Here is a 57535-nt window from a genome sequence, read left to right on the forward strand (position 1 = left end):
AGCAAAAAACCATTCAGATGAAGATGCGTTTACTTGCGCTCGCACACTTTAAAGACGGCCTCTCTCGTACACAAATTGCAAAATCTCTCAAAGTCAGTCGAACCAGTGTCAATAAATGGGTTCGGATTTTTTTTGAAGAAGGCCTAGAAGGACTTCAAGAAAAACCTCGGACTGGTAGGCCTGCATACCTCACCGATGAGCAGCGGGCTCAACTCAGTGCCTTCATAAAAAAAGAAGCTGAATCACCTTCTGGTGGCCGCCTTGTTGGAAGCGATATACATGACTACATCGTTAAACACTTTGACAAGCACTACCACCCTAATTCCATCTATTATCTCCTCGACCACATGGGTTTTTCTTGGATAACTTCTCGTTCCAAACACCCTAAACAATCACAGCAAATACAAGACGATTTTAAAAAAATTCCAAATCGAAACGATCCTTAAGATCCCCGGCCATATTGGGCTAGAGAGTGTTGATGTCTGGTTTCAAGACGAAGCTAGGTTTGGTCAGCAGAACACAACAACACGTCTTTGGGCTACTCGTGGAACGAGACCTCGCGTAGTAAAACAGCAGCAATTTGAATACGCTTATTTGTTTGGCTCAGTGTGCCCATCGAGAGGGATTGGTGAGGCAATGGTCGTCCCTTGGGTTAACAAAGACATCATGATAAACCATCTAGAGCAGATATCTAAAGTCACAGAAAAAGACCGTCATTCAGTGGTAATAATGGATGGCGCAGGATGGCATACCGATGATATTGCTAACCCATTTGATAATGTCAGTATTATCAAATTGCCGCCATACTCACCAGAGCTTAACCCTATAGAGCAAGTGTGGAGTTGGTTAAGGCAACACTATCTAGCAAACCAAAACTTCATTGATTATAACGATATTGTTTCGAAGGTCTGTAGCGCTTGGAATGGATTTCTTGAGTGCAAAGATCGCGTCACAAAAATGTGTACAAGAGATTGGATTGACCTGATCAGTTAATTTTCCGGATTGGTATGAGTCTTATTATTCGTCTCAGAGTTTGTAGAGGCGCTTTACGTTGATCACGAGCTCTGATATTCCGACACTTATTATTAAGCTCTGCTCCCTCTAGCAGCGCTTGATTACGTAAGTTTATACTTGTGGCTATTGGTTCGTTGATTAACTTTTCCTGAGCGTCTTGAGAGCTCTATCTCCTACTAATTTGAACTGGCTGATAAAGATGCCTCGTTTCTAATAACAAGGTTTTGTTGGTCGGTAACTCTTGCTATCTCCCTCTACTTAATAGATTAATCTACAGGCAGTTACGTGAACTCCCCGGTTATATCGGTTTATAGTTGGAACGTTGATGGCTATTTAATTGTTAATTCAACGTGACTTTAAGTGGGCATCTGTCTGCGGGTAAATATCTTTAAGCGCCTTCTCTCAAGCTGATCTCCATTTGTTCTTGAACTTCAAGGTATCACTTTTCTCTATGACTCCTCTCGAACCTCTTATAAGGACTTGTTTATAAGAATGGTAAAACTACGTACAGACACAACTAAAGTCGTTCTCCGTGTGTTTGAGAAGCCCAGTTGAGCAATTTCATGGTTAGTTGGTATTGGGCAGGTAAGTGTTTGATGAGCTTGGTTTATAGCTATTGTAGAAGTTATCTAGGGTTAAATAGCAGATACAAAAAAGCCGATGCTAGACATCGGCTTAGTTTGAGTCGCTTAGAGTTAAGCGGGTTGAACTAGAGCGAGCGCTTTACGAGAAACCTCGTGAGCTGCTTTCGTTAAGTTTTGCTTCTCTAGTGCGTCAGATAGGTATCCGTAATCTGATACGTTTGAGCGAAGTGCCAATGCCTTTTCAAAATGGTTTTGTGCTTCCGCCCATTTCTGTTCTCTGAGGTAGAATTGAGCTAATGCGCTATGCGCTTCAGCATTGCTATCATCCTTACTGATAGCACGTTCTAACATCACTACTATTGGGTGGTGATCGGCCAGGTTAAGCTCAGGTAAAAGCATGTAGAGCTCATTTGAACCACTCTTCGCAATGTTCTCTTTGATCACTGTGAACGCTTCTGAGTCAGCTTTGCGAGCGATCAGTTGCTTCACAAAGCAAGATACAAGGTGCGAACTTTGTTTCTGCTTTCTTGAAAGCTTGTTCCAATGGCTGATTAAACCTTCGCTACCTTGTTGTTGAGCTACATCATGAAGTAATCCACATTGTGCTTTCTGTTCTAATTCACGTTGCTCATCAGCTGTTAGAAGTTTGTTCTTAACTAATTTAGGCGTTAACTCTAGCAATGGCTGCCATAACTTCAGTTGCAAGTAAGTGGCTTTTAACAGGCCAAGTACAGCAGTGTTATTAGGGTATGTGCCTTTTAGGGTAGAAAGTGTATCGAATGCAGCTTCGTAGTTTGACTCGCTGATTTGCTGTTTAGCTTTAGTTAGCTCAACCGCCAGTAGAGAGTCGTCCTGTTGGCTAGCAAGCTCGATGTACTTATCACGCTCACTCGTATTACCTTGTTCGTGCGCCGCTTGAGAAGCGACTAAATAACAAAGTAGAGGCATGTCGTGATGGTTAGCCCAACGTGTTACCTTCTTCTCAGCGCCTTTCCAGTCACCTTCAAGCAGCTTGATGATGCCTTCATTGGTATAACGACGAGAGCGTTTCAATTTACGAACACTGAACCAATTCCAAGTTGTCGAGCTCGCGTACATAAGCTTTTTAAATAGGTACTCTAAGCCGAATAGAGCCGCTAGAAGAGCGATGACGAAGATAACCAGTGTTGTCACGCTCATCTCAATGGTCTTATTCGCAATTGAGATCAGAACGTAGCCTTGTTGACCAGAGAACTGAGTACCAACAATTAACCCAGCACCTAGAACGAGAAAAAGAAAAATCCAACGAATCATTATTTTTCCTCCGTGGTCATAACGGTGACTTCACGACGTAGGCGCTCACGTATCACATCTGACAACTCATTTTGAGACTCAAGCTTTACAGGGTATTTCACAGAGATGTTCTGTTCACTTAGCTGTTTAATCGCTTTCTCAAATTCAATCACTGAGTTGTTATCTTGATTTAGATAAGCTTTCGACCACTCGCTAGCGGTATTAAGAGCTGCGCTATAGAGTTCACCTTGTTCTTTGTAGACGGCGCGAATCGCGGTTTCTAATTTACCTTTGATGTTTTCACGCAGGTAGAAGTGCTGTTCTGGTGATAGTAGAGGGATAACTTCGCCATCACGACTGCGGAATGTGATGAAGTTTTCTGAGAAGTCTTTCATCGACGTCATCAGGTTGTTCTGCCAATCATTAATATCTTGCGATACCGCTTTTTTCTCAACAACCGCAGCTTCCGGAAGAATCGCATTGGCAAGCGGCAGTGTATCGACTTGCTGTTGCAAGCTTGTGATACGCAGAACTAAGCCGTCACGGTCGATCAGAGGAATAGTGCGAAGCTTGGTAATGTCATTGGTCATTGATTGACGCAGTGACACTAAGCTCGGGTCATTCAGTGCTGCGATACGTTGATCGGCGCTTTCCATTAACTTGGTTGCGCTAACGGCATCATGCTCGAGGAACAGTTTACGTCCTGCTAGTTTCACAAGGTAATCGGCTTCGGCAAGTAACCAGTCATTCGGGCGGCGACCTTTCACGTCAGCCACTGCTAACTGCAGGCTTTGAATGCTCTTCTGCTGTTGAGATTGCACGACCTGAGTTTTCTCCACCGCGTGTGAGGCTTCTTGGATAGTCTCTTGCTTGATGGTTTGTAGGTCTTTATTTACCGCAGATTGGGTATTTTGAAGTTGTGCTTGAAGAGCGGCTATTTGAGCCGAGTATTCAGCGCTCTTTTGCTGCATTTGAAATGCGATACCGCCACTGAAGATAATTGAAATAGCGATCGCAATAGCGCCTAGTTTGACACCGCGCTTACCTTGCTTTTCTGCTTTCTCTATTTGCTCTTTATGCTCAGCTTGAGGCTGCTCATTTTTAGCGGTATTTGAAGCAGAGGCATCAAGCTTCTGTTCAGGTTGTTTTGTCTCTGTAGAGTCAGCTTTTTCGTTTTCAACAACTACTGGCTGAGTATCTTGTTTCTTTTCAGGTTCAATATGCTCATTATTTTTTTTGCTTGTCATGCTTATTTCCTGTTTCTAGCTAGGGCCGGAGAGCAGCCAGTAATATTTGGTTCGTAGCACTGTGAGTATTGGTCACATTCGAGAAGCCGAGTTGTTGTGCTCGTTCTACAATGCGCTGGCTTGGGACAAATAGATGTCTTGTTGAAAGCCAAGCCAAATACTCATCAGGGGTAATTGAGCAGAGATACTCCAATTGTTCCTGACTAGTGATGACAACTTTGGACGTTTTTTTGTTTATCCATGTTTGATAGGTATTGTGGTCGCTAATAGGAATATATTCTCTACGGTAGGTCTCACAATAAGAGACTTGTGCACCTCGATTGAGTAGAGAATCCCTAATGAGCTCACGCCCACCATTGCCACGTAGTATCAAAATGGACTTATTTTCTACGCCATTAAGTTCAGTAAGTTTAAGAAGATGTTCACTATCACTAACTTGAGGATAGTTTACTTTTTGTTTACAGACTTTGCTTAAAACGTGCGCAGTTTTTTGACCAACGCCAAGATAAAGCGGCGAAGTAGGCCAAATGGATGAGGTTTTTGAAAGGATGCTTTGGGCAGCCGCCACGGCGTGGTGACTGACTGCAATAATGATATCGCTGTTATTAAGCTGGGTGCTTAAATCCGCAGAGTTGGGATTATCCACGATACGAATCAGCGGATGATGGATTGCTTGAACCCCTTCATCCGCTAGTTGTTGGCAAAGCGATTGTCCCTCTGAACCGGGACGAGTCACCAACACTGTCATGATTATTCTTGGTCAACGTAGAGCTTGGTTAAGATTTCTCTCGCGCCATCATCCAGCAATTGATTTGCCAGAGTCACGCCAAGTGCTTCTGCATCTTTGCGAGGGCCAGAGATCTCACCACGAACCATCTTAGAACCGTCCGGTTCACCAACTAATGCACGTAGCCAGATGTTTTCGCCATCTAATAATGAGTAGCTGCCGATAGGAACCTGACAGCCACCTTCTAGGGTAAGGTTCATTGCACGTTCGCACAGTACACGATCAGCCGTGTCTTTATGATTAAGTGGTTCAAGGAGTTTAATCAGACGCTCGTCATCAAGGCGACACTCAATACCAACAGCGCCTTGGCCAACAGCAGGGAGAGACTGCTCTGGTTCGATGAAGCTACGAATACGCTCTTCTAGCTCTAGACGTTTAAGACCTGCAGCAGCCAGTACGATCGCATCGTATTGACCATCATCGAGTTTACCTAGACGAGTACCAACGTTGCCGCGCAGCTCTTTGATGATCAGATCTGGACGGTATTCTAACAGTTGGCATTGGCGACGCAGACTGCACGTACCCACGACAGCACCTTGTGGGAGTTCGTCGATGTTGTTGTAAGTGTTTGATACGAAAGCGTCACGCGGATCTTCGCGCTCACAAATTGTTACCAGACCTAGACCTTCAGGGAAGTCGACAGGTACATCTTTCATTGAGTGAACCGCTAGGTCAGCACGACCTTCTAGCATGGCTACTTCAAGTTCTTTAACGAACAGTCCTTTACCACCCACTTTAGCAAGCGGAGTGTCTAGGATGATGTCACCTTTGGTCACCATAGTTACCAACTCAACCTCTAAACCAGGGTGAGCAGCTTGCAGTGCATCCCTTACAAAGTATGCCTGCCAAAGGGCAAGAGGGCTTTTTCTGGTCGCGATACGGATTGGTGCTGAATTTGTCATGGTGTTTCCGATATAGGTTCTGTAATAGCCTAATCCTACCATTATGAGGCGAGAATTCTTACTGTTTGATCATTCCATACTTTGATAGCTGAGAGATTTTCATGAGTTCACCAAAATAGTGTGATTAGTATCTCATTTGAAACATGGGCTATTATTAGAAATAGTCAATAAAGAGGACACTACGGCGCCGTGAGTTTAACTTTCTGTCATCAAGGAATTGACCAGTATGACGGGTTACTTTGCTTTACCATTAAGGGTAAAAGTGTTAAATTGATCACGTTTTGTTGCTCCTTTCGTTCAGTAACTAAACAGAACTGCACTTAACCTCAAACCAAGGACTTACCTTGCAGGCTTACACTCAAACTTTGATTCAACGATTAGACAATCTAAATCAGCAGCGCATTGATCGTGCGTTGGCGTTGATGAATGTGCAAGGCCAGCGAGTATTCAACCTTATTCCCGCACTGCTTCACTTCAATCACCCGATGATGCCTGGTTATTATGACCAACAAGTTCCTTTTGGAATTCGTAGCTTCACGCTTAATGAATTCCAAAAGCAATTTGTCTCTGATACCGAATTAACGCTGGGTGGCAAACTCACCGAGACGGATGAACCAGCAATCCTTGGCTTGTACACCATGGGTAGTACTTCTTCTATTGGTCAAAGCACTTCAAGTGATCTTGATATCTGGGTGTGTGTTTCCCCGGATATGGATGGCGCCTCTCGCGATAGCCTAACCAACAAGTGTCTCTTGATTACCGATTGGGCTGAAACCTTGGGAGTAGAAGCGAACTTCTTCTTGATGGATGAAGAGCGTTTCCGTTCGAACCATTCAGAAGAGATGACCGGCGATAACTGTGGTTCTTCACAGCACTTATTATTGCTTGATGAGTTTTATCGCTCTGCGGTTCGTTTGGCTGGTCAGCGTTTGTTGTGGCAAATCATTCCGCCAGAAATGGAAGAGTGTTACGACGAGTATGTTCAAGGTTTGTGTCAGGATGGCTATCTTGATTGCTCGCAGTGGATCGATTTCGGCAAGCTGAATCGCATTCCCGCTGAAGAGTACTTTGGTTCAAACCTGTGGCAGCTCTATAAGAGTATCGACTCACCGTATAAATCGGTTTTGAAGGCGATCCTGTTAGAAGCCTATTCATGGGAATACCCAAACACCCAACTGCTGAGTATTGATACCAAGCGTCGCTTCTTCGCGGATGAACCGGATCTGTATGGCATGGATAGTTACTATCTGATGCTTGAGAAGGTAACGCGCTACCTAGAGCGTATTAACGACCATACTCGATTGGACTTGGTGAGGCGCTGTTTTTATCTTAAGACCCACGAGAAGTTGTCACGAGATGTGGGCATTGGCTCCGTTGCGTGGCGTCGTGAAGCCTTAACCGAGATGACTAAATCTTGGAATTGGGGACATGAAACCATTGCTGAGCTCGATAACCGCCGTAACTGGAAGGTTGAGCAGGTTAAAGTGGTGCACCATGCACTGCTTGATGCCTTGATGCTGAGCTATCGTAATCTGATTCAATTTGCGCGTCGTAACGACATCACTTCGGCAATCAGTCCACAAGATATCAGCATCTTGGCACGTAAGCTTTACGCTGCGTTTGAGGTATTGCCAGGTAAAGTGACACTGCTGAACCCACAAATCTCTCCGGATCTGCATGAACCCGACTTGAGCTTCATCGAAGTTCGTCAGGGTCAGTCGAATAAAGCAGGTTGGTACTTGTATAAGCAGCCACTGGTTGCACACCGCATTCTTGGTCAGCCTTCTCTAGAGCACCATGAGTACTTGAGTAAGTTGGTAGCATGGTCGTTTTTTAATGGCTTGATTACCGAGTCGACACGTTTGCACTCTGTGGTACGTGACGCTCACATCGATATCGATAAGTTCTATCAAATGGTGAGCGACCTGCGTAATACGTTTTCTTTGCGTAAGCGTCGCCCAAGTATGCAAGCACTGGCGAGCCCGTGTGAGATAAGCCAGCTAGCGATGTTCATCAACTTTGAAAATGACCCGACGTCTGAATTAAGTGGTCGTGCATTAAAAGTGGACCTCAAGAACGCCGATATCTTCAGCTTTGGTGAGGAAGGTAAGAGCTTAGTCGGCAGTGTCGACTTAGTTTATCGTAACTCTTGGCATGAAGTACGTACGCTGCATTTCCAAGGTGATACGGCAATGCTGGATGCGCTGAAGACGGTGCTTGGCAAAATGCACCAAGATGCTTTACCGCCAGAATCGGTTGATGTGTTCTGTTACAGCAAAAACCTGCGTGGTGTGATGCGTAACATGGTGTATCAACTGCTTGCTGAGTGTATCGATTTACGATTGAAACCGATTGAACCCGAGAAGCGCCGCCGCTTTAAGGCTATTCGTTTAGCTAATAAGATGTTTGGTCTGTTCTTCGAACGTCGTGGTGTGTCGGTACAGATGTTGGAAAACTCGGTCGATTTCTACCGTAGCATCTCAACCAATAAGCTCAAAGGCTCACCTTTACTGATGCTCGATAAAGAGCAAGAGTATCAGCTACCAGAAGTGGTGGATGGTTTTGCGAGTGAGGGCTTGATTCAGTTCTTTTTCGAAGATACCGACAAAGGCTTCAATATTTATGTATTGGACGAGTCGAACCAAGTTGAGGTCTACCACCAGTACAGCGGTGAAAAAGATGAGATGATCGCGAGCGTGAATTCTTTCTACACATCGGTAAAAGATGAGTCGAAGATGTCGTCTAAGTTGATTAACTTTAACCTACCTCAGTACTACCAAATCGTTCATCCTGAAGAAGGCAATTCTTACGTTGTGCCTTATCGTAACGATGCAACTTTAGCTTCTCGGAGCTCAAAGATAGTTAACATCTAGTCTTACTAAGCCCGATTGATTTTAAAAAAAGGAGTGATTGATTCACTCCTTTTTAGTTTTGCTTACAAATGATTAGACCCAATCGATCGCTTCACCTGCGTGCTTCACGCATTCTTCTTTAACCATCTCAAACAGCTCCATGCCCGTCTTTGAACATGTCCACTTGTCGTCAACTAGCTTGAAGTGAAAGCCACCAGATTTAGACGCTAACCAGATTTCTTTCATTGGTTCTTGGCGGTTAATGATGATTTGGCTGCGGTTCTCAAACTCCAGCGTCATCACGTTACCAGTCACTTCGTAATCAATATCTGCCTCTGATTCATCGATAGCTTCTTCGATGTTTTGCATCTGTATATCGACCAGCTGATGAAATTCAGTCTCGTTCATCCTTTCTATCCTATTGCTTTTCCTGAGTGTGGTGCGATTATAGGGGGCATTGAGTTAATAATCACGATATGCAAAATGAAAAAATTAATTGCTGCTCTATTTATGATGTCCGTTATTGGACTTTCTGGTTGTGGTCAAACGGGTCCTTTGTACGATCCTGATGAAGTTCAGCAAACCGAACAATCACAATAAGTGAAAACACGCAGAAATCGTTATTTATAAGGGATAAGAACTTTGGATTACTTCAACTATCAGGAAGATGGCCAGCTTTGGGCTGAGGACGTCGTACTTTCACAACTAGCAGAGCAATATGGTACACCGCTGTATGTATATTCTCGTGCAACATTAGAACGCCACTGGAATGCGTTTGATTCATCGGTTGGTGAGCATCCGCACTTGGTGTGTTATGCCGTTAAAGCTAACTCAAACCTTGGCGTGTTGAATACTTTGGCTCGTTTGGGCTCTGGCTTCGATATCGTTTCTGGCGGTGAGCTAGAGCGTGTGGTTGCTGCCGGTGGCGATCCAGCAAAAGTTGTATTCTCTGGTGTCGGTAAAACAGCCGCTGAAATGAAGCGTGCGCTTGAGTTGAACATTAAGTGTTTCAACGTAGAGTCTGAACCAGAACTAGAGCGACTGAATAAAGTAGCTGGTGAGCTTGGTGTTAAAGCGCCGATTTCACTGCGTATCAACCCAGACGTTGATGCGAACACTCACCCTTATATCTCTACTGGTCTGCGTGATAACAAGTTTGGTATCGCTTTCGACCGTGCTCCTGCTGTCTATGAGTTTGCAAAAACACTCGATAACTTGTCTATCCATGGTATTGATTGCCACATTGGTTCTCAGTTAACGGATATCGAACCTTTCATCGATGCAACCGATCGCCTGCTTGCGCTGATCGACCAGCTACGTGCTAACGGTATCAACATCAAACACCTTGATGTCGGTGGCGGTTTGGGTGTGGTTTATCGTGATGAATTACCACCACAGCCTTCTGACTACGCGAAAGCCTTATTGGCTCGCCTAGACAATCATTCTGATCTAGAGCTGATTTTCGAGCCTGGAAGAGCGATTGCTGCTAACGCTGGTGTATTATTAACGAAAGTCGAGTTCCTCAAGCCAACAGAGCACAAGAACTTTGCCATCATCGATGCAGCAATGAACGACCTAATGCGCCCAGCACTTTATCAAGCTTGGCAGGATATTGTTCCTGTTAGCCCTCGTCAGGGTGAAGCTGTGACTTACGATTTGGTTGGCCCAATCTGTGAGACAGGCGATTTCCTAGGTAAAGATCGTGACCTTGTTCTTGAAGAAGGTGATCTGCTAGCAGTTCGTTCAGCGGGTGCTTATGGCTTCGCGATGTCATCTAACTACAACACTCGTTCGCGTGCGGCTGAAGTGATGGTGGATGGCGATAAAACTCACTTGGTTCGTCAGCGTGAAGAGCTTACGAGTCTGTGGGAACTTGAAAACATTCTTCCGGAGTAATTTTAAGCGTTATGCACTTCCACTTTTCTAAAATGCATGGTTTGGGCAATGATTTCATGGTCGTGGACTGCATTACTCAAAATATTTTCTTTTCTCCAGATTTGATCCGTCGTTTGGCGGATCGTCACACTGGTGTGGGCTTTGATCAGCTACTTGTGGTTGAGGCTCCCTATGATCCAGAAACTGATTTCCATTACCGCATATTCAATGCGGATGGCAGTGAAGTGGAGCAGTGTGGCAATGGTGCACGTTGTTTTGCACGATTCGTTCGCATGAAAGGCTTAACGAATAAGTACAGCATCAACGTGAGTACCAAGAAAGGTAAAATGGTTCTCAAGATTGAAGAGAATGACCTGATCACGGTGAACATGGGCATTCCTGAGTTCGAACCCGGCAAGATTCCATTCAAGGCCAAGCAGCCAGAGAAGACGTATATCCTAAGAACGGATGTACACACCTTATTCTGTGGTGCGGTAAGCATGGGTAACCCACATGTGGTTACCGTGGTTGATGACGTCGACACGGCTGATGTGGACACCTTAGGCCCACTACTTGAATCACATGAACGTTTCCCTGAGCGTGTTAATGCTGGCTTTATGCAGGTCGTTAACCGTGAAGAAGTTCGTCTACGTGTTTACGAACGCGGCGCGGGTGAAACTCAGGCATGTGGCAGCGGAGCGTGTGGCGCAGTTGCAGTGGGTATCACTCAAGGCTTACTGGCTGAGAATGTGAAGGTTCGTCTACCAGGCGGTGACTTACACATTAGCTGGCAAGGCCCGGGTAAACCTCTGTTTATGACCGGCCCTGCAACGCATGTGTTTGATGGTCAACTTTCTTGCTAATAACGACCCAAAACAAATATATTCATAAAAATAAAGGATAGGTTTTGTCTTACGTTGAAGCCGACGCACTCACCGCAGAAGTGGTCGCGGAATATTTACGTGATAACCCAGATTTTTTCCAAGACCGAAAAGATTTGGTTGATCGCCTTGCTATCAATAACGTTGAGCAGGGCGCTGTTTCTCTGGTTGAGGTTCAGCTTAAACGCCAACGTCATCGAATCGAAGAGCTTGAAGAAGAGATCACTGGCTTGATGTCGTTGGCAGCAAATAACGATAAAACCTTCTATGAGTTTATGGATCTGCAAGCGCAAGTGCTGAAATGCAGTGACTTCATGCAGGTGATAAAAGCCGTTGAACAAAAAGCGTTAGATCTTGGGCTTAAGGCTCATGTTCGTATTCTTTCGCAATCTGGCTTTTATCAGTTGAGTGCTGAGGGTTACTCTAAGTTTTCGCTTAACCACTTCAACGGTAAAGATGCTTATCTTGGGCGCTTGAGAAAGGCAGACAGACACGATTTGTTTGGTGATTATCCAGTTCCAGAGCTAGGCTCTTATGTAATACTACCACTTGCTAAGCAGTCTCCATTGGGGTTGCTCGCCTTTTCTAGTGAAGATGGCGGACATTTCCAACCCCATATGGATACGCTCTTTTTACGCCACTTAGCACTCGTTGTCGCTCATTTGGCGGACACCTTACCTTGGCAGATAAATAATGAGCCTAGAGCCCAAAATACCTCTTCCTAACAGCCTTCAAAAGCCACTTTCTCGCTTCTATGAATATCTCCGAAGCGAGAAGGGACTCAGCCTACACACCCAACGTAATTACAAACAACAACTTGAAACCATGGCCGGTCATTTAGTCACTCTAGGGCTAAAGGATTGGGGTCAAGTCGATGCGGCGTGGGTCAGACAACTGGCCAGTAAAGGCATGCGTGAGGGAATGAAAGCGAGCAGCATTGCAACGCGCTTATCGTCACTGCGCAGCTTCTTTGATTTCCTTGTGTTGCGTGGCGAAATGACCGCCAATCCAGCCAAAGGTGTCTCTGCACCTCGCAAACAACGCCCTTTGCCTAAAAACCTCGATGTTGATGAAGTGGGTCAACTGCTTGATGTGAATGAGGACGATCCATTGTCGATTCGTGATCGAGCGATGATGGAGGTGATGTATGGTGCTGGATTACGACTGGCAGAACTGGTCGGCATCAATCTGAAAGATGTGTTGGGTCGACAAGGCGAAATCCGAGTGATTGGTAAAGGCGACAAAGAACGCAAAGCGCCTTTTTCTGGTTTAGCTAAAGAGTGGGTCGATAAATGGCTCAAAGTTCGTGGTGAATTGGCTTCACCGGGTGAAACCGCGCTGTTTGTCTCTAAGCTCGGGACTCGTATCTCTCACCGCAGCGTGCAAAAGCGCATGGAAGAGTGGGGCAAGAAGCAATCTGTCGCGAGCCACATCAGCCCGCATAAACTGCGTCACTCCTTTGCAACGCATGTGCTGGAATCGAGCCAAAATCTTCGTGCTGTGCAAGAGTTGCTTGGCCATGAAAACATCTCGACGACCCAAGTGTATACCCACTTAGATTTCCAACACTTAGCACAAGCTTATGATCAGGCTCACCCGAGAGCTCGTAAGAAGAATAAAGATTAGATTAAAGGGTTTACTATGCGAATTTATCGAGGGTTAAAGCCCATCAAAGCCATGACCTTTGACTTGGATGACACCCTGTATGACAACTGGCCTGTGATCATGAAGGTTGAGAAAGAGATGGCACAGTGGCTTTATCAAAAGCACCCAGTGTCGGCTTCTTTATCGCTTGAAGAGTGGCAGGGCATTAAGCAGCAAGTCGCATCTGAAAACCCAGCTTTGAAACATGATGTCACCGTGTGGCGTGAAACTCAGATTAAGAGTGGTTTGCTGCAATTGGGTTACTCTCTGCAGCAAGCAGAGCAAGCGGCTCGAGAGGGCATTGAGCATGCCTTGTGGTTGCGTAATCAAGTCGATGTCCCTCAAGAAACGCATCGAGTGATGACTGAACTTAGCCAACGTATTCCTCTGGTTGCGATTACCAATGGCAATGTCGATCCACACAAAATTGGCTTAGGGCTGTACTTTCAATTAATCCTTAAAGCCGGCCCTGATGGCAGAGCAAAACCCTATCCAGATATGTTTGAAAAAGCTCAGCAACACCTAGGTTGTGACGCTGAGAATATTCTTCATGTTGGCGATCACCTCAAAACGGATGTCTATGGAGCCAAGCAAAATGGCTTCCAAGCGTGCTGGTTTAATGACACTGGTTCCAATTTATACCGCTCCCCGAAGGCGAGTGTGCTCCCTGATGTTGAAATAGACCAACTTAGCGATCTTATGCGACTAATTTAATGGCTCGGTAAGCTTATTGTGTCGCATTTATGCTATTGAATTGTTACATTAGTCGCCTATAAAAGCCTGATTAGGCTAGGATAATTGGCGACTACTTTTTATCGATTCATTTCAGTCATAGCAGTGGTTGCGGGTTGTTACTTCACTCGATTTTGAACAAGGGTTGGCATGCAAACATTTACATTTCTCGCAAATACTGAGGCGTTATTTAGAGCTCAATTTGATCAGCGAGAATGGTGTGACAGCAAACAGTACCTTATTCAAATTTTCTCAGCTCAATCTTCAGATCTAGCTCGTCAAATCGCGGGTGTTGCCCTCAATCGTTTAAATAATGCGACGCTAATTGGCCAGAGTGCTCGTCATGTTATCTGTGATAATTGCCTTGAAAGTGCATGCACCTTAGTCATCATCAGTGAGTTCAACGAAACCCATCTAACCTCTGCGGTCCAGCCTTTTTCCGGCAATCCAAATCAAGACAGCCAAGACTTAGCTTTTCAGCTGCGCCTTACAGAAGAAACCAAAACGGTCATCAGCTTGTGCGATCAGGTTGAAGGGCGTGATTATCCTATTTATAGCGCTTTTGAAAATTTGCCTTACGCCTTGCCGATAGCTGGTGGACTGTGCCATGAGAATGAATTTGGCCGTTGGGTTATGTATAACGAGCAAACCTACCAGCACGCCTGTGTTGCTGTGGCTCTGACTAACCCAAGATTGAAGGTTTGGTCGGACGCGTACTCTGAGTGGAACCCGATTGGGATGAAGCTACGAGTCACACACGCAATCGGAAATCGCTTATACGCATTGAACGACAAGCCGGCTATTGAAGTATTCAAACATTACCTTGCGGATGGCAAAGACCTTCCTTTTAGTCAACTGATGAGCTTTCCACTTTATCGAGAACTTGGCAGAAAGAAGGGTATCTCGACGCCGCTACGTATTAATGATGATGGCAGTATTGAGTTTGATAGCCCTTGGCATGTCGGTGAAGAGGCGCAGTTTTGTTATAACCACCCATCGCTCACTGCAGAAAAGGTGCACCACGGTGCCGAGATGCTAGCCATGCATCAGCCTGAATCGGTGATCATTTATAACTGCGTATCTCGACTTGAATTTATCGACAGTAAACTTGAGCTCAAGCCATTTGAAGGGATAGTGAATACATGTGGTGCCTACTGCATGGGGGAGCTATACCGTAATGAAGACCGCCAAGAGATACTGCACCACAGCTTGACTTATATCGCTATGCGCGAGTCTGACGAGATTAAAGAGTTTCATTGCGAAGACTTTCAGTGTGGCTCAACCGTGTCGCCATTGCTTAACCTAGTCAGAAATGCAGTCGCTGATCTCGACAGTATGAATACTCAGATGGAAAAGAAACTCCATCAACAAGCGCGTCGCTTAACCGAAAGCTATCGCATTGACTCGCGTACTGGTTTGCCGAACCGTATCGTACTGAAAGAGCGCCTCAATACGATTCTGTTCAGTGAACATCTGCTGACCTTAAAGCTAACCAACTTCCATCAGGTTAACGAGAAGTATGGTTATCAAGTGGGGGATCAGCTGCTACTCGATCTGTCTAATCACTTTATCGAGCGATTACAGCTTCGTGTGGTTAAAGAGCCTCGCGTGAAGGTAGAGCTATTCAGTATTGGTGTTGGAGAGTGGGCGATTATCTTCAATGCTAGTGTTGGTAGTACGAAAATAAAAGAAGGTTTCGTTGAGTTCGCCGATGACATCGAACACATAAATTTTGAGCCATATGGTTTGGCTGATATTGATTACCTGTCAGTTTCTCTGTGTGGCGGCTTTGCTAGTCGTTGTGACTTCTTAACCGACAGTGGTGACCAGATCTTATTGAAAGCGATCGAAGCTCGACGCTATGGAGTACGTAACAATACCCACATCACCAATGCCAAAGATATTCAGGTGAGCGAAGAGGACCGCAAAGAGCAACTCGGTTGGTTGAGTTGTGTAAGTCGTGCGATTCTAGATCAGAACATCATCACCTATTCCCAGCCGATTGTGGAGTCGGTTACGCACGAAATGATTGGCCAAGAGTGCTTGGTCAGAATCATGGAGTCAGACGGTACCATTGTGCCACCAGGTAAGTTCTTACCTATCATTGCCGACACGCACCTTTACACTCGCCTCAGCCGACACATGATTAAGAACACCATAGGTTATATGGCGGATAAGCAAAGCCCATTTTCTATCAACCTATCCCCGCAAGATTTGTTGAGCGACAAGACGCTTGAGGTGCTCGAGACCGCCATCAGTGCTATGAACGATCCCACTCGACTTGGCCTAGAGGTTCTCGAGTCTGAGCAGATTAAAGATTATGGTCGCATGATTGAGGTGTGTGATCACTTCCGTGCTCTCGGGGCGAGAATCATTGTTGATGACTTTGGCTCTGGTTACTCCAACATCGAGGAAATCATTAAGCTTGAGCCACAGATCATTAAGCTCGACGGTAGCTTGATTCGTAATATCGACAAAGATCAAAAACAAAGAAACATAGCCTCTCAGTTGATTCGTTTGTGCCAAGTGTTCAATGCCAAAACGGTCGCTGAATTTGTCCATAACCAACAGGTTTGTGAGATAGCAGAGCAAATGGGTGTCGATTATCTGCAGGGTTACTACTTCGGTGAGCCTAAGCGACTGTTTTAGCAGTTAAAGCTTCCCGCATTGTGTAACGACTGGCTATAAAAGTACTGCGCCGCCATTAATGACTGCTTTTTGGCGGAATGAATGATGTCTAACTAAGGTCACATTATTCATAACGCGATCGCAAGTATTCCGTGCAAGCCTTATCTATAATAAGCACAATAATAAATCATTAACGTAACGATTAATGTGAATATGCAGTCGACTTCTCTCCTGATACAAGACATTGAGCAAACCCAACATGAATTGGAAAAGATAGATTTTCATCAACATGAAAGCCTACTGATTCAGGTGTTTTCGTCTTTCGAAAAAGGTTCTGTTTTGGCTGCCTGCCAAGTGATTCAATCGACTTTTCCCAATGCCAAATTGATTGGTTGCAGTGCTAACCACTACATTAGTCAAGGTGTCATCCTGCACCAAGGTCTTTATCTGATTGTTACCCGCTTTGACGCGACGTCTTACTCTTGTGGTGTTGTCGAATATAGCGAACAACCATTGCTCGATAGCCACGCTATGTGGCAACAGCTTGAGTGCAATGATAATACTCAAAGCATCATCTGTTTCGCAGACCGCTTGCAGATAAATAACCGAGATCTATTTTCAGCGTTTGAGCAGTCGATGTATTCATTACCGATCTGTGGCGGTGCATCGACCATCACAGATAATGGGCGATGGGTGATGTTAGACGGCATTTGCTATGAAAATGCCTATGTGATGTTGGCGCTGCACAGTGTTGAGCTCTCCATCGCTAAGGGTTACTACACTGAATGGAATCCGATTGGTCGAACTTTTCGAGTGACAGGTGCTCAAGAGAACCGGTTGTTGGAACTGGATGGGATGCCTGTTCGCGAACTCTACAATCGTTACCTCGCTGATGGCCTCGAAGTGCCTTTTGAGCAACTGCATAACTTTCCCTTGATGGTCGGTGACCCGAAAGAGCAAAACATTCACTTACCGCTCAAGGTAACGGAAAGTGGAGAGATAGAATTCAGCGGCCTGTTCCAAGTGGGCGATGAGGTCCGGTTTTGTTATGACCATCCATCACTGACCTTAGAGCAGATACGACTGGGCGTGCAGCAGATCGCCTCTCATAGGCCAGAACAGTTCTTCATTTATAACTGTACATCTCGTATCGACTTTATTGATGGCAACCAAGAGGTTGAGGTTTTCCAAAAATTGGCCGACAGCTATGGCGTTTACTGCATGGGAGAACTTTATCAAGAGAATGGCCAACAGCGAATCTTGCACCATAGCCTCACTTATCTTGCGCTTAGAGAAGGCGAGGGTAAGGCGGTATTGCCATTAGAGATGCAACCCGCGACCAACATATCCCCTCTGTTTTCATTGATCCGAAATGCACTGCTTGATGTCGATGACATGAACAACAGCATGGCGAGTAAGATTCAGCAGCAAGCCACTGCATTGACGGCAAGCTATCGAATTGATCACCGTACAGGTTTACCCAATCGAAGTGTGCTGCGTGAGAAACTGTCGAAGATGAGCAGTGATAGCCACTTACTAGCTTTGAAGGTCACGACCTTTGGTCAGATCAATGAGAAGTATGGTTATCGAGTAGGTGACAAGCTTCTGCATGATTTGAGTGAGTACTTTCAAAAGGCGCTGTGGCAGTTCTTTGATGAGGGCTGTCAGCTCTACAGTATCGGTATTGGTGAGTGGGCGGTGGTGTTTGATAGTTGGGCGAGCCAAGAACATATTCATCAGCGATTCTCGGAATTTGCCGATCAAACCGAGCATGTGAATTTTGAGCCTACCGGTTTACCCGATATTGATTACTTGTCGGTGTCTATCTGTGCGGGTATCGCCAGCCGTCGAGATTTCCCGACTACCTCTATTGATGACTTATTGTTGAAGGCGATTGATGCGAGGCGCAGCGCTGTCAGCCAGAACAAGCACCTAGTGAGCGCCAAGGCACTCATTCAATTGGAGAAGCATCGCCAAGAGCAACTTGGTTGGCTGTCGTGCGTGAGTCGCGCGGTGCTTAATCAGAATATTGTGGCGTGCTCTCAGCCCATAGTTTCAGCACACAGTCATCAGGTAGAGAGCTACGAGTGTTTGGTTCGAATTGAAGAGGACGGTCAGTTAATTGCACCGGGTAAGTTCTTGCCAATCATTGAAGGAACCCATCTCTATACACGCCTCAGTCGTCAGATGATAACGCGCACCTTCGATTTTATGAGTCAGCGAACCGATTCGTTCTCAATTAATTTAGCGCCACAAGATTTCAGCAATGAGAAAACCATTCTTCACCTTGAACAAGCGATCAAGAAAATCAGTCACCCACAGCGTATTGGCTTGGAGGTGTTAGAAACGGAACAAATTCAGGATTACGGTCGCTTGATTGAGGTGTGTAATCACTTCCGCGATCTTGGTGTGAATATTATTGTTGATGACTTTGGTTCGGGCTATTCGAACATTGATGAGATATTGAAGCTAGAACCACAGGTGATCAAGCTTGATGGCAGTTTGATTCGCAATATTGATAAAGATAAAAAGCAGCGCAAGATCGCTCAGCAGTTGGTGAGCTTATGCCAGATTCTGAATGCTAAGACGGTGGCGGAGTTCGTTCATAATGAGCAGGTGTGCCGTATTGCTGAAGACATGGGGGTCGATTACTTGCAAGGGTATTACTTTGGTCAACCTCAGCGTTTGTTTTGATGGAGCGAGCGTTTCACGTGAAACACTGGTTGGCTCAATAACGAAAATACGATGTAAAAAGGGTGAGCTTATGGCTCACCCTTTTTGTTTTTAGTGTCTGTCTCGTCCTGAAATGTGTTTTTACCTTCCCGCGCGCCTGCTTGGTCTATTTGAGGGCGTGGCCACACTTGTCGGCGTGGAACACTTTTAGATAATGCTGGTAGTAGTCATCAATGAGCTTGGCAGATTCACTTTCACCTAAAGATTTGAGTAACTCAATACCCACTTCACAAGTACACAAGTGGCCACTGTCTTGGTTGCGGCGCAAGGTGTATGAAGATTCGCTGGTAATATCGAGGTGAACTTGCGGAACGGCTTGTAACCACGAGCTCTTGTTAAGCATCTTCTTCGCTTCTTGCCATGTGCCATCCAAGATGATGAATAGCGGCTTACGGCTCTGGGCTTGGGTCATTACAGCTTGCTGGCACTCGACACTTTGATCACTTGGGAATAAAAGAAACGGTTGTCGTGTTTCATCGTCAAGCAGTGCGATGAGCTCCGCTGGTGGTGTTTTCCTTTGCCATACAATGGACTGACACTGATCAAGGGATTGCTGAAGCAGCTTCCCTGTATTGGTATCGCGTGACAGTTCATTCTCATGAGTGAGCAATACAAGATCGATTTGGCTTGCGACACTAGGTATCAGGTGACAAATACATTGGTGAGTGAAGCTACAACCATGGCAAGCTTGTTGGTTACTCATGTTTACAACTTAACTCCACTTTGTGCGGGTGAGATACCATTAGCAAACAAAACCACGTCGCTGATATCAGCATCATCTGCAACTGGAGCGACACTTGGGTTTAGCGGGTAGCTGACACCAGAGTATGAAAGTGTGTGTTTCGCCGGTGTTGCACCGCCGCCACTGACATTGAAGATCAGATCCTGCCAGCCGTGGTTTTGCGATTTACCTAAGCGTATGTCGCCCTTAACCAGTGTCACTCGGCTATTGAAGCGCCAGTTATCTTGATGGTTTTCGAAAATTAGCAGTGTACAGCCACCAGAACCACACCAATCGAGTTGGGCGAACAGCTCTTCTTTACCGTCGCCGTTGAGGTCGTAGGTTAACCAGCGGTATTTAGTGTCGTCAGGTGAGCTGTTGTTGATCTTAAAGTATTCGCGGATCGCTTGGTCGACTTTTGGATCAAGTTGATCGCTGGAGTTCACCTGCTTTGCGGTTAGATCAACGTTAGTGGTGGTGTTTACTTGTGCTTGCGCACTCTTAGCTTCGAATAGCACCAGACCGCCATTGGCAATCGGATACACCACGTTGCCCACTTTCTCTTTTTCAGCGATTAGCTTGCCATTATCGAGTGTGAAGATGCGCTCGGAGATCAAATATTGTTGCTGGTGGCGAGTCATAACCACTTGTACCTGATTTTGGTTCAGTTGCTGCCAGAAGCCTTGTTCAACAATAGAAGGGTCTCCATTGCTGTATGAATAAGTCGTGATAGCACTGTGGTCATTGTTGAGTTCAAGGTTGATAGAGAACCCTGAGTTTTGCGTTGAGCTAGCGAAGTAGAGTCCGCTCCAGTCCAGCGTTGGATCTTGGTTAGAGACCGTCGCACAGCCATTGTAGTTACTGTCATTGAGGTTAAGCTTGGCATGCCATCCATAGATAGAATCGCTCATGCCGTCGCTACAGCTCTCTTTCGTAAGGTTGAGTTTGCCTTGTGCAGCTTTACCTTCTAATTGGTAGTCACGGCTGCTCGATGTGGTGCGGCTTGATTCAATATCGAGGGTCTGTGGCTGTTCGCCCATCTTGGTGTATTTCAGCTGGTCTTTATCGAAGGTTGCTGACCAGAAGGGTTCATTACCAAATACTCGTGTTGAGCGCAGCGGTTGGACGCAGCGATCTGGGTTCTCTGCGGTTAGGATGTTCACTTGGTCAACCACGAAACGCGCTGTGAAATCTGCGTTATAACCCGTTTGGCTCGGCACGGTTAGGTGACCAATCAGCTCGCCATATAAGGCTTGGTAAGGTCTCGTTGAGAGCCCTTGTGCTTCTAACGCTAACTCTGGAGATAAGTCTAACCAGTATTGTTGTTGGCTACCGCAAGGAGTGAAGGTTCGGCTTTCATGGCCAACCACCACCTGACCACGCATGATGAAGGTTTGCGGTTGAATGCTCAGTGGCTCATCCAAGTTTGCTGGGGGCTGTTCAGGTTGTTGCGGCGTATCAGGTGCCGTAACACAGCCTTGTAGAGCGAACGCGACTAGCCATGTCACTGGGTTTTTCATTACCTTCATGTTATATCTTCCTCGGAGCAACCGTTAATTGGATTTATTATGGCATATTGGTTATTTAAAACAGAACCCGACACCTTCTCTATTCAGACTCTTAGAGTACAAAAAACCTCTTGTTGGGAGGGTGTACGCAACTATCAGGCTCGAAACATGATGCGTGATGACGTCAAGCTTGGCGATCTGGTGATGATATACCACTCATCATGTAAAAAAGTTGGCGTAGCGGGGATCGCTAAAGTAACCAGAGAAGCCTACCCAGACCACTTTCAGTTCGACCCTGAGAGTGATTACTACGATCCTAAGTCTTCACCCGATAACCCACGCTGGATCATGGTGGATGTCGAGTTTGTGCGAGTGACTGAGCGCTTGATTCCTTTGGTTACGCTTAAAGCCATGCCTGAACTCTCCGAAATGCCCTTGGTGAAACGCGGTAATCGCTTATCGATCATGCCGGTTACCGAACAAGAGTGGCAGGCAATCTTAAGCAAAGAAGTGTTAGGTTCTCGATAGCGTTAGAGAGAGCTTTTTACGTAAGGTTCAAAAAAGGCAGCCAGTTGGCTGCCTTTTTATTTATTCAGATCTGTTCAACGAGCGAGATTAGAGCAGATGCTTTTCTAGGTAGTGAGCAACGGCATCGTCTGCGTTACTGCCAATCACTTCATTGTCAGGTAGTGCTTTCATCACTTTCTCATGTGATGTACCCATGATTAGACCTTTACCCGCCATAGCCAGCATTTCAGCGTCGTTCATGCCATCACCAAAGGCAACACAGTTATCCAGAGTCAGGTTTAGTGATTTTGCAACAGCGTCTAGAGCGTGGCCTTTAGAGACTTCAGCTGCCATCACTTCCAGACACCAAGGTGTAGAGAAGGCGATGTTCAGTTTGTCGCCAAAAGCATCTCTTAGCTTTTGTTCAAACGTGACGAGATATTCGTGGTCTTGTTCTGGATGTGTGAAGAAGACTTTCGCGATGCCTTCGCTTGGTGCGTTTTCAGCTTCAAAGCGCTTGTAGCTAAAGCCAGACTCACTGTGGAATTTAGCCAACATTTCATCTTCACGGTCTAGTAACCAATCTTCATTCTGGTACATGTGAATAAAGAGGTTTGGATCTTGGCGCACAATATCAATAACTGGCTGAACGAGTTCCTGAGGTACGTTCTGGCTATACATCAGTTGATCGTTTTGGTCATGCACGCGTGCACCGTTTGAAGTGATCATGTACGCCGGAATACCTGCTATCTGACGAATACCCGCCACATCGACGTGGTGACGACCCGTAGCGAAGATGAAGGTATAACCTTGGTCGTGTAATTTCTTAAGCGTTAGCTTGGTAAAGTCGCTTAGCTGATGGTTGGGAGCCAAAAGCGTACCATCTAAATCAGAAGCAACAATTTTCACGGAATCTTTTAGTGCAGGAATACTCATTTAACCCTCATTGCAAAATGCTTAACCAATATTGACGCTAGCCAGCGCTAGAATCGTTTTAACTACAATATCTCTAGGTAGAAATTGTATGCCAAATTCATGCAAGAAAAGAGGGCAAAGCTCACTTACTTCTCTTCCTCTTTAGCGCTTATTTTCTTGGTAGGTTGCTTAGCCTATTAGCTCTAGGCGAAAAACTGATTGATCGCATCCAGTGTTTGATTGCGATATTCATCCTGCTCAAACAACACCTCATGCCTAGAACCCTCAATCAACTTAAACTGACAATCAGAGTTGGTTTTCTTCAGCTTAGAGATGAACTTTACTTGAGCACTGTTACTGACAATCTTTTCATCCCCAGCTTGAATCAATAGCAGAGGGATCTTGATTTGACGAGTTTGTTGAATTGCTTGCTTGGCGGCCATTAACCCTTGCCACACCCAACGCGTGCTTGGTCCACCCACCTGCAAAGATGGAGACTCGTCATATAAGCGGCGGAACCACTGATAGCGAACCTTACTGTGGCTCAGTAAGTTGTTTTCAAAAGGCTTCGAATAATATGCTTGCTGGCCCGGCGCGTAAGTTGGCTTGGCATAAAAAGCGGTAAGCACTTGTCCAACGATCATCGCGATAGGTTTCAGGTACCACTCGGTATTGATACCAAACATCGGAGCGCACAGAGTCACCTTATCAAACGGGTGGTCTGGATGGGTTTGTAGGTAGCGAGTGGCTATGGTGCTGCCCATTGAGTGTGCGAGCAGGTAGCGATTGGAATACTTACTGAGATCAAAACTGGCAATGACGTCAGACATGTCAGATTCATAATCATCAAACTCATGAATGTGACCAATGTCAGAGTCTGTTACCATACGTTCAGACTGGCCTTGACCTTGGTGGTCAAATGAATAAACGTCATAGCCTTGTTGATAAAAATCATAAAAGATTTCTTGGTATTTTTGGCAGCATTCGATACGGCCATTTGAAATCACAATAGCTTTGCTGTGCTTTTCTGAGGTGAGGCTGCACCAGTACAGTTTCTTTTTACCAGACGATGTTAAAAACCCCTCTTTTCTTTGTTGCCAAAGAGCGTTGATCGGGTGTTTAATCGCATGATCGAACTGAGGTTCTTGAGTGTAAGGGAAGGTGGCTTCGCTGTGGTTTTCCATGGGAAATTACCTGAACTGATGCGTGTGAGAGCTTTATTGCTACTAATGTTGTTAGATTAAAGAACTAGTAAGGAAATGCAAATGGATACTCATGTTTGGCTTGCTTATGTTGTCACAGCGATTTTGTTTAGCTTGGCTCCGGGCTCGGGTACCGTTAACTCAATCAGTAATGGGCTTAGCTATGGCACTAAAAAGTCACTCGCATCAATTGTTGGCTTACAGCTTGGTCTTGCGTTTCACATTATGCTGGTGGGCGCGGGTATCGGTGCACTCGTTGCTAAGTCTGCGTTGGCGTTCACCATCATTAAGTGGGTCGGCGTGGTGTACTTACTTTGGTTAGGTATTCAAAAGTGGCGTGATAGCTCGAGCCTAGTAGCATCTGAAGAAAGCTCTACTCTGTCGAGTGGCAAACTGCTGAGAAACGCTGTGCTTATCAACCTAACTAACCCGAAATCAATCGTGTTTTTGGTGGCTTTGTTTCCTCAGTTTATTGACCCTACACAACCTCAAGCACCTCAGTTATTAGTGCTAGGTGTGACGACAGTATTCATTGATAGCGTTGTTATGTTGGGTTACACCTCATTAGCGTCACAAATGGGACGTTTTATTCGCTCTGATCGCATAATGGGTAAGATAAATAAAATATTTGGTGGTATGTTCATGGGCTGCGGTGCTTTGCTAGCTGCCGCGAAAGCTTAGATTAAGCGACTGAGTTATAGTTAAACCAATCAGAGTTATCAAGAAATGACCGCTACATACGTTGCTCGACAACCTATCTTAAATCGCAAGAGGAATACACTCGGCTATGAGTTGTTATTTCGCGATGGAGAAAAGAATGCGTACCCAGCGCATATTGAGTCTAATCGAGCAACGTATCGTCTGATTGTTGAGAACTTCTTGTCTGTTGGTCTTAACCCTTCTATTCCATCTTCACGCTGCTTTATCAACTTCCCTTATCAAAGTTTGATTCGTCGACTGCCCTTAAGTTTGCCGAAAGATAAGGTGGTGGTAGAGATTCTGGAAACCTGTAAACCAACAGATGAATTGTTGGAAGCGGTTAAAGACCTTTACCAAGCGGGTTACATGATTGCCCTAGATGATTTTACTTCGACCCCAGAATGGGAACGTTTCCTTAAATACACGCATATCGTAAAGCTCGATATTATGCAGATGGGTTTGGATGAAGCGTGTGATTTGGTTAGGGCGCATCAAGGGAAAAAGTTTAGCTTTTTGGCGGAGCGCGTTGAGACCGAACAAGAATTCCAGCAAGCCAAAGAGGCTGGCTTTAAGTTTTTCCAAGGTTACTTTTTCAATAAACCGGAAATCATCAAGAGTAAATACATTAGCCCTGAGCAAGTGATTGCTATGGAGCTGTTTCAAGAAGTGTGTAAGCCCGATGTGGACTTTCAACGGGTGGAGAGCATTGTCGCGAAAGATGTGGCGCTCTCATATAAGCTGCTGCGTTTTGTGAATACTATGTCGCCGCGCCTTGAAGTTACCATCTCTTCTTTTCGTCAGGCTTTGGTATATCTAGGTCAAGAGAAACTGAAAATGTTTGTCTCGTTAGCCGTCGCCTCTTATGTGTCCGATAAAAAGCCTAAAGAGCTGTATGGATTGTCTCTACAGCGTGCTCAGTTTTGTCAGCGTATGTCTCGCTATCAGGCATTTGAAGGGTATAGAGAACAGGCCTTTATGATTGGCTTATTCTCCTTGTTGGATGCTCTGTTGGACTTGTCGTTAGATAACTTAGTCGAGCAGTTGCCGCTGTGTAAAAGTATCAAGGTTGCTCTATTACGTAGAGAAGGGCCATATGGTACCTTGCTCGCACTTGAAGAGAGCTTTGAGCATGCCGATTGGCAACAGATTGATGAGCACTGCGCCGATTTAGGATTAAGCGTGGATCAGGTGAAAACGGAGCTTACTGAAGCGCGCCGTTGGAGCCATACCGTGACCAACAAGCTCTGATATTTCTTCGTTAAACTTTTATGACAATTGAAACGCACGCCTTGACGTGCGTTTTTTTATATCTAAGATATGCGCATATCCATATATGAGTATGTTTTTATGCTTCCTCACCAATTTTTTAAATTACTGTCCGATGAAACGCGAGTGCGTTGCTTAATGTTGATAGTTCGCAATGAGTGCTTATCGGTTGGTGAGTTGACTCAGGCATTGCAAGAAAGTCAGCCAAAGGTTTCACGCCATCTTGCGCAGCTGCGTTCAAACGGTGTTTTGATTGATGTTCGCCAGGGGCAGTGGGTGTTTTACCGCCTGTCACAAGATTTACCAGGTTGGATGCTAAAGTTAATTGACGACCTTATTGCATCGAACTGTTTGAAAACTGAATACCAGCAAGATATTGAGCGCTTAGAGTCGATGAACTCACGCCCAGTATGTTGCGTTTAAATACATTAAAACTTAATGCCGAAATAGTTGTAGTTGCAGCTAGGCGACAAGTGAACTTATCCCTATGAGCATAGTGGCTCTATGTAATTAGGGCGGCCGGCGCTCCGGTAAGTGAACGTAGTCAACAACGCTGCGGCTTCAAATATGAAGGCAATTAACTGAGAGAACAGAAAATGACAGTCAAAGTAGGTATTAATGGTTTTGGTCGTATCGGCCGTCTAGCACTTCGCGCAGCATTCGATTGGGATGAGCTAGAATTTGTTCAAATTAACGATGTTGCTGGCGACACAACAACACTGGCCCACCTTCTAGAATTTGATTCAGTTCAAGGTCGCTTTCACCACGAAGTAACTGCAGAAGGCGATGAGATGATCATTAATGGCCAGCGCATCAAGACCACACAAGAGCGCGACATCGATGCGATCGACTGGTCTGGTTGTGATGTGGTTATCGAAGCGACAGGTGTTCACCGTAAGACCTCTTTCCTAAACAAATACCTAGAGCAGGGCGTGAAACGTGTTGTGGTATCGGCGCCAGTGAAAGAAGAAGGCATCGCAAACATCGTTGTTGGTGTGAATGACAATATCTTCGACCCTGCGGTACACAAAATCGTAACGGCAGCGTCTTGTACAACGAACTGTATCGCGCCAGTGGTTAAGGTGATCAACGAGAAGCTTGGTATCGAGAACGCAGCCTTCACCACTATTCACGATTTAACTAACACGCAAACTATTCTTGATGCGCCGCACAAAGACTTACGCCGCGCACGTGCATGTGGCATGAGTCTTATCCCAACAACGACGGGCAGCGCCAAAGCGATTGTTGAGATCTTCCCTGAGCTAGAAAACCGCATCAACGGCCACGCAGTTCGTGTACCGCTAGCGAACGCTTCTCTGACAGACATCATCTTCGAAGTGAAGCAAGACACCACGGCAGAAGAAGTTAACGCGATGCTGAAAGAAGCGTCTCAGAATGAACTAAAAGGTATTCTTGGCTTTGAAGAGCGTCCACTGGTTTCTATCGATTACAAAGGCGACCAACGCTCAACAATCGTGGATGCACTATCAACGATGTTGGTCGGTAAGCGCATGGTTAAGATCTACGCTTGGTACGACAATGAGATGGGTTACGCAACACGTACCGCTGAGCTTGTTCGTACCGTTGGCCTTGCTTAATAAGAATCTGGAGAAGATATAATGATACATCCAACATGGCAACTAGACCTAGAGCAAGGTGCGCTAGTGCTTACTCCGTGCCCAGGCACAAAAGAAGCAACGCTTGATGCATCACTGGCTCAGCTAAAAGAGCAAGGCGTTGAAGCTATCGTGACAGCACTTGATGACCATGAGCTTGCAAGCAAAGACGTGGCGGCACTTGGTGAAAAAACACGTGCGTTAGGTATGCAATGGTTCCAGATCGAAATTGAAGACGACTGTGCACCGGGTGCTGGTTTTGCTGCGAAGTGGCAAGCAGCTAGCCCTGAGCTACATAACATCGTCGATAACGGCGGCAAGGTTGCAATGCATTGTATGGGCGGCTCTGGTCGCACTGGTTTGTTCGCAGCTCACCTACTGTTAGAAAAAGGCTGGGATTTGAGCAAGGTAGTTCAAGAGGTGCAGGCACTGCGTCCAGGTGCCTTCACTAAACCTATCCAGGTTGAATACATTAATGGCGTAGCGAATAGCTAATAGTCATCAGTGTTAGACAGGGAGCTTTTGGTCTCTGGAGTGTTGAACTTATCATGATCCAAAAGCTCTTTTTGTTTAGATTGCAGAGATAGCGTTATGTTTTCAAATCTAAGTAAGAGCGTTCGCCAATACATGTTGGTGACTTTTAACTACTGGAACTTCACCATTACTGATGGTGCACTTCGCATGTTGGTGGTTCTGTATTTTTACGACCTTGGCTACAGTTCGTTAGAAATCGCCTCACTGTTCCTTTTCTATGAATTCTTTGGTGTGGTGACTAACCTAATCGGTGGCTGGTTAGGGGCGCGTCTTGGCCTCAATAAGACCATGAACATTGGGTTAGGCATGCAAGTCGTCGCCTTGGGTATGCTCGCGGTGCCAACGGCAATGCTGACCATTCCTTGGGTCATGGCGGCGCAAGCCTTGTCTGGTATCGCTAAAGACCTCAATAAGATGAGTGCCAAGAGCTCAATTAAGACTCTGGTTCCTGATGAACAACAAGGCGCGCTTTATAAGTGGATTGCGATTCTGACCGGATCTAAGAATGCGCTTAAAGGGGCAGGCTTCTTTATTGGTGGTTTACTGCTTTCAACGATTGGCTTCCAATACGCCGTGCTCGCGATGGCAGCCGTGTTGGCATTGGTCTTCGTTGGCAGTGTGTTGAGCTTAGAAGCGGACATGGGCAAAGCGAAAACCAAGCCTAAGTTCAAACAGATCTTCTCTAAGTCTGAATCCATCAACATCCTATCTGCTGCGCGTATGTTCCTGTTTGGTGCTCGTGATGTGTGGTTTGTGATTGCATTGCCGATTTACCTAGGCAGCGTGTTTGGATGGGATCACTCATGGGTGGGTGGCTTCTTAGCGGCTTGGACCATCGCATACGGCTTTGTGCAGGGCATTGCGCCTAAGATTACTGGTAAAGCACAAGGCAAGGTGCCTGATGGACATGCCGCGCTATTATGGGCGGGTGCGTTGGCTATCGTGACTGCCGGTATTGCCTATGCGGTGCAAATTGGCTGGCAACCCGAGTTAGTTATTATCGGTGGCTTGATGGTGTTTGGTGCCATCTTTGCGGTGAATTCATCGCTGCACTCATACCTTATTGTGAGTTATGCGAAAGGCGATGGCGTTTCTCTTGATGTCGGTTTCTATTACATGGCAAACGCGATGGGCCGTTTGATTGGCACTATCTTGTCAGGATTGGTATTCCAAATGGCCGGTTTGTCTGCGTGTTTGTGGGTATCTTTTGCGTTCTTAGCGATAACGACGGTGATCTCTCTGCGTTTACCTAAAGTGCCGCAAGTCTCAGCAGCATAAGCTTCAGCCGCATGAGCCTCATTTGTAAGAGTGAAAGTCGCACGAACTAAATTCACACGAGCTAAATTCGCGATAAGCCTCTCCTTTAACACTAAGCTGACTTGGTATTTATTCCGGTCAGCTTTTTTATTGCTATAGTAGAATGATTGAATATTAATCAGGCATTTACATGAAGCAGCGAATTCTCTTTTTTGATTTAGCACGATGTGTCGCGGCCATAGCAGTTATCGCGATTCATGTTTTGGCGCCTTATCGGAATGAATTAGGCACCATTCCTTTCGGTGAGTGGCTGACCGCCATTACGGTGAACGGTTTCAGTCGTTGGGCGGTGCCGGTGTTCATCTTGATTACTGGTGCTCTGATGCTGAGTGATCAGCGCCCGTTTGACGCCAAGTACTACCTCAAGCGTCGTCTGGGTAAGGTGCTGATCCCTTTCATTGTCTGGTCGCTTTTCTATACTTACCTATCGGGTTGGTCGGCAATGGGCTTTGATGCTGACGTCAGTTGGGATGTGCTACTCAATAGCTATCATCACTATACCTACTATCACCTTGGCTTCTTTTATTACTTTATCCCGCTCTACTTTGTGATTCCTTTTTTACAGATAATGGTCAGAAAGTACGGTGATAGATCTGTCTATGCCTTTACGGCGGTCTGGTTGTTCACTACGTTATTGTTCTTATTGAAAATCGATGGCCCTTGGAGTCATGAGTTGTGGTTGTACACCGGTTACTTACCATTGGGTTACTTGCTCTATAAGATTGTGCCACTTAACAAGATGACAGTTGGCATGAGTGTGTTACTGGGTGGGTTAGCGTTACTGACCACGGTTTACATGGTGGTTGAGGCAAGCTTGGTAGCAGAAGAGTACACAGTAGGGCGTTGGTTATCTTACAAGACGCTGAATACCGTATTAGCGGCGAGCATGGTGTTCATGGTGTGTCGTTACTATGGTGAAGGGTTGTCTGAGAAGAGTAATCAAGTGGTTGGCTTTATCAGTAAGCACAGCTTAGGTATTTATCTGCTGCACCCAATTTTCTTATGGCCAATGAAAGAATTCGGTTGGTACCAAGGACACCCTGCTTGGGTTATTCCATTATGGATCGTGATCAGCGGAGCTGGCGCGTTATGGATGAGTTGGTTGGTGTCTAAGTCAGAGAAAACGCGTTGGTTATTGCCTTAGCGGTGATTGCTAAGGCTTTCTGATGGATTGCTTAGGGACGACAGTTGAAGCGGCTGACGTTTAGCGCTTCAACGCAAAGTGTAAGAACTTATCGCCTTGGTAGGTTAAGGTTCCTTTGTCGCCAGGGTTAAGGGCGTGGAAATAGTGGATGCCGACTTGGAATTCTCGCTTCGGACCAACCACACCACGTTGAACGTAAATCCAGTACTCTTGATCTTCTTGGCCCGGTTCTGCGTCAGGAAGGTCGATCGATTGTTTGTCTAACACCGTGACATTCACTTTTTTCTCTGGCGCATTTTCACCTTGCGAGTGTTTTCGATAGAAACCAATAAATACCCAAGCCGCTAGAGCAGCGAGAGCAAAGATGGCAAAAAAGAGTGAATTAGGCATATAACCTCCATGTAGTCGTGATGGTTATTCTAGTCTTTCAGGCAATAGGGATATGTGTTTAAAGCCGTTATTCGTGAACTGTTGTAAGCCAAGCTGATTATTTTTCGGCAGACATCACATTTAATGGTCAGTTTGGGATAAAGCATTGTTATTTATTGTCTCTTTCTCTCGTAAATAACAGTGATTTTGTATAAGAATAGGGAAATGCTCGACTAGAATTATAGTGTGGAGTGGGAGGGCTAAGATGACCGATATTGAAAAAGTGGTGACAAGAACTCGCAATATAGAGAAATTATTGAGGCTTCAATATCATGCCGAAGGCGAAGGATTGCATGAGCTTGTAACAAGCTGTGAAGAAAGGCTACCGCACGATATGGTGAGCAAGCTGCGCTATATCGCAACGTGTCGTAATAAGGTAGTCAATGAACATGAGGCTAAGTTGGAAGACCAACATAAGTTCATCATGATGTGTAACGACTGTGAGAAGGAGCTGACTCCACGTAGTGGTCGTTTTATCTGGCGAGTTGCGATCTTACTGATGATGGCAATGACTTTAGCTGCCGCAGGTTTCTATTATGCGAACTGGGATGTGCTAACACTGCATCTGTTTTCGAAGTGAAAAAATTGAACAAAAAAAGGGACGCTCATGGCGTCCCTTTTTTTATCTGTAACTTGCTTAGTACATCATCGGTAGTGTCATTAGACCTACAACTACCGCGATCATTACAAGTCCTTGTCTTTGCGAAGATGAAATCATAACACTACTCCTAAATTTGGTTGTCTCTCGCTATGTTTTAAAGAATAGCACTACTTATGGCCTTAGATCAAGAATTACTTTCGAAAGCTTTAAAAGTAGTAGAAAACTATGAGTTTTTGGCTTGTTTGGCAGTGTTTAACTGTGTTTTATGGTGTGTTCTTAATTTGTTCGTTGTGATTTATGTTTGTTCTAATTTGATTTAACTTGTTGTTTTATAATGGTTGTTTTGTGTAATTTATATTGTTAAAGGTTGTTAAACTGTATTAATAGAGGTTGGTGGTGGCTAGGTTGGTTTTGGTTGGTTTTTTAAGTTTTCGGCTTGGTTTTTGTGGCGATTTTTACCGGAGGCTTGAAATAACCTGACAAAACTGGGCGTTAAAAAAGAAAACTGGCTACTTTACAAGTCTAGGCTTGGTTGGCGTTTTTATTTTCCTATTAATCTTGAGTTTGTTTGTTTAAGTTATTGTTATTATTTACTTTAAATGTGGTTATTTTAATTTTTTAAGTGTGGTATTTTACGGAATTAGGCCGGTTTTGGTGGGGTCAATAGGTTAGAATTGGCCAAAATTCAAGTATGGCGACTCTAATGCCAGTTTGAATGGGTTTTATGATGATTCGTTCTAGTTTTAAACGAATGGCCATTGTCATGGTGGTAATTGTTACGACTTCAATCTAAAGAGACTCTTTTTAGTGGAAGCGTAATCAAGATCCAATTTTGAGGGGCTGAGGCTTTACATCAACACTCGTGTGCCTAGACTGGCGACGATTTAAAGCAATAGGGCAAGTGGTATGTGGAGTTGGTTAGCGGTTTCCTTATCTGGTATCGGAGCAATAGCAGGAACGAAACATGGACATATCGGTCAGGCCTTATCGTATAAGGTATTTACCTTTGTATTATTAGCGACAATTGCTTTAACTCAGTCGGTTGTGGCTGACTTTACCTATTGGATAGTTGCGGGGTTGGCTATCTCTGCGATCGCAGATGTGCTTCATACTCTCACTCAAAAACGCCCTCTGCATTTTGTCTGCTTCTTATTGGCTCAACTCTGTTACAGCAAAGCTTTTTGGTTACAGCTATCAGGTGAAATGGTTTGGTGGTTGTTCGCGCTGTTATTGGCAGCTTGCGTTGTTGCTTTCTTTTTACTGCTGCCACGCTTAGACAAACTCGTTTTTCCCGTGGTCATCATGGGCATTGTGCTTATTCAGCTTGCATGGGCTTCTGGTGAGCTCTGGTTGCTTGATCCTCAACTGTCGCATGCGGTCGGTTTTGCCGGTTGTGCCGTGTTGCTGCTTTCAGCATTGGCGTACGCGCTAAATTTCTATCGTAGCCCAATTAAGGGTGCCTACTTTTGGGTGACGGGCAGCTACTTTCTGGCGCACGCTCTCATTGTTGCTTCCCTTACCATTTAGAGTAGAGCTCGCTTAACTCTGAGCTACATCAAGGCAGCTCAGATGAAAGTAGGTACTCTACGTCTACTTCATTAAACATGAGATAGAGTTATGACTACCGAAATTCATGCACACAACGTTTTAAACCTACTGAGTGAAAAGCCACTGACTCGTGAAGAGTTGACGCAAGAACTCGCTCAAACTTATGGCGCAGAAGCGCGTTTTCATACGTGTAAGCTGAACGGTCTGGATTTAGATGGATTGCTGAAGTTTTTCCTGAAGATGGAAAAGGTCGTGGTTATTGATGACAAGCTTTGCACTAATCGCGAACGTGTGTGTAACCACTAATTCCCAGAGATTTGGTTTTTAGAGCCTTTTGGCTTTTATCGATAAGAAGAGTGGATGCGACGTTTCGGCTTCACTCTTTAAATTCTCTTTTTCCTTTTTCCTTTCTATTTGCTCTCGCAAAATTCCCTTCTAATTACATAAGTTAATCCTTTTATTACTGCGTTCGAAAATCAATGTTGAGGCTGCTATACTCCGCGCACTTACGCTTTTCGAGACAAACTTATGGAAATTTTATCTGCAGCAACCATGCTGTTTCTTATTATGGACCCGCTTGGCAATCTACCAATCGTGCTCTCTATCCTTAAGCATATTGATCCGAAGCGTCGCCGTATTGTTCTTGTTCGTGAACTGATGTTTGCGCTGGTTATCCTGCTGTTGTTCTTGTTTGCTGGTCAAAGCATCATGAACTTCCTGCACGTGCAGCCTGAAACCTTGAGTATCTCTGGCGGTATTATTCTATTCATCATCGCGATTAAGATGATTTTCCCAAGTGCGGGTAGTATTACTGGCCTCGCGGCGGGTGAAGAACCGTTTATTGTGCCGATGGCGATCCCAATGATTGCTGGCCCTTCAGTGATTGCGGCATTGATTCTGTTGTCGACACAGCACCCTGACAATATGTTAGAGCTTTCAGGCGCAGTGATGCTGGCTTGGGGTGCTACCTTCTTTATTCTGATGTTTAATGGCTTCTTCCTGCGAGTGCTGGGAGAGAGAGGTCTTAAAGCCATCGAACGCTTGATGGGCTTGTTGTTGGTTATGCTGTCGACGCAAATGTTCCTCGATGGTGTGAAAGGCTACATGGGCTAACATCAATATCATTGCTGAATAAAAAAACGCCGCTTAAATGAGCGGCGTTTTTGTCTCTACTGTTTCTGTCATGATGTTTTCTGTAGCTAAGCGTTTTATATCTGGGCTTAAGCTTGATTACATCATGTGTTTGCGTCGGATATCGAGTAAGGCGAAGACACCGAAAATCAATATTGACCACTTCTCCCAACGTGACATCTCGATCTTATCGCCGAATGCACCGATGAAAATCAGCATCTGCAGGCCGTGCATGAAGAACAAGAATGCGGTCATGATATAAAGCGCAATCGCAGCATTACCCGGAAACGGGTAGAAAATATTTACGATTAAGATAAACCAAACAAAGGCGATGGCTGCTTTTGCTAGTGGAAGCAAGAACTTCATTCAATAACTCCTATTCTTCAGTGATTCGATTGAACAGTCGGTAGCTTGACTGTCCGGTGGTCTTGTCGCGATGCAATTCCCAGTTCTCTGGCATAGCTTCGAGTTTCAGTTCTTTCTCTGTCTCGACGTAAATGATGGCATTGTCTGCAAGCCAACCGTTACTCTCAAGCAGTTGTACTGTTTCTGCCAGTAAGCCTTTGCGAAATGGTGGATCAAGGAAAACCATATCGTAAGGAGTGCCTGGTTTCTTAAGGAAAGAGATAGCATCAGTATTCACGACATTAATGTTGTCTGCCTTGAGCTCTTTCGCGTTATCAGAAAGCTGTTTAGCCGCCTTTTGATTCATTTCGAGCAGTGTCACCATTTTGGCTTGGCGAGAAGCTGCTTCAAAACCTAGACCGCCAGAACCGGCAAATACATCCAAGCAAGTTGAATGTGGGATATCTTGAGCCACCCAGTTAAAGAGTGTTTCTTTTACTCGGTCAATGGTTGGGCGTAATCCTTCTAAATCATGAACAGGCAGCTTTCTACCTCTCCATGAGCCACTAATAATTCGAACAAAGCCTCCGGATGGCTTTTTTTGTGATGTGTTTTGCTGGCGACGTCTTACCATAGATTTTTTGACCGCTAATAAAGTGATACTATACCGAGCCCAATTTAAGTGGGTTCGTGTATTAAATAAATTTGCAATGACAAAGTGTATCAAGCTAAAAGCAAACTTATCACTGCTTTGTCATTTTTCTTTACTATTCGTTTGTACAAGCTTGTATTGTATAACAATAGCAAAGAGTCGACGTGTATTAAGTCAATACAGCTAATTAGTAGATCTAGGAAACTCCTCTGATGACGGAAAAAAAGAAGCGCGGATTATTATCGTGGCTTGGTTTTGGTGAAGAAGAACAAAGCCCAAAAACTCAGAATGAAGCGAACGTAGAAAGCGTTGAAGATCAAACTGAAGTTGAATCACAAGTTGAGGCTGAACAGGTCGCGCCTGAAGCTGAACAAGTTAAGCCAACTGAATCTGAGCAAGCGCTTGAAGAAGCTCAACAAGAGCAGCAACCTGTCGCAGCAGAAGCAGAAGCAGAAGCAGAAGCAGAAGCAGAAGCAGAAGCAGAACCGGAAGAAGTGGCAGTTCCTCAAGCTAAGGTTGAAGAAGTACAAGAGAAGCCGACAGAAAGCTTCTTTGCTCGTCTTAAGCGCAGCCTAAGCCGCACTAAAGCAAACATCGGTGCTGGTTTCTTTGGTCTGTTCAAAGGCAAGCAAATCGATGAAGACCTGTTTGAAGAGCTAGAAGAGCAACTTCTGATTGCTGACGTGGGTATGAATACCACGGTTAAGATCATTGAAAACCTGACAGAAAAAGCATCTCGCAATGACCTAAAAGACGGTGAAGCGCTTTATGGTCTGCTCAAAGAAGAGATGGCAGACATCTTAAGCCAAGTGGAACAGCCACTGGTTGTTGATACCACTAAAACACCTTACGTTATCTTAATGGTGGGTGTGAACGGTGTAGGTAAGACAACTACGATCGGTAAGCTGGCGAAACAATTCCAAAATGAAGGCAAGAAAGTGATGCTAGCAGCGGGTGATACCTTCCGTGCTGCAGCCGTTGAACAGCTTCAGGTTTGGGGTCAGCGTAACGATGTGCCAGTTATCGCTCAACACACTGGTGCGGACAGTGCGTCTGTTATCTACGATGCGATTGAAGCAGCGAAGGCTCGTGGTGTTGATGTTGTGATTGCTGATACAGCCGGTCGTTTGCAGAACAAGAGCAACCTGATGGAAGAGCTACGCAAGATCGTTCGTGTAATGAAGAAGATTGATGACTCTGCGCCACACGAAATCATGCTAACGCTCGATGCAGGTACAGGTCAGAACGCTATAAGCCAAGCGAAGTTGTTCAGTGAAGTGGCTCCAGTTACGGGTATTACACTGACTAAGCTAGATGGTACGGCGAAAGGTGGTGTAATTTTCTCAATTGCTGACCAGTTCCAGATTCCAATCCGCTACATTGGTGTGGGTGAAGGTATTGATGACCTGCGTCCATTTGAATCTAAAGACTTCATTGAAGCACTATTTAGCCGCGAAGAGTAACGCGAGTAGCAAAGTGGTTTATCCTTAATCTGCTACCGTTTTTAAATTTGATATTAGTGATCGTAAGAGGAATTTTCGGTGATCAAATTTCAGCAAGTGAGTAAAGCCTACCGAGGTGGAAGACAAGCGCTCCAAAAAGTGGACTTTCACCTGAAACGTGGAGAGATGGCTTTTTTGGGTGGGCACTCTGGGGCTGGTAAAAGTACCTTGCTGAAGTTGATCTGCGCGATAGAGCGTCCAACTGATGGACGTGTCTGGTTCAACGATCACGATATCACTCGTATCCCAGCCAAAGACATTCCTTTCTTACGCCGTAATATTGGGATTGTTTTTCAAGACCATCGCCTGCTGATGGACCGTTCGATTTTCGATAACGTCGCTCTGCCTATGCGTATTGAATCTATTTCTGAAAACGAAATAAAACGCCGAGTCAGTGCTGCGTTGGATAAAACCGGTTTATTAGATAAAGCCCGTTGTTTGCCAAGCCAACTTTCTGGTGGTGAACAACAACGCGTGGGTATTGCTCGCGCCGTGGTTAACCGTCCAACTCTGCTTTTAGCCGATGAGCCTACCGGTAATCTAGACCCTGAATTATCTAACCGTGTGTTGCGATTATTTGAAGAATTCAACCGCGCAGGTGTGACGATCATCCTAGCGACGCACGATATCGGGTTAGTGAACACTCGCCCTCAGTACCGCCATCTTGAATTAAACCAAGGATTTTTGAGTGAGGTTGAAGACTATGGCCGCGAATAAGCGCATCAAAAAACCTCAATCTAATCGAGCAGCAAACCGCGCTTCAAGCGACGGCTTCTTTGTTGTTCACTGGAAACAAGCCAAGTCATCGTTCTCGCAAATGTGGCAGCGTCCGTTAGGCAACTTGCTGACCCTTGCGGTGATCTCTATGGCGTTGGCGATGCCTGCTTGTTTGTACCTATTGGGTAAAAATGTGGGTGAAGTAGCGCAAGATGTCACTAGCCCGTCACAAATAAGTGCTTATGTAGAGGATGGTATTCCTGAGCCACGAGTAATGGTGCTTAAGGATGAAATCGAAAGTTGGGATCAAGTTGAGCTGGTGGAGTACATTTCTCCGCAGCAAGGGCTTGCAGACCTCAGCCAGTATTCTGGTTTTGAAGACGCCCTAACCATTCTCGACGATTATTCACTGCCAGGTGTGCTGGTGATTACGCCAAGCGTACACAGCGATCCCTTAATTAAAGAGCTGGCAGGCACAGTTAAACAACAAGAATTAGTGACCGATGTTCGCCTAGACGAAGATTGGTTAGCGCGATTAGATGCGATCAAAGCATTAGCGGCTGTCATCGTGATTACCTTAACGGTATTGATGCTGGGCGCGGTATTTCTGATTATCGGCAATACACTACGATTTAATGTGTTGGCGCATAAAGAAGAGATTCAAACCATGAAGCTGATTGGTGCGACCGACAGCTACATTCTTCGACCATACCTTTATGCTGGGATGTGGTTTGGCGTTTTAGGTTCGATTAGCGCTTGGGTAATGACGGCATTGATTACCGTATTGCTGAACAGCGCGGTGGATGACTTGGCTCAGCTATACGACAGCCACTTCCGTTTAATTGGCCTGAATTGGGATGAATCTTTACTGCTTTTGATCGTCGGAACTCTGCTTGGTAGTGTGGCTGCAAAGCTTTCTGCACAGCGCCACCTAAAAGAAATTGAACCAGTTTAGGTGAATAGAGTCATATTTAGACGAAAAATAGGCACTTCTTAACCAGTTTTTGCCTTGTATAGACGAATTGATTATGCATAATTACTTCCCCCTCCTTGAAACCTGTTCATTTTAGGTTCAAGATTGTAGGGTTTTAATAGATGTATTACTCCAGATCAGAGATTGATGAGGAACCGAATGGCAAACCAAGCGTATCAAATGGCTTTAGTCACACAAGATAGTTTAGATAGCTATATCCGCTCAGCGAACAGCTACCCTATGCTGACTCCTGAAGAGGAACGTGGACTTGCAGAGCGATTACATTACAAAGGTGAGATCGACGCTGCGAAAGGCTTGATCCTTTCCCACCTAAGATTCGTGGTGCACGTTGCAAGAGGCTACTCTGGCTACGGGCTACCAATGGCTGATCTCGTCCAAGAAGGTAACATCGGCTTGATGAAGGCTGTTAAGCGCTTCAATCCAGAAGTTGGTGTTCGTCTCGTCTCGTTTGCTGTTCACTGGATCAAAGCTGAAATCCATGAATACGTTCTACGTAACTGGCGTATCGTTAAAATTGCGACCACTAAGGCACAGCGTAAACTGTTCTTTAACCTTCGTAAGTCTAAAAAGCGTTTGGGTTGGTTCAATAACGGTGAAGTTGAGACGGTTGCTCGTGAACTGGGTGTTGAGCCTTCAGAAGTTCGTGAGATGGAATCTCGCTTAGCAGCACAAGATGCGACGTTTGAAGCGCCTATGGACGATGACGATGGCGGTTCTGCTTACACTGCTCCAGTTTACTACCTAGAAGACAAGGCGTCAGACGTTGCTGAGACGGTTGAAGCGGCTAACTGGGAGTCACACACCAATAATCGCCTAGGGCTAGCACTAGCAAGCTTAGACGAGCGTAGCCAACACATTGTTCGCTCACGTTGGTTAGACGACAACAAGGCAACCCTGCAAGACTTAGCGGATACCTACAGTATCTCAGCTGAGCGTGTTCGCCAGTTAGAAAAGAATGCGATGAAGAAATTGAAACAAGCCGTTGGTGATTTCTAATAGCATCTAGTTTCTATTAGCTTCTACTTTCTAGTAGAGCTAACAAATAGCTGAATTTTGAAAAGGCCGAGATCGAGAGATCTCGGCCTTTTTGTTTTGGATCGATTTCTCAACTTTTGCGATCGAAATTTGCAAAATGATTTTGTGGATAACTCTGTGATAAGTTTATTCGTCAGCTATCTAAAAGCAGGGTGTAGTAAGGCTTTGACGGGTTTTTTCGAGTGGGGATATGTTTCAGTTAACCCACAGTTAGATCAGGATCATTACAACATGTTGTGGATCTATTTTTGAAAAGACACTTTATTCACGCAATTCACAGATTTATCCACAAATGGTGTAAAAGTGATCGCTGGTGGATAACCTTATTAAGTGGATGTGAATGTTAGCCTTGGGATAGGTTACAATGGCAGCAAAGTAAATCAGTATAAAAAGAGAAAGTCATGGACCAGTTTAAACATATCGATGTTAAAGGCGCTCAAGCCCTCATCGAACAAGGCGAAGCTCGACTTGTCGATATACGTGACCCGCAGTCTTTTGCGGTTGCCCACCCAAAAACAGCCTACCACCTGACTAACGATACGATGGTGTCATTCATGGATGAGGTTGAGTTCGAACAACCTATCTTAGTGATGTGCTACCACGGCATCAGTAGCCAAGGTGCGGCACAATATTTAGTGAACCAAGGCTTTGAAGAGGTATATAGTGTTGATGGTGGTTTCGAAGCTTGGCATCGTGCTGAACTTCCAGTGATCGCAGGTTAATGACTTTCATCACCTGAACCGCCTCAAGCATCCCTCATAGAATGAATAGGAAGTAACAATGATTAGATTGATGGTGTTAGACAATCCACGTCTTGCTCAAGCATTTATTGATTATATGGCCTCTCGTCAGATCCCTATTCAGATGTCTCCAGAGGGAGAAGGGCGTTTTGCTCTTTGGCTTCTTGATGGCCAATTTCAGGTTGAAACCGAAGCTGAGCTGAATCGTTTTCTGGCTGAGCCCAATCATAAGCGCTATCAAGCTGCATCTTGGGACATGGCAGAGACCAGAAAGAGCAACTTCCATTACCACACGCCAAGCTTCATGGGCATGATCAAAGCCAAAGCAGGCCCAGTGACACTAAGCCTGATGTTGGTGTGTGTGGTGATTTTTGCGCTGCAACAGATCGGTTTTGGCCAAGCTATTTTCAATGCCCTACATTTCCCAGCGGTGGATGGACAGCAATGGCAGCTGTGGCGTTGGTTGAGTCATGCCGTTCTACATTTCTCTGTTATGCACATCGCATTTAATATTTTGTGGTGGTGGCAGCTAGGTGGAGACATTGAGAAGAAACTTGGCAGCCTCAAGCTACTTCAGATCTTTGCTGTCTCTTCTGCGCTTTCAGGTGCTGGGCAGTATTGGGTTGAAGGGGCGAACTTCGGTGGTTTGTCTGGTGTTGTGTATGCCTTGGTTGGTTACTTATGGGTGGTTGGTGCAAAGGCGCCACAACTTGGTTTAGGTATCCCAAGACAGATTGTCGGCTTTATGTTGGTGTGGTTGGTGCTTGGGTACATGCAGCCATTTATGGCTATCGCCAATACGGCGCATTTAGCTGGTCTAGCCGCTGGTGTGATTATTGGCTTTATCGATGCGATGAAAGCACCAAGCTCGGCAAGAAGCTAATTCATATCTTCTAATGAGTAGCCAAACGATAGAGACAAAAAAAGCGGCCAGATGAGCCGCTTTTTTATTGGGATTCGTTTTACATCATTACTGATAAAGGTATTTGGTAAACAGTAAGTCAGCAATCAGGGTTTTACCTGTCTCTGGAAGCAAAATCTTGTTGAGGTGTTCAACTAAGGATTTTCTTAAGTCTTCACGGCCAGATAGAGATTTAATGGTTTCTTCGTTTTGTTTGCCAAGCAATTCAATCACCGCATTGCGAATCAGTGGTTGGTGATGCTCAATAGCGGCCAAGTCGCTACTATTTGCCACCATGATGTCGAGGCGAACCTGAATGTAGCCCAGTTTTTTACCTTTAGTGTAAAAATTGGTGGTCAGGTCTGGCTCTAGCGTGAAGTAGGCGAGTTTAGCTGCCGACTCCTCTTCCGCGAAACTTGATGCTGAAAAGAGTAGGGTAATCGCAAGAAATATTTGGGCTACATAACGTTTGTGCATATTTGTGACTTTTCTTTAGTTTATTCGCGATATTCGAAACGCATTAGTCTTGTTACAATGAGCGGTCTAAATCTAAATACGTTTACAATTCGAAGAACGCTTTAATTTTGTTCGAAAGTTGAAGCTTTATTGTACGTGTAAAGTCACCTATTGAATACTAGTATGAATCAGCCAATATCGCTGTATCTTAATTCGTTAATGAATGTAGATTGGCAAAGTACAGAAACATTTGATTTTCCTAATGAAACCACCAAAGAGTGGCTGATGGAGCAAGGTTCTCTTTCCCGCAAGTTGGGGAAGTGCTGTCAGCACCTGTCTGTTGAGTTGCTTCATAATCAAGTTGTAGAACGCTCAATGCTGCAACAAGACGAGGAACATCTTTTATCATCGTTTGATTGCTTACTGCGTAAAGTGATTTTAAAGGGTGATGACGAACCGTGGGTGTTAGGTCGAACCTTGATTCCCCGAGTCACATTAGAAGATCATCAGCACTCAGACCTTTCTCAACAAGGTAATGTCCCGCTTGGATTGACCGTTTTTAGTGCTGAGAACGTGGAGCGAGATGCGCTGCAAGTTGGTTGGGTTATCGCAGGCGATGAGCGATTACTCGCGCGTCGTTCTCGATTATGGATGAACCATAAACCGATGCTTGTGGCAGAACTGTTTTTACCAACATCACCCATTTACTCTAAGGAGAGTGTGTAAATGCTTGCCACCAAAGCGAAGGCGTATTGGCAATTAACGCGAATGAATCGCCCGATTGGTACCCTATTACTCCTTTGGCCGACCTTGTGGTCACTGATTATCGCCGCACAAGGTATGCCTGATTCTGATGTCTTGGTTGTTTTTGTACTCGGCGTGGTGTTGATGCGTTCAGCTGGCTGTGTGATCAATGACTTTGCGGACCGTAAAGTAGATGGTCATGTTAAACGTACCAAGCAGCGTCCACTGCCGTCTGGTTTGGTTTCCAGTAAGGAAGCGATTCTGCTCTTTTTAGTGCTAGCCGTAGTTTCATTTTTGCTAGTACTCACCATGAATCCACTGACCATTAAGCTCTCATTTATTGGTGTGGGTCTGGCGTTCATTTACCCTTTCATGAAGCGTTTTACACATCTTCCACAGTTGTTCCTCGGCTTAGCGTTTAGTTGGGCGATACCAATGGCATGGGCTGCACAAACCAATGAACTACCAAGTATTGTTTGGTTTATCTTCGTTATTAATGCTTTGTGGACGGTTGCTTACGACACGCAATATGCGATGGTAGACCGAGATGATGACCTGAAGATTGGTATTAAATCGACGGCTATTTTATTTGGTCGCTTCGATAAGCTTATCGTCGGCTCTTTGCAACTTGTTACTCTAGCGATGCTGATTGTGTTAGGTATGCACTACCAATTGGGTGATACTTTCTATTGGGCATTGTTAGCCGCAGGCAGCTTGTTTGTGTACCAACAACATTTGATGCGGCATCGTGACCGAGACTTATGTTTTCAAGCTTTTCTAAATAACAACTATGTTGGTATGGCCGTAACGGTCGGTTTGTTCGTTACCTTCTGGTAAGCATCAGTTTTTATCAAACGAATATTCAAGAAAAAGGCACCCAGTGGGTGCCTTTTTTGATCGCGTTGAATCTGCTATCAGAGCCCTGCTATATACAGGAATTACTCGACTTGGTGAATACTCTCTTGAATAGTCAGACGGACTTCTGGGTAAAGCATCGAGTAAAGAAGCTTAGCGAATTGCTGAGTCTTCTCTAAATCGCAGTTGCCGTCGTTATCTAGGTACTGTTGCTGCTTCAACGTTGCGAACATAGAAGCAAACACACCTTTATCGAAGAATTCGGGAGCATTGATACCATGCAATCGACCAAGTCGCTGTGCGATGTCTTGGCTTTTCTGCTCAAGGTCAGATTTGTCCAGTTCCGGATTCTCTGCCAGCAAGTTTAGAGCAATAGAGTAGCGCTGTAGCGTTTCTGAAATCGTACGGCCTAACAGCATAAGAGCTTGGCTGTTTGATTGGTTGATGGTGACTTCATTATCAGAAACCACAAGCATACCTTGGTTAACCAGCTCTTCAATGATTTTAGAAACCACGCCTTCAAGCTTGTCTTCGTCGTAGCTTAGGAACAGCTCTTTCTTCAAGAACGGGTAGATAGCAGCAACGTTCTCTTGGATCGCGTCAATTGATAAACCGCGTTGACGAATAGTCATCTGTGCAATTAACGATGGCAGAGCAAACAAGTGAATGATGTTGTTTCGGTAGTAGGTCATCAGAATTGACTGGTGACGGTCTAGCGAAATGATGTCGCCCATTGAGTCTGATTCAATCAAGAACTTGTTCAGTGATTCAGCATGTTTTACTAAATCTTCAGCGCTGTCTTTTGGCACAGTGAACGTTGCCGAATATGGAACATTCTTAAGCAGAGACAGGTAGCAATTAATCTGAGAAACCAAAGAGTCACGAGACAATGCGCGCTGTCTTGAAGCCAATAGTGCCGTTGCACAAAGGGTCAGGGCATTGGTCGCTGCCGCATCGTTAATGTGCGTCATCATTTTGGTCGCCAAGTCATTAACCACCGGGTTCATCCATTGTGGTTTGCTAGTGCCCATTGGGTCGATGTCTTTGGTCCACTCAGGTGAGTGTTCATTCAGGTATTGGTTCAGTTGAATTGGCTCACCGAAGTTCACGTAGCCTTTACCAAAGTTACGCAGCTTACGAATGGTACGAATCACTAAGCTCGCGTTTTCTTTCTCTTTACGCTTACCACGAAGTTCTTTTGCGTAAGTCGCCACTTCCATCACGTGCTCGTAGCCGATGTACACAGGAACCAAAGTCACCGGGCGATTCATGCCGCGCAGCATCGCTTGAATAGTCATCGCCAACATGCCGGTCTTCGCTTGCAATAAACGACCTGTACGAGAACGCCCACCTTCACTGAAGTACTCTACTGAGTAACCTTTAGCGAACAACTCCGCTAGGTATTCACGGAAAATCGTCGAGTACAGCTTGTTGCCTTTGAAGCTACGACGAATAAAGAACGCACCACCATGACGGAAAATAGGACCGGCAGGGAAGAAGTTCAGGTTGATACCCGCAGCGATGTGCGGCGGCACCATGCCTTCATGATAAAGCACATAAGAAAGCAGTAAGTAGTCCATGTGGCTACGGTGACAAGGCACGTAAACAATCTCGTGACCATCTTGAGCCAACTTACGAACCGTTGAAGCGTTGCTGATATGCAGGCCTTGGTACAACTTATTCCACAGCCAACCAAGAATCTTCTCACCACGCTTGATCAGCGAGTAAGAGAAGTTCGCAGCAATCTCGTCCATAATGTCTTGAGCTTCTTTGCTCGCTTTCTCGATCGAGATGTTCTTTGCTTGTGCTTCGTCTTCAATCGCTTTTTTGATCGCTTCTGATTTTAACAGGCGATCAAACAGAGCTTGGCGGCTTGGCAGGTTAGGGCCTGATGCTGCAAGCTTTTGGCGAGAGAAGTGAATACGTGCCACGCGCGCCAGTTTGTGCGCGATGGTGCTGTCGGTGCCGTGTGAGTTGGCCATGTAACGCAGAGAAACCACAGGACTAAATCGAACCAAGCAGTCACGACCGGCTAGCAATACCGCTTTTGATTTCTCTAAGCCGTTCATTGCCTGTAGGTAAGGCTTCTGGTTATTCTCTTTACCAGGTTTGCGCCCCCACAAAACGGTAGCAGGGATAACTTGAACATCGAGTTCAGAGTCGTCGGCGTGCAGTGAAAGCAATTCAGAGAACACTTCAATTGAAGAGCTTGGTACATAATCATCGTCTTGCAGCAGAGTTTTGCGAGAAGAGATGAAAACGTAGCGTTGCAGTGATTTGCCGTTGATTTCAAGCTTGCTCAACGGATCAGGTAGGCCTAATTCAAGTGCATGTTTTTGCAATGTAAGAATGTCGACACTTGAGCGAAACGGTAAGGCGTATACAATCGGTTTGCTCAAATCAATGTTCAAATCCTCAACAGGGTTTGAAGGAATTGATGTGCCCTTTACCAATACGGATAAAGGTAGCTTCATTAATGAACGTGAAAAAGATTGTCCAGAAGACATATAGGTTCACTGCCTCAATAGTTATTTCAATGTGCTGAAGCGTATCTCTATTTCTCTGATAAAAAGGATAAATCCTATGAGTGAAATAGGGATAAGCCTAGGCGTAAATTTAATCGATGCAAGAATACCAGAAACTGGTCTAACCTTTTAATGGAAATAGTCATATTGCCGTTAAGTTTGTGGAAAATCATTCATCGACTGATTGAGTATAGGGTTAAAAATGACCAAAAAATCAAACACCGGATTCAAACGCATCATCAAAGCAGCAGGCTTTTCATGGCAAGGCATTACGAGTTCGTTTAAAAATGAGGCTGCATTTCGACAGGAAGTGTTCATGGCGGTCGTGCTTATTCCGTTGGCATTTTACATAGATGTAAGCCAAGTTGAACGAATCTTAATGATCTCATCGGTGGTATTGGTGATGGTTGTCGAGCTAATCAATACCGCGATTGAAGCGGTTGTCGACCGAATCGGCAGTGAACATCATGAGCTTTCTGGGATGGCTAAAGATGTCGGTTCGGCAGCAGTTTTCATCTGTTTGGCACTCGCAGGTTATGTGTGGCTAGAGATCCTGTTTTTGTAATTTGCTAAAAATGAACTAAAAACAAGCAATTGCTTTGCTTTTGTTCAGTTACTGGATATACTCACAGTCAACTGTATAAAAAGACAGGTGAATCATGAAGCCGTTAACGCCCCGCCAGCAACAAGTCTTTGACCTTATCAAAGGTAAGATCGAAGATTCCGGTATGCCACCGACACGTGCAGAAATCGCGCGTGAACTAGGCTTCCGTTCTGCTAATGCTGCAGAAGAACATTTGAAAGCTCTTGCTCGTAAAGAAGCGATTGAGATTATCCCGGGTGCGTCTCGCGGTATTCGTATTTTGCTTGAAGATGCAGCAAACGAAGAGCAAGGTTTACCATTAATCGGTCAGGTTGCCGCTGGTGAGCCTATCTTGGCTCAAGAGCATGTAGAAATGCATTACCAAGTTGATCCAGGCATGTTTAAACCACAAGCTGACTTCTTACTTCGTGTAAATGGCGAAAGTATGAAAGACATCGGTATTATGGATGGTGATTTATTAGCTGTTCATAAAACACAAGATGTACGCGATGGTCAGGTTGTAGTGGCTCGTGTCGATGATGATGTAACGGTAAAACGCCTAGAACGTAAAGGTTCAACGGTTCTGTTACATGCTGAAAATGAAGAGTTTTCTCCAATCCATGTCGATCTAGAATCTCAACACTTGTCTATTGAAGGGCTTGCGGTTGGTATTATTCGCAACACCGACTGGATGTAGTCAGTACAAACAGCTTATTGATATTTATTCTCAATAACTTGTCATTGTAATTGATATTCATTATCATCTTCTTTGTCGAGATACAAGGAAGATGATGATGCCAAACCCAACCAAACCTCAAATGAAGCCGCTTACTCGTAAGCCGCGCTCCTCTGTTCAAAAGGCTTCTTCTGAACAAGGGTCTGCACATCAAGAATTCCAAGTTCCGACGAACCTCGTTCAGCATCTTTGGTTTCGTAGCCGTGAAAGCCTAGCTGATGATGGTCTCGTTTATGATCCTATCGCAGCTCAAGCCTGCAAGCGTTGCCAGCTCGCACCAGAATGTCTTACCGGTGAACTCGACCAACAGCAACTCCTTTACGCGACACTGACTCAACTTTGTGATTCTCAAGTTCAACAGTTTTTATCTCATAACCCAGATGCTTGGATTATTAACGTGGGAGCAGGGCTCGATACCCGTTTCTACCGTTTAGATAATGGCCGCTGTCATTGGGTTGAGTTAGATGTAACCGAGAATCTGCTTTGGCGACAACGCTTGTTCCACAAAAATGAACGCTATCGCTTAGAGTGTGGCTCTGTCGATGAGCTAACTTGGTTGGATGAACTTAATATTCCAGAACAAGCCTCGGTGATGGTGGTGTGTGAACATGCTTTGCTGGATTGTAATGAACAACAGACCGCGAACTTCATTCAGTCTTTGAGCCGCTACTTTACTCATGCACATGCGTGTTTAGTCTTAGCTGGAGATAAAAGCTCAAGTACGTTGGGACAAAAGCTTGGTTCAGGAAAGTATGCTCATGGGTTGTCTTCACCAATAGACAGCGTTCTTAATTGGCTGCCATGGGCACAATGGGTAAAAGCGTTTTCTCCCCTAGACCAACAATGCAATCGTTGGAAATTGTGGCAGCGGCTTCTTTGTAAGATCTCTCAGGTCAAAAAGCGTTTAACGCCGCAGTTAGTGCTCGTTAAGTGGTAACCCTAGTGGTTCTGTATTTCGAGTAACTGAGTACATAGCCGGTATAAGTAAAATTCCACAACATAGTGAAAGCCCACCCACTAGGTTAAACTATCGCCTCTAATCTAAGAGGTGATCGTGAAGCTATTTAATCCCCAAACTATTTTTCAAACGCTATCCAATCAGGCGATGCACAAAAAAGTGCTGCTGCTCGCGATCCCGATGGTTCTCTCTAATATTACTGTTCCACTGCTGGGCTTAGTCGATGCGGCGGTTATCGGTCACCTCGAGCACTCTTGGTATTTAGGTGGTGTGGCGCTGGGCGGCACAATGATCAGCGTGACCTTTTGGTTGCTTGGTTTCCTGCGCATGTCGACAACAGGGCTAGCCGCACAATCTTATGGTGCGAATGATGGCAAGCAACTTGGTTTAGTCTTTGTGCAAGGCGTGACCATGGCCTTAGGGTTTGCTGGTGTCTTTTTGCTTTTACACAGTCTAGTCGCCGATTTAGTTTTCTCATTGAGTAGCGCCAGTGATCAAGTTAAGCACTATGGTCAGCAATATTTCTCAATCCGCGCTTGGAGTGCACCTGCCGCGCTGACTAACTTTGTGATTCTAGGTTGGCTGCTCGGGACTCAAAACGCCAAAGCGCCAATGTGGATGGTGATCATCACCAATATCACCAATATCGTTTTGGATATCGTTTTTGTTATCGGCTTAGGGTGGCAAGTGGAAGGTGCTGCATTGGCATCTGTAATGGCTGATTATGCCGGTCTAACATTTGGCCTAATTTGTGTTTACCGAATCTGGGCGAAGAAGCAGTTACCATCGCCATGGGATCTGCTTAAGAAAACCAGCCAAGGTTTGAGTCGTTTCGTGAAATTGAATCGCGATATCTTTCTTCGTTCATTATGCCTACAAGCGACTTTCACTTTCATGACCTTCCAAGGTGCAAGCTTTGGCGATGATGTTGTTGCGGCCAATGCAGTGTTGATGAGTTTCTTGATGATCATCTCTTATGGGATGGATGGCTTTGCCTACGCAATGGAAGCGATGGTCGGTAAGGCGATAGGCGCGAAAGACAAAGATGAACTGAACCAGTCATTGATTGGTACTTTCTTCTGGAGCTTTAATATTTGTTGGGTACTGACCATAGCGTTCGCACTCGCTGGCTCGAGTTTGATTAATATGATCACTACCATTCCTGACGTGAAGAACCAAGCCGAGGTGTATTTACCGTGGTTAGTCGCAATGCCATTGGTGTCTATGTGGTGCTTCTTGTTGGATGGTATTTTTGTTGGAGCAACTAAGGGCAAGGATATGCGCAATAGTATGTTTGTTGCGACCTGCAGTTTCTTCGCGATTTTCTATTTAGCATCAGGTTTAGAGAACCATGCACTGTGGTTAGCGATGCTGAGCTTTATGGCAATGCGCGGAATTGGTCTTGGTGTGTTGTTTGTTTCTCAGTGGAAGAAAGGGGAGTTTCTCGCTTAGCTCGAGGGCTCTGTTTGTGGAGAGTAAATGAGGCTGTACAGGTAAAGGGGTATTTAGAACATCATGATCTAATTACTATCAATACCTTAACATTCAATATCTTAAATAAAAACAGCAAGCGCATGGCTTGCTGTTTTATGCATTTGGCCTATGGGTGGTCAAATACTCCTATTGGTTCTATATCTAGAATAAACGGTTAAGCCCGTTGAGTGCTGCAACACGATAAGCTTCCGCCATCGTTGGATAGTTAAAGGTCGTATTCACAAAGTACTCGATGGTATTTGCTTCACCTTTCTGCTCCATGATCGCTTGTCCGATATGGATGATTTCAGCGGCACGCTCACCAAACACGTGGATACCTAAAATCTCTTTGGTTTCGCGATGGAACAGGATCTTCAAGCTACCAATATCTTTACCCGCAATTTGAGCACGAGCTAGGTGTTTGAAAGAAGAACGTCCTACTTCATACGGTACTTTAGCTGCGGTAAGTTCTTGCTCGGTTTTACCAACAGAACTGATCTCCGGGATGGTGTAGATGCCGGTTGGAATGTCTTCGATAAGGTGGCGTTCAGCTTCACCTTTCACAATTGCTTGAGCCACAAATCGACCTTGGTCATAAGCCGCGCTTGCTAGGCTAGGGTAGCCAATCACATCACCGACAGCGTAAACATGGTCAACATTGGTTTGGTAATTGGTATTTACTGAGACTTGCCCACGCGAGTCCGCTTCTAAGCCAACAGCACCAAGGTTCAGTTTATCGGTATTACCCGTTCGGCCATTGGCATACAGTAGGCAATCAGCGCGCATCTTTTTACCTGACTCTAGGTGAATGATCACGCCATCATCAGTGCCTTCAATTTTCTCAAAGGTTTCATCGTTGCGAATCACGACACCGCTGTTCCAGAAGTGATAAGAAAGTGCATCTGAGGTTTCATTGTCTAGGAATGACAACAGACGGTCACGAGTATTGATAAGATCGGTTTTTACACCCAAACCGCGGAAAATCGACGCGTATTCACAACCAATAACGCCAGCACCATAGATGATGATGTGTTGCGGGTCGTGTTTAAGAGAAAGAATCGAGTCACTGTCGTAGATACGTTCATGCAGGAAGTCGACGTTATCTGGTTGGTAAGGGCGAGAGCCTGTCGCGATAACAAATTTGTCTGCACTGTAATGTTCTTCAGTGCCATCGCTTTGCATTACCGAGACAGTGTTGGTATCGATAAAACGTGCAGTACCAAAGACCAACGTGCACTGGTTGCGGTCGTAGAAGCCTTGGCGTAATCGAGTCTGCTTGTCGATAACCGATTTGGCATGCCCCAAAATGTTAGAAAACGTTGAGTGTATGCTTTTGTTGTTCTGACAAAACAGCGGATTACTGTTGAATTCGATAATACGACTTACGGCATGACGCAGTGCTTTTGAAGGAATTGTTCCCCAGTGAGTACAACCACCACCAACGCTGCTCTCTTTCTCAATGATTGCAACGTTCAACCCGGCTTTGGTTAATCCCATCGCTGCCCCTTCTCCTCCGGGGCCACTACCAATTACGATTACATCAAAGTGGTTGGAGTGCGGCATAGATATCTTCCTTGTTATATTTGATTAACATTGCTTTAGCGAGATTTTAACCGATTCTGTTCTCGGGTACATGAAAAGGGCATCAGAGAGTCGGTGGGATCACGCAGTGTTATCGAAAAAATAATATTTGGTATGTCGTATGTCTCCAAATGACAGCGTGGATATTGAAATTTTTTCTTCGAACGTATTTACTTCGGTACGTGAACAAAGAGGTATGTTTAGTGTCTTATATAACCAGAGTGCCTTATATAAATAAGTGATTCGCGTTATATTGAATAGAGTATTAGACATGCCTGTTTAGGCTGTAAAAGAAGAAATTGATAAAGTATGAAACCAATGGGCATTCGCGCACAGCAAAAAGAAAAAACTCGTCGCAGCTTAATCGATGCAGCATTTAGCCAACTCAGCGCCGATCGTAGTTTTTCCAATCTAAGCTTGAGAGAAGTCGCTCGTGAGGCTGGAATAGCACCGACTTCCTTTTATCGTCACTTCAAAGACATGGATGAGCTTGGCTTAACCATGGTTGATGAAGGTGGCTTACTGCTGCGCCAGTTAATGCGTCAAGCTAGGCAACGCATAGTAAAAGAAGGCAGTGTGATTCGTACATCGGTTGAAACCTTTATGGAATTCATTGAAAGCAGCCCTAACGTATTCAGACTGTTATTGCGAGAGCGCTCAGGAACTTCATTTGAGTTTCGTGCAGCGGTAGCTCGTGAGATACAGCACTTCTCTGCTGAGTTAACCGAATATTTGATAACGACTGGCATGACACGAGACGAAGCTTTTACTCAAGCTGAAGCCTCCGTTATCTTGGTCTTCAACTCAGGGGCAGAAGCATTAGATTTAGATCGACGTCAGCGAGATGAACTGGCTGAACGCTTGATCATGCAATTGCGAATGATGGCCAAAGGGGCTTTTTGGTATCGTAAAGAACGTGAACGTAACCGATTAAAAGGCGGGATTGAATAATGTCGAATGAAAATAATACTGTAAACCGTGGTTCAGAAAGAAAGACACTCGTACTTGCTGTTATTGCCGGTGTGTGTGGTGATGCTCTGTTATCTTGGGTAACAATGAGCGAAGTGGGCTTCTCTATTTTCCCACTGATTGCTTTAGTCTTGGCTGTACAAGCACTTTACCAAGAGTACCTAACTAACCCAGTATCTGAAGATATTCCACTAGTAGGTTTGGCTTGTTTCTTTGTAGGTGCATTTGGCCACTCGGCTTTTGTGAAGGCACAACACCCTGATGCTGGCTCAAACTTCTTTGCGATTATTGTCGCGATGTTGCTTCTTGCATGGGTAGGTAAGAAACTCGGCTTTATCGGCAAAACTGCTTAAGCTGATTTAGAAATTAAAAAAACGAGCCAATGGGCTCGTTTTTTTGTATCTGCTGTTTGGCTTAGACCTGAAAGCGATACTTACGCTTTACGCTCTAGGAATACGCCAGCTTCCATGTGGTGCGTGTAAGGGAACTGGTCAAACAGAGCAAAACGAGTGATGTCGTGCGTTTCGCTTAGGATGTCTAGGTTCTCTTTCAATGTTTCAGGGTTACAAGAGATGTACATGATACGCTCGTAGCCTTGAACCATCTTACAAGTATCAACATCCATACCTGAACGCGGTGGATCAACAAAGATAGTGTTGCAGTTGTAGCTCTTAAGATCGATGTTCGCTTGCTGTAGACGACGGAACTCACGCTTGCCTTCCATTGCTACAGTAAAATCTTCTGCAGACATACGGATGATCTGAACATTTTCAATGTTGTTCGCAGCGATGTTGTATTGCGCAGATTCTACTGACGGTTTCGCCAGTTCAGTTGCCAGTACACGCTCGAAGTTTTGTGCTAGCGCTAATGAGAAGTTACCGTTACCACAGTAAAGCTCAAGTAAGTCGCCTTTGCTGTCTTGAGTACAATCGACAGCCCATTCCAACATTTTCTCTGCCACTTTGCCGTTGGGTTGAGTAAAGCTGTTCTCTACTTGTTGGTAGATGTAGCTATCACCATTCACATCTAGCTTTTCAATTACGTAGTCGCGGTCCAGTACGATTTTCATCTTACGCGCACGGCCAATCAGGTTTAGGTTAAAACCTTCATCGTTTAATTGCTGCTTAAGTGCTTTAGCATCTTGAATCCACTGTTCACCTAATTGACGGTGGTAAAGCAATGACACCAAAATTTCGCCGCTTAACGTAGAAAGGAAGTCTACTTGGAATAGCTTGTGGCGCAGAGAGTGGTTGTCCTTCATTGCATCTGTTAATAGAGGCATTAGGTCATTGATAAGACGGCGAGCTGCAGGGAACTGGTCTACGCGGTATTTTTCTTTAGTCTCTTGATTGAACATGACGTAATACATATCGTCACCTTCATGCCACACGCGGAACTCAGCACGCATGCGGTAGTGTTGTTCTGGAGATTCATACACTTCCAGTTCAGGCACATCATATTCTGAGAACATTTCTGTAAGACGCTCTGTCTTTTCTGCCAGTTGTTCTTGGTAGCGTTGCGGGTTTACATCTAAATTCGCCATGGTTATGCCTTTTGCTGTCGTGCTTTTAAATCAAGAGCGCAGATTTTATTCAATCACAGGCGCTTGTCCAGTGTTGAGCGCCATTCAATGTAAATCGACCATGAAAACTATAGCTTATAACTATCTTAGACTAGACAAATGATTCAGAGGTCAATACTATCTCCGGCAAGCTGGTGCCATTTAGATGTATAGATGGCTGAAGAGGGAATCTGGTGTGAATCCAGAACTGACGCGCAGCGGTAAAAGAGAACGAGTATTCATAAGACACTGCAAATAGCTTTTTGTGGGAAGTCGAATATCAGGTAACCATAAGGTTGTGCTCTTGAGTCCGAATACCTGCCAGCGGCTAAACCATAAGATGTGGTTTGGTAGGAATTTACGCGATTTAGGATCACAACATGAACAAATCCCTTTTAGCGGTTGCTGTAGCATCGCTGCTTTCACCTATCTCCAATTTACACGCCCAACAAGCATCTGCCGACGAAACCATGGTGGTTACGGCTAACCGTTTTGAGCAAAGCACGGAAAGTGTTGTCGCTCAAGTTGAAGTAGTAACACGCCAAGATATCGATCGAATTCAAGCTAAGTCTCTAACAGATGTGTTTAGACGATTGACGGGTATTCAGGTTTCACAAAATGGAGGCCGAGGACAGCAAGCTTCGATCTTTGTTCGTGGTGCTAACTCTGATCAAGTGCTTGTTCTCATTGATGGTATTCGTTTTGCGCGAGCTGCAAAGGGTGGTGTCGATTTTAGCCAGTTACCAATTACATTCGTTGACCGAGTGGAATACGTTCGAGGAGCTCGTGCCGCTATGTATGGCTCAGAAGCTATCGGCGGTGTTATCAACATTATTACTGTTGCAAACTCTGACAATGAAAAAACGGCAGTTAGTGCAGGTTTAGGAAGCTTAGATTACCAAGAGCTGAGCTTTGTTAGTGGTACTAAGGTCGGTGAAAATGGTCACTTGAACGTATCTGTTGGTTACGATTCCGATGAGGGATACAACGTTCATCCATTACCAGGTGTTAATGATGGTGATCGCCATGGTTTTGAATCACGCAATGCTCTAATTGGTTATGTTCATAATTTTGATCAGCAATGGAGTGGCTTCGCGAATTTCCGTATGTTTGAAACCATTTCTCAGTACGATGGTTCATTTGGTACAGACCATTCTTACAAAGAAGCTGAAGTTCAAAATTCGACCTTTGCTACTGGTGTTAAATATAGTGGCAGTGAACTTAAGTCTGATTTCTTAGTTAACTATCAGAATCAAGATAACTGGAACTACGAACAGTCTTTAGGCAAGAACTCAGCGTCAGCAACATCTGATGAGCTTGAACAGCTAAATGTTCAATGGGTGAATTCATACAAACTAACGTCGTCACTGACTCTTAGTGGTGGTGTAGATTGGCGTGATGAGGCTTATATTGTTAAGCCTTCGAATACTGAATACGACAGAACGAATGTTGCGTACTTCGCTGCATTAAACGCAGATGCGGATAAAGTGTTCGGAGAACTGAGTCTTCGTGTTGATGACAATGAGCAGTTTGGTACAGAAACTACTTACAACACAGGGTTAGGCTATCGTTATGCTGAGTGGCTTGTTGTAAAAGCAGCTTATGGCACATCCTTCAAAGCACCTAACTTGTATCAACTATATAGCTACTACGGTAATGCACAGTTAGAAGCTGAAAAGGCAGATTCATTTGAACTGACTTTTGGTGGCTTAATCAAGGATGTTGATTGGTCGATTACTGGCTATGACACGAACGTCGAAGACTTAATTGATTACAACTACGCGACAAGTAAGTACTACAATACCGATGGCGAAAGCCAATTACGTGGTGTGGAAATGGTCGTTGGATTTGATACTAGCTTTATTAACCACCAAGTGAGCGCTAATTTCCAAGACCCAGAAGATCAATCTGGTGAGCAACTGATACGCCGAGCTAAGATGATTTACAAGTATAATGCAGTGGCTAGTTTCGATGATGTTGATGTTTCATTAGGTTTCCAATATGTAGGTGAGAGACCGGACTTCTCTGAAGATCTCGCAGCGTATAGCTTGTTTGATGTTTCAGTGAACTACTATGCGAATGAAAACCTTACTTTAAATGGTCGAGTGGATAACTTAACTGACGAAGAGTACGAGACTGCTGGTGGATACCCATCACCAGAGCGTACATATTACGTGAATGCTACTTACCAATTCTAATTATCACCTAAACCGCCTTCGGGCGGTTTTTTCTTATTGGGTATATCAATGAAAAAGAAAGTCGTCATAAGTTGGTCGTCAGGCAAAGACTCTACATTAACCCTAGAACGTCTACTTGAAAGCACCGAGTATGAAGTTGTTGCTCTCTATACTACGTATGTTGGTGATGAGGTTCCTTTCCAAGTCACGTCAATCGAGGTTGTCGGAATGCAGGCAACATTGTTCGGCTTGCCATTAATAACGATTGAGCTGCCGGAAGTCTTCCCAAGTAACGAGATCTATCAAAGTACGATTGTTACGGCGCTTAAAGGATCGGGTTTATCTATTGATGCCGTGGCATTCGGCGATATGTTTTGCAATGGTATTGCTGACTACCGAAGAAGTTATATAGAACCTGCGGGCTGGGAGTGTGTATTTCCTCTACTGGGAGAGAGTAGCCAAACTCTGGCTCAAGAAATCATAAATAGAGGAATCGAAACCTTTCTCGTCACAGTTGATAGCGATGCATTAGACATGAGCTATTGCGGGAAAGAATACACGCCTGAACTAATAGACAGTTTGCCAAGTCACGTCGACCCATGTGGAGAAGATGGTGAGTTCCATACCTTAGTCACGTCAGCGCCATGCTTTAAAGGTAAGCTTAAGATAGAGCTAGAAAATGTAGAGCAGGGTGAGCGCTTTGGGCATCAACGCTACCGAGCTTGCATTATGTAGAGTGATGATTGGCGAAAACTAGGTGAAGGGGTATCATTGCTGCGGAACTTATTACAGGTAATGGTTGTGTCGGAAAGCATACAAAAAAACATATTGGTCTTTGATTCTGGAGTTGGCGGTCTGTCTGTATATAAAGAGATAAGCCAGTTACTACCCAATCACAACTATATCTATGTATTCGATAACGAGGCTTACCCTTATGGTGAGCTCGATCAGCAAGTCCTCATTCAGCGAGTCCAAAGTATCGTCGCCAGTTTTGTGGCGAGTCACGCTATTGATATCGTGGTGATAGCTTGTAATACGGCCAGTACGATAGTCCTGCCGACACTTCGCGCTAATAACCTTATCCCTATTGTCGGCGTAGTCCCGGCAATCAAACCTGCTTCGTTACTGGCTAATAAAGCGGTTGGCCTTATTGCGACTCCCGCGACGATTACTCGTGAATACACACACGAGCTCATCAAAAACTTCTCGAGTAATAAAAGAGTAGAGCTGTTAGGTTCTACTCGGCTGGTGGATATGGCCGAAGATAAACTCAGAGGCGAGGAGATTAGCCTTGAAGAGTTACAGCAAATCCTTCAGCCGATGATCAACACAATTGATGTGGCTGTATTAGGATGTACTCATTTCCCATTGATCAAATCAGAGATTCAACAAGTACTAGGTGAAAGTGTAGTGCTGATAGATTCTGGTAAAGCGATAGCTAAGCGGGTTCAAGATTTGTTGGGTTTGGAAAGCGTTAATAAAGAAGGGGGAGTACGTGAAGTTTTTTGTAGTGCACTTCCTAAAAAAGAAAGTGCACTAAATAGTATGTTAAAGCAGTTAGGGTTTAGCTCAGTTCAGATTCGTCCGCTTCAGGATGTTTAGGATCATTTGCAACACGTACTTTTAAAGTGCGTTGCATGTAATCTTTATCGTTAAGTGCAGAGATTGCATGATTCACATCATTACTTGCCATAACAACAAATCCAAAGCCTCTTCTTTTACCAGTACGTTTGTCTTTCATT

At 44.9% G+C, this 57535-nt stretch carries 56 protein-coding genes and 1 riboswitch (1 of these 57 cut by a window edge); of the genes, 39 read left to right on the forward strand and 17 right to left on the reverse strand.

The genetic code is table 11. The annotated features are described in order from the left end of the window. Window positions 1-993, forward strand: a protein-coding gene (locus tag AB4351_RS00165) for an IS630 family transposase (protein ID WP_372124710.1) whose coding sequence is annotated in 2 segments (ribosomal slippage) — window positions 1-416 and window positions 418-993 — 992 coding nt annotated over the 2 segments. Because the reading frame shifts where the segments join, the coding sequence is not laid out codon by codon here. This gene is flagged as partial in the annotation. 716 nt (window positions 994-1709) lie between these two features. Here AB4351_RS00165 and AB4351_RS00170 read toward each other — a convergent pair. Genes AB4351_RS00170 through hemC form a run of 4 tightly spaced genes read right to left on the reverse strand, consistent with a single transcriptional unit; the run spans window position 1710 to window position 5806 of the window. Then, window positions 1710-2891, reverse strand: a complete 1182-nt coding sequence (locus tag AB4351_RS00170; RefSeq protein WP_372124712.1) for a heme biosynthesis protein HemY — start codon at window positions 2889-2891, stop codon at window positions 1710-1712. After that, window positions 2891-4117: a uroporphyrinogen-III C-methyltransferase gene (locus AB4351_RS00175; protein WP_017061006.1), complete on the reverse strand. Its 1227-nt coding sequence runs from the start codon at window positions 4115-4117 to the stop codon at window positions 2891-2893. Before AB4351_RS00175 ends, AB4351_RS00170 begins: the two co-directional genes overlap by 1 nt. 19 nt (window positions 4118-4136) lie before the next feature. Continuing rightward, window positions 4137-4865 (reverse strand): uroporphyrinogen-III synthase, encoded by a 729-nt coding sequence (locus AB4351_RS00180; protein ID WP_017061007.1) that lies wholly within the window; start codon window positions 4863-4865, stop codon window positions 4137-4139. Window positions 4866-4867: 2 nt separating this feature from the next. Next, window positions 4868-5806 (reverse strand): hydroxymethylbilane synthase, encoded by a 939-nt coding sequence (gene hemC / locus AB4351_RS00185; RefSeq protein ID WP_017061008.1) that lies wholly within the window; start codon window positions 5804-5806, stop codon window positions 4868-4870. A gap of 344 nt (window positions 5807-6150) precedes the next feature. Between hemC and AB4351_RS00190 the strand changes: the two genes are divergently transcribed. Continuing rightward, window positions 6151-8679 carry a class I adenylate cyclase gene (locus AB4351_RS00190; protein WP_372124714.1) on the forward strand — a complete coding sequence of 843 codons (2529 nt, stop codon included), beginning with the start codon at window positions 6151-6153 and terminating at the stop codon, window positions 8677-8679. Window positions 8680-8751: 72 nt separating this feature from the next. Here AB4351_RS00190 and cyaY read toward each other — a convergent pair whose 3' ends face one another. Beyond that, window positions 8752-9066 (reverse strand): iron donor protein CyaY, encoded by a 315-nt coding sequence (cyaY, locus tag AB4351_RS00195; protein ID WP_017061010.1) that lies wholly within the window; start codon window positions 9064-9066, stop codon window positions 8752-8754. Window positions 9067-9141: 75 nt separating this feature from the next. Here cyaY and lptM point away from each other — a divergent pair, with 75 nt between their 5' ends. The 8 genes from lptM to AB4351_RS00235 all read left to right on the forward strand — a co-directional run bounded on the left by lptM (window position 9142) and on the right by AB4351_RS00235 (window position 19112). Continuing rightward, window positions 9142-9258, forward strand: a complete 117-nt coding sequence (lptM, locus tag AB4351_RS22250; RefSeq protein ID WP_017063757.1) for an LPS translocon maturation chaperone LptM — start codon at window positions 9142-9144, stop codon at window positions 9256-9258. Between the two features lie 42 nt (window positions 9259-9300). Further along, the gene (gene lysA, locus AB4351_RS00205) at window positions 9301-10554 is read left to right on the forward strand and encodes a diaminopimelate decarboxylase (protein ID WP_372124716.1); all 1254 of its coding nucleotides are present in this window, start codon (window positions 9301-9303) and stop codon (window positions 10552-10554) included. A gap of 11 nt (window positions 10555-10565) precedes the next feature. Then, complete coding sequence (dapF, locus tag AB4351_RS00210) at window positions 10566-11396, forward strand: diaminopimelate epimerase (RefSeq protein WP_017061013.1); 831 nt, start codon at window positions 10566-10568, stop codon at window positions 11394-11396. Window positions 11397-11440: 44 nt separating this feature from the next. Further along, window positions 11441-12139: a DUF484 family protein gene (locus AB4351_RS00215; protein WP_372124718.1), complete on the forward strand. Its 699-nt coding sequence runs from the start codon at window positions 11441-11443 to the stop codon at window positions 12137-12139. Beyond that, window positions 12108-13040: a tyrosine recombinase XerC gene (gene xerC / locus AB4351_RS00220; RefSeq protein WP_017061015.1), complete on the forward strand. Its 933-nt coding sequence runs from the start codon at window positions 12108-12110 to the stop codon at window positions 13038-13040. Before AB4351_RS00215 ends, xerC begins: the two co-directional genes overlap by 32 nt. A gap of 15 nt (window positions 13041-13055) precedes the next feature. Further along, window positions 13056-13772, forward strand: coding sequence for a 5-amino-6-(5-phospho-D-ribitylamino)uracil phosphatase YigB (gene yigB / locus AB4351_RS00225; protein WP_017068593.1), 717 nt, complete (start codon window positions 13056-13058; stop codon window positions 13770-13772). A 168-nt stretch (window positions 13773-13940) separates the two neighbouring features. Then, entirely contained in the window at window positions 13941-16439 is a 2499-nt protein-coding gene (locus tag AB4351_RS00230; RefSeq protein ID WP_017061017.1) for an EAL domain-containing protein, read from the forward strand. 192 nt (window positions 16440-16631) lie between these two features. Further along, window positions 16632-19112 carry an EAL domain-containing protein gene (locus AB4351_RS00235; RefSeq protein WP_372124720.1) on the forward strand — a complete coding sequence of 827 codons (2481 nt, stop codon included), beginning with the start codon at window positions 16632-16634 and terminating at the stop codon, window positions 19110-19112. Between the two features lie 145 nt (window positions 19113-19257). On the opposite strand, the gene AB4351_RS00240 is transcribed toward AB4351_RS00235, so the two are convergent. Further along, a complete protein-coding gene (locus AB4351_RS00240; RefSeq protein WP_017061019.1) occupies window positions 19258-19854 on the reverse strand; it encodes a tRNA-uridine aminocarboxypropyltransferase in 597 nt (198 codons plus the stop codon). A gap of 2 nt (window positions 19855-19856) precedes the next feature. Next, on the reverse strand, window positions 19857-21401 hold the full coding sequence (locus AB4351_RS00245) for a COG3650 family protein (protein WP_372124722.1): 1545 nt from the start codon (window positions 21399-21401) through the stop codon (window positions 19857-19859). Between the two features lie 39 nt (window positions 21402-21440). On the opposite strand from AB4351_RS00245, the gene AB4351_RS00250 reads away from it, so the two are divergent. Continuing rightward, window positions 21441-21908 (forward strand): EVE domain-containing protein, encoded by a 468-nt coding sequence (locus tag AB4351_RS00250; protein ID WP_017061021.1) that lies wholly within the window; start codon window positions 21441-21443, stop codon window positions 21906-21908. A gap of 87 nt (window positions 21909-21995) precedes the next feature. On the opposite strand, the gene AB4351_RS00255 is transcribed toward AB4351_RS00250, so the two are convergent. After that, complete coding sequence (locus AB4351_RS00255) at window positions 21996-22823, reverse strand: Cof-type HAD-IIB family hydrolase (protein WP_017061022.1); 828 nt, start codon at window positions 22821-22823, stop codon at window positions 21996-21998. Window positions 22824-23005: 182 nt separating this feature from the next. Further along, entirely contained in the window at window positions 23006-23986 is a 981-nt protein-coding gene (locus AB4351_RS00260) for an alpha/beta fold hydrolase (RefSeq protein WP_017061023.1), read from the reverse strand. Window positions 23987-24067: 81 nt separating this feature from the next. Here AB4351_RS00260 and rhtB point away from each other — a divergent pair, with 81 nt between their 5' ends. From rhtB to AB4351_RS00295, 7 genes are all read left to right on the forward strand, one after another. Then, window positions 24068-24685, forward strand: coding sequence for a homoserine/homoserine lactone efflux protein (gene rhtB, locus AB4351_RS00265; protein WP_017061024.1), 618 nt, complete (start codon window positions 24068-24070; stop codon window positions 24683-24685). 45 nt (window positions 24686-24730) lie between these two features. After that, a complete protein-coding gene (locus AB4351_RS00270; protein ID WP_017061025.1) occupies window positions 24731-25951 on the forward strand; it encodes an EAL and HDOD domain-containing protein in 1221 nt (406 codons plus the stop codon). Window positions 25952-26050: 99 nt separating this feature from the next. Further along, on the forward strand, window positions 26051-26392 hold the full coding sequence (locus AB4351_RS00275; protein WP_017063763.1) for a metalloregulator ArsR/SmtB family transcription factor: 342 nt from the start codon (window positions 26051-26053) through the stop codon (window positions 26390-26392). 173 nt (window positions 26393-26565) lie between these two features. Continuing rightward, window positions 26566-27567 (forward strand): ArsJ-associated glyceraldehyde-3-phosphate dehydrogenase, encoded by a 1002-nt coding sequence (locus AB4351_RS00280; protein WP_017061027.1) that lies wholly within the window; start codon window positions 26566-26568, stop codon window positions 27565-27567. Window positions 27568-27588: 21 nt separating this feature from the next. Next, window positions 27589-28080: a cyclin-dependent kinase inhibitor 3 family protein gene (locus AB4351_RS00285; protein ID WP_017061028.1), complete on the forward strand. Its 492-nt coding sequence runs from the start codon at window positions 27589-27591 to the stop codon at window positions 28078-28080. A gap of 96 nt (window positions 28081-28176) precedes the next feature. Then, window positions 28177-29397 carry an organoarsenical effux MFS transporter ArsJ gene (arsJ, locus tag AB4351_RS00290; RefSeq protein WP_372124724.1) on the forward strand — a complete coding sequence of 407 codons (1221 nt, stop codon included), beginning with the start codon at window positions 28177-28179 and terminating at the stop codon, window positions 29395-29397. Window positions 29398-29566: 169 nt separating this feature from the next. Next, window positions 29567-30580, forward strand: coding sequence for an acyltransferase (locus tag AB4351_RS00295; RefSeq protein ID WP_372124726.1), 1014 nt, complete (start codon window positions 29567-29569; stop codon window positions 30578-30580). A gap of 60 nt (window positions 30581-30640) precedes the next feature. Here AB4351_RS00295 and AB4351_RS00300 read toward each other — a convergent pair whose 3' ends face one another. Beyond that, window positions 30641-30970, reverse strand: a complete 330-nt coding sequence (locus AB4351_RS00300) for a DUF2500 domain-containing protein (protein WP_017061032.1) — start codon at window positions 30968-30970, stop codon at window positions 30641-30643. A 244-nt stretch (window positions 30971-31214) separates the two neighbouring features. Here AB4351_RS00300 and AB4351_RS00305 point away from each other — a divergent pair, with 244 nt between their 5' ends. The 4 genes from AB4351_RS00305 to AB4351_RS00320 all read left to right on the forward strand — a co-directional run bounded on the left by AB4351_RS00305 (window position 31215) and on the right by AB4351_RS00320 (window position 34271). Beyond that, window positions 31215-31589, forward strand: a complete 375-nt coding sequence (locus AB4351_RS00305) for a hypothetical protein (protein WP_004736595.1) — start codon at window positions 31215-31217, stop codon at window positions 31587-31589. Window positions 31590-32516: 927 nt separating this feature from the next. Then, window positions 32517-33137 carry a lysoplasmalogenase gene (locus AB4351_RS00310; protein ID WP_102321186.1) on the forward strand — a complete coding sequence of 207 codons (621 nt, stop codon included), beginning with the start codon at window positions 32517-32519 and terminating at the stop codon, window positions 33135-33137. A 90-nt stretch (window positions 33138-33227) separates the two neighbouring features. Beyond that, window positions 33228-33464: a YecH family metal-binding protein gene (locus AB4351_RS00315; protein ID WP_017061034.1), complete on the forward strand. Its 237-nt coding sequence runs from the start codon at window positions 33228-33230 to the stop codon at window positions 33462-33464. Between the two features lie 222 nt (window positions 33465-33686). After that, on the forward strand, window positions 33687-34271 hold the full coding sequence (locus tag AB4351_RS00320; protein WP_017063768.1) for a YhgN family NAAT transporter: 585 nt from the start codon (window positions 33687-33689) through the stop codon (window positions 34269-34271). Between the two features lie 117 nt (window positions 34272-34388). Here the strand turns inward: AB4351_RS00320 and AB4351_RS00325 are convergent, their stop codons facing one another. Both AB4351_RS00325 and rsmD read right to left on the reverse strand, forming a co-directional pair. Continuing rightward, window positions 34389-34655, reverse strand: a complete 267-nt coding sequence (locus tag AB4351_RS00325; RefSeq protein ID WP_016784000.1) for a DUF1145 domain-containing protein — start codon at window positions 34653-34655, stop codon at window positions 34389-34391. 10 nt (window positions 34656-34665) lie between these two features. Further along, entirely contained in the window at window positions 34666-35268 is a 603-nt protein-coding gene (rsmD, locus tag AB4351_RS00330; RefSeq protein WP_017061036.1) for a 16S rRNA (guanine(966)-N(2))-methyltransferase RsmD, read from the reverse strand. A gap of 230 nt (window positions 35269-35498) precedes the next feature. Here rsmD and ftsY point away from each other — a divergent pair, with 230 nt between their 5' ends. From ftsY to glpG, 6 genes are all read left to right on the forward strand, one after another. Continuing rightward, on the forward strand, window positions 35499-36749 hold the full coding sequence (gene ftsY / locus AB4351_RS00335; protein ID WP_372124728.1) for a signal recognition particle-docking protein FtsY: 1251 nt from the start codon (window positions 35499-35501) through the stop codon (window positions 36747-36749). A gap of 78 nt (window positions 36750-36827) precedes the next feature. Next, window positions 36828-37505 carry a cell division ATP-binding protein FtsE gene (gene ftsE / locus AB4351_RS00340; RefSeq protein WP_004736585.1) on the forward strand — a complete coding sequence of 226 codons (678 nt, stop codon included), beginning with the start codon at window positions 36828-36830 and terminating at the stop codon, window positions 37503-37505. After that, entirely contained in the window at window positions 37492-38460 is a 969-nt protein-coding gene (gene ftsX / locus AB4351_RS00345) for a permease-like cell division protein FtsX (protein WP_136977524.1), read from the forward strand. Before ftsE ends, ftsX begins: the two co-directional genes overlap by 14 nt. A gap of 177 nt (window positions 38461-38637) precedes the next feature. Continuing rightward, window positions 38638-39495, forward strand: coding sequence for an RNA polymerase sigma factor RpoH (rpoH, locus tag AB4351_RS00350; protein WP_017055518.1), 858 nt, complete (start codon window positions 38638-38640; stop codon window positions 39493-39495). 440 nt (window positions 39496-39935) lie between these two features. Further along, a complete protein-coding gene (glpE, locus tag AB4351_RS00355) occupies window positions 39936-40256 on the forward strand; it encodes a thiosulfate sulfurtransferase GlpE (protein ID WP_017061039.1) in 321 nt (106 codons plus the stop codon). A 58-nt stretch (window positions 40257-40314) separates the two neighbouring features. Continuing rightward, window positions 40315-41157: a rhomboid family intramembrane serine protease GlpG gene (glpG, locus tag AB4351_RS00360; protein ID WP_017063770.1), complete on the forward strand. Its 843-nt coding sequence runs from the start codon at window positions 40315-40317 to the stop codon at window positions 41155-41157. A gap of 87 nt (window positions 41158-41244) precedes the next feature. On the opposite strand, the gene AB4351_RS00365 is transcribed toward glpG, so the two are convergent. Continuing rightward, the gene (locus AB4351_RS00365) at window positions 41245-41652 is read right to left on the reverse strand and encodes a flagellar basal body-associated protein FliL (RefSeq protein WP_017068603.1); all 408 of its coding nucleotides are present in this window, start codon (window positions 41650-41652) and stop codon (window positions 41245-41247) included. Window positions 41653-41814: 162 nt separating this feature from the next. Between AB4351_RS00365 and AB4351_RS00370 the strand changes: the two genes are divergently transcribed. Both AB4351_RS00370 and ubiA read left to right on the forward strand, forming a co-directional pair. Next, the gene (locus AB4351_RS00370) at window positions 41815-42357 is read left to right on the forward strand and encodes a chorismate lyase (protein WP_164091128.1); all 543 of its coding nucleotides are present in this window, start codon (window positions 41815-41817) and stop codon (window positions 42355-42357) included. Continuing rightward, on the forward strand, window positions 42358-43212 hold the full coding sequence (gene ubiA, locus AB4351_RS00375) for a 4-hydroxybenzoate octaprenyltransferase (RefSeq protein WP_372124730.1): 855 nt from the start codon (window positions 42358-42360) through the stop codon (window positions 43210-43212). Window positions 43213-43313: 101 nt separating this feature from the next. Here the strand turns inward: ubiA and plsB are convergent, their stop codons facing one another. Continuing rightward, window positions 43314-45737 carry a glycerol-3-phosphate 1-O-acyltransferase PlsB gene (gene plsB / locus AB4351_RS00380; protein ID WP_372124732.1) on the reverse strand — a complete coding sequence of 808 codons (2424 nt, stop codon included), beginning with the start codon at window positions 45735-45737 and terminating at the stop codon, window positions 43314-43316. A gap of 220 nt (window positions 45738-45957) precedes the next feature. Here plsB and AB4351_RS00385 point away from each other — a divergent pair, with 220 nt between their 5' ends. From AB4351_RS00385 to dinF, 4 genes are all read left to right on the forward strand, one after another. Next, window positions 45958-46320, forward strand: coding sequence for a diacylglycerol kinase (locus AB4351_RS00385; protein WP_372124734.1), 363 nt, complete (start codon window positions 45958-45960; stop codon window positions 46318-46320). 94 nt (window positions 46321-46414) lie between these two features. Next, a complete protein-coding gene (gene lexA, locus AB4351_RS00390) occupies window positions 46415-47035 on the forward strand; it encodes a transcriptional repressor LexA (protein ID WP_019820514.1) in 621 nt (206 codons plus the stop codon). A 97-nt stretch (window positions 47036-47132) separates the two neighbouring features. Next, a complete protein-coding gene (locus tag AB4351_RS00395; RefSeq protein ID WP_372124736.1) occupies window positions 47133-48011 on the forward strand; it encodes a class I SAM-dependent methyltransferase in 879 nt (292 codons plus the stop codon). Between the two features lie 117 nt (window positions 48012-48128). After that, a complete protein-coding gene (dinF, locus tag AB4351_RS00400; RefSeq protein ID WP_372124737.1) occupies window positions 48129-49484 on the forward strand; it encodes an MATE family efflux transporter DinF in 1356 nt (451 codons plus the stop codon). A gap of 183 nt (window positions 49485-49667) precedes the next feature. Here dinF and sthA read toward each other — a convergent pair whose 3' ends face one another. Beyond that, a complete protein-coding gene (sthA, locus tag AB4351_RS00405; RefSeq protein ID WP_017061048.1) occupies window positions 49668-51068 on the reverse strand; it encodes a Si-specific NAD(P)(+) transhydrogenase in 1401 nt (466 codons plus the stop codon). Window positions 51069-51395: 327 nt separating this feature from the next. On the opposite strand from sthA, the gene fabR reads away from it, so the two are divergent. Both fabR and AB4351_RS00415 read left to right on the forward strand, forming a co-directional pair. Next, complete coding sequence (fabR, locus tag AB4351_RS00410) at window positions 51396-52037, forward strand: HTH-type transcriptional repressor FabR (protein ID WP_010438693.1); 642 nt, start codon at window positions 51396-51398, stop codon at window positions 52035-52037. Next, on the forward strand, window positions 52037-52408 hold the full coding sequence (locus tag AB4351_RS00415; protein WP_017061049.1) for a YijD family membrane protein: 372 nt from the start codon (window positions 52037-52039) through the stop codon (window positions 52406-52408). The genes fabR and AB4351_RS00415 overlap by 1 nt, the downstream gene beginning before the upstream one ends. An 80-nt stretch (window positions 52409-52488) precedes the next feature. Here AB4351_RS00415 and trmA read toward each other — a convergent pair whose 3' ends face one another. Further along, window positions 52489-53598: a tRNA (uridine(54)-C5)-methyltransferase TrmA gene (gene trmA, locus AB4351_RS00420; protein ID WP_372124739.1), complete on the reverse strand. Its 1110-nt coding sequence runs from the start codon at window positions 53596-53598 to the stop codon at window positions 52489-52491. 154 nt (window positions 53599-53752) lie between these two features. Continuing rightward, a riboswitch (cobalamin riboswitch) is annotated at window positions 53753-53957 on the forward strand. 39 nt (window positions 53958-53996) lie between these two features. On the opposite strand from trmA, the gene btuB reads away from it, so the two are divergent. From btuB to murI, 3 genes are read left to right on the forward strand one after another with little or no spacing between them, the layout of a single operon-like run. Next, the gene (gene btuB, locus AB4351_RS00425) at window positions 53997-55814 is read left to right on the forward strand and encodes a TonB-dependent vitamin B12 receptor (protein WP_372124741.1); all 1818 of its coding nucleotides are present in this window, start codon (window positions 53997-53999) and stop codon (window positions 55812-55814) included. Window positions 55815-55862: 48 nt separating this feature from the next. Continuing rightward, window positions 55863-56528, forward strand: a complete 666-nt coding sequence (locus AB4351_RS00430) for an ATPase (protein WP_017061052.1) — start codon at window positions 55863-55865, stop codon at window positions 56526-56528. A gap of 60 nt (window positions 56529-56588) precedes the next feature. Further along, a complete protein-coding gene (gene murI, locus AB4351_RS00435; protein WP_017061053.1) occupies window positions 56589-57395 on the forward strand; it encodes a glutamate racemase in 807 nt (268 codons plus the stop codon). Here murI and AB4351_RS00440 read toward each other — a convergent pair. Then, window positions 57358-57535: the 3' portion of an RNA-binding protein gene (locus AB4351_RS00440; protein ID WP_017061054.1), read on the reverse strand. Its footprint extends 275 nt past the window's final position; the window shows 178 of its 453 coding nt (coding positions 276-453); the start codon falls outside the window, past its right edge; it ends in the stop codon at window positions 57358-57360. The two genes, murI and AB4351_RS00440, sit on opposite strands and share 38 nt — an antisense overlap.

The sequence above is a fragment of the Vibrio sp. 10N.261.51.F11 genome (assembly GCF_041471665.1).
Classification (GTDB): domain Bacteria; phylum Pseudomonadota; class Gammaproteobacteria; order Enterobacterales; family Vibrionaceae; genus Vibrio; species Vibrio crassostreae_C.

Bases quoted from the DNA above. Each gene is read 5' to 3' on its own strand.
- plsB (WP_372124732.1), bottom strand. From the start codon at position 45,737: ATGTCTTCTGGACAATCTTTTTCACGTTCATTAATGAAGCTACCTTTA.
- AB4351_RS00245 (WP_372124722.1), bottom strand. From the start codon at position 21,401: ATGAAGGTAATGAAAAACCCAGTGACATGGCTAGTCGCGTTCGCTCTA.
- rhtB (WP_017061024.1), top strand. From the start codon at position 24,068: ATGGATACTCATGTTTGGCTTGCTTATGTTGTCACAGCGATTTTGTTT.
- fabR (WP_010438693.1), top strand. From the start codon at position 51,396: ATGAAACCAATGGGCATTCGCGCACAGCAAAAAGAAAAAACTCGTCGC.
- AB4351_RS00325 (WP_016784000.1), bottom strand. From the start codon at position 34,655: ATGAAGTTCTTGCTTCCACTAGCAAAAGCAGCCATCGCCTTTGTTTGG.
- glpG (WP_017063770.1), top strand. From the start codon at position 40,315: ATGATTAGATTGATGGTGTTAGACAATCCACGTCTTGCTCAAGCATTT.
- AB4351_RS00395 (WP_372124736.1), top strand. From the start codon at position 47,133: ATGCCAAACCCAACCAAACCTCAAATGAAGCCGCTTACTCGTAAGCCG.
- trmA (WP_372124739.1), bottom strand. From the start codon at position 53,598: ATGGCGAATTTAGATGTAAACCCGCAACGCTACCAAGAACAACTGGCA.
- AB4351_RS00365 (WP_017068603.1), bottom strand. From the start codon at position 41,652: ATGCACAAACGTTATGTAGCCCAAATATTTCTTGCGATTACCCTACTC.
- AB4351_RS00230 (WP_017061017.1), top strand. From the start codon at position 13,941: ATGCAAACATTTACATTTCTCGCAAATACTGAGGCGTTATTTAGAGCT.
- AB4351_RS00430 (WP_017061052.1), top strand. From the start codon at position 55,863: ATGAAAAAGAAAGTCGTCATAAGTTGGTCGTCAGGCAAAGACTCTACA.
- AB4351_RS00370 (WP_164091128.1), top strand. From the start codon at position 41,815: ATGAATCAGCCAATATCGCTGTATCTTAATTCGTTAATGAATGTAGAT.
- AB4351_RS00250 (WP_017061021.1), top strand. From the start codon at position 21,441: ATGGCATATTGGTTATTTAAAACAGAACCCGACACCTTCTCTATTCAG.
- xerC (WP_017061015.1), top strand. From the start codon at position 12,108: ATGAGCCTAGAGCCCAAAATACCTCTTCCTAACAGCCTTCAAAAGCCA.
- AB4351_RS00310 (WP_102321186.1), top strand. From the start codon at position 32,517: ATGTGGAGTTGGTTAGCGGTTTCCTTATCTGGTATCGGAGCAATAGCA.
- btuB (WP_372124741.1), top strand. From the start codon at position 53,997: ATGAACAAATCCCTTTTAGCGGTTGCTGTAGCATCGCTGCTTTCACCT.
- sthA (WP_017061048.1), bottom strand. From the start codon at position 51,068: ATGCCGCACTCCAACCACTTTGATGTAATCGTAATTGGTAGTGGCCCC.
- ubiA (WP_372124730.1), top strand. From the start codon at position 42,358: ATGCTTGCCACCAAAGCGAAGGCGTATTGGCAATTAACGCGAATGAAT.
- hemC (WP_017061008.1), bottom strand. From the start codon at position 5,806: ATGACAAATTCAGCACCAATCCGTATCGCGACCAGAAAAAGCCCTCTT.
- AB4351_RS00260 (WP_017061023.1), bottom strand. From the start codon at position 23,986: ATGGAAAACCACAGCGAAGCCACCTTCCCTTACACTCAAGAACCTCAG.
- AB4351_RS00295 (WP_372124726.1), top strand. From the start codon at position 29,567: ATGAAGCAGCGAATTCTCTTTTTTGATTTAGCACGATGTGTCGCGGCC.
- AB4351_RS00275 (WP_017063763.1), top strand. From the start codon at position 26,051: ATGCTTCCTCACCAATTTTTTAAATTACTGTCCGATGAAACGCGAGTG.
- AB4351_RS00170 (WP_372124712.1), bottom strand. From the start codon at position 2,891: ATGATTCGTTGGATTTTTCTTTTTCTCGTTCTAGGTGCTGGGTTAATT.
- AB4351_RS00315 (WP_017061034.1), top strand. From the start codon at position 33,228: ATGACTACCGAAATTCATGCACACAACGTTTTAAACCTACTGAGTGAA.
- AB4351_RS00255 (WP_017061022.1), bottom strand. From the start codon at position 22,823: ATGAGTATTCCTGCACTAAAAGATTCCGTGAAAATTGTTGCTTCTGAT.
- AB4351_RS00280 (WP_017061027.1), top strand. From the start codon at position 26,566: ATGACAGTCAAAGTAGGTATTAATGGTTTTGGTCGTATCGGCCGTCTA.
- AB4351_RS00270 (WP_017061025.1), top strand. From the start codon at position 24,731: ATGACCGCTACATACGTTGCTCGACAACCTATCTTAAATCGCAAGAGG.
- rsmD (WP_017061036.1), bottom strand. From the start codon at position 35,268: ATGGTAAGACGTCGCCAGCAAAACACATCACAAAAAAAGCCATCCGGA.
- ftsX (WP_136977524.1), top strand. From the start codon at position 37,492: ATGGCCGCGAATAAGCGCATCAAAAAACCTCAATCTAATCGAGCAGCA.
- glpE (WP_017061039.1), top strand. From the start codon at position 39,936: ATGGACCAGTTTAAACATATCGATGTTAAAGGCGCTCAAGCCCTCATC.
- AB4351_RS00305 (WP_004736595.1), top strand. From the start codon at position 31,215: ATGACCGATATTGAAAAAGTGGTGACAAGAACTCGCAATATAGAGAAA.
- dapF (WP_017061013.1), top strand. From the start codon at position 10,566: ATGCACTTCCACTTTTCTAAAATGCATGGTTTGGGCAATGATTTCATG.
- murI (WP_017061053.1), top strand. From the start codon at position 56,589: ATGGTTGTGTCGGAAAGCATACAAAAAAACATATTGGTCTTTGATTCT.
- rpoH (WP_017055518.1), top strand. From the start codon at position 38,638: ATGGCAAACCAAGCGTATCAAATGGCTTTAGTCACACAAGATAGTTTA.
- AB4351_RS00415 (WP_017061049.1), top strand. From the start codon at position 52,037: ATGTCGAATGAAAATAATACTGTAAACCGTGGTTCAGAAAGAAAGACA.
- cyaY (WP_017061010.1), bottom strand. From the start codon at position 9,066: ATGAACGAGACTGAATTTCATCAGCTGGTCGATATACAGATGCAAAAC.
- lexA (WP_019820514.1), top strand. From the start codon at position 46,415: ATGAAGCCGTTAACGCCCCGCCAGCAACAAGTCTTTGACCTTATCAAA.
- AB4351_RS00385 (WP_372124734.1), top strand. From the start codon at position 45,958: ATGACCAAAAAATCAAACACCGGATTCAAACGCATCATCAAAGCAGCA.
- AB4351_RS00240 (WP_017061019.1), bottom strand. From the start codon at position 19,854: ATGAGTAACCAACAAGCTTGCCATGGTTGTAGCTTCACTCACCAATGT.
- AB4351_RS00175 (WP_017061006.1), bottom strand. From the start codon at position 4,117: ATGACAAGCAAAAAAAATAATGAGCATATTGAACCTGAAAAGAAACAA.
- yigB (WP_017068593.1), top strand. From the start codon at position 13,056: ATGCGAATTTATCGAGGGTTAAAGCCCATCAAAGCCATGACCTTTGAC.
- lptM (WP_017063757.1), top strand. From the start codon at position 9,142: ATGAAAAAATTAATTGCTGCTCTATTTATGATGTCCGTTATTGGACTT.
- arsJ (WP_372124724.1), top strand. From the start codon at position 28,177: ATGTTTTCAAATCTAAGTAAGAGCGTTCGCCAATACATGTTGGTGACT.
- ftsY (WP_372124728.1), top strand. From the start codon at position 35,499: ATGACGGAAAAAAAGAAGCGCGGATTATTATCGTGGCTTGGTTTTGGT.
- AB4351_RS00235 (WP_372124720.1), top strand. From the start codon at position 16,632: ATGCAGTCGACTTCTCTCCTGATACAAGACATTGAGCAAACCCAACAT.
- AB4351_RS00320 (WP_017063768.1), top strand. From the start codon at position 33,687: ATGGAAATTTTATCTGCAGCAACCATGCTGTTTCTTATTATGGACCCG.
- AB4351_RS00300 (WP_017061032.1), bottom strand. From the start codon at position 30,970: ATGCCTAATTCACTCTTTTTTGCCATCTTTGCTCTCGCTGCTCTAGCG.
- AB4351_RS00285 (WP_017061028.1), top strand. From the start codon at position 27,589: ATGATACATCCAACATGGCAACTAGACCTAGAGCAAGGTGCGCTAGTG.
- AB4351_RS00180 (WP_017061007.1), bottom strand. From the start codon at position 4,865: ATGACAGTGTTGGTGACTCGTCCCGGTTCAGAGGGACAATCGCTTTGC.